This is a genomic window from Pontibacter litorisediminis (assembly GCF_029360645.1).
Lineage (GTDB): Bacteria > Bacteroidota > Bacteroidia > Cytophagales > Hymenobacteraceae > Pontibacter > Pontibacter litorisediminis.
On record NZ_JARDUA010000006.1, the window covers coordinates 173,015 to 229,074 of the forward strand.

A 56,060-nucleotide genomic window follows, 5' to 3' on the forward strand; every position below is an offset into this window, starting at 1 on the left:
TCAGCGGCTTCTGTTGCTTCGATTAAGATGTCTGCTCTCTCCCCCGGAGTCAGCAGCAGGGTATCCATAGGTACCGGCTTTTCCAGGAAGCTGCCGTCCTGCCCGATCACATGCAGCTTTTTGCCTGGCATGCTAAGGTGGTAGTAGCGGGCGGTGGAGGCGTTTACGAGGCGCAGGCGCAGCAGACCGGTGGGTACCTCTAGCGCAGGGTTTCTTTCCCCGTTCACCAGTACCAGCTCGCCTTCTTTGCCCCGGCCCCAGTCCATGCCTGTATGCGGCGCCACTTCCCCGTTCTGCAGCTGAATATCGTGCAGCACCAGCACTTTTTCGGTGGCGGAGGCCAAGGGCTCCAGCCTGTCTACGGCACCTCTTATGATGATCGGCCCGTAAAGCCCCTCGAACAATTGGCGGGTTACGCTGCCGTGGGGGTGCGGGTGATACCAGTACATGCCGGCGCTCCCTTTGTGGGCCTCAAATGTATAGTTCAGTGACTCGCCCGGGACTACCAGTTGGTGCGGCTTGTCTTCTTCCGGAGACATAAAGATGCCGTGCAGGTGCAAGTTAGATGGCTCACTGAGCAGGTTCGTATACTTTACCGTAACCTGCTGGCCTTCCTGCACCTCTAGCAGTGGTCCCGGAAAGCGGTTGTTATAGGTCAGCACTGCCGCCTGCTGTCCGGCTACAGTCTTTATACTTTTCTGCGCCACCAGCTCAAAAGTTATCGTGCTTTGCCCGGTGCCTTCTTCGGTGTCTTTATGTAGTGTGATCATATGTTATTCCTTGTCATGGTTTCTGCTACAAAGCTATCGATCGGGGCAAGTGCCGTTGTTACACTATTTCACCTGATCGTTGCATGTTTTTCTAGCCTTGGCTTGCATAGCCGGAAAAGGGGAGCCCTAACAGCTTTGGTTCGGTCTAGCTGCTGCCGCTTGCGTTCTTCCTGTGCCAAAGGCCGTACGGAACTGAAATCAACCCCGAACAGTAGCCTCGAAGCGCGCTGCAGGCCTACCTTATGAAATATTTACTACTTTTACTGTTGTGGCCTTAGGCGCTTAGGCGTTTCTTGCCTGCATTGCAACATACAGCCCTAGGCCTGGCACTGTGATAATTAACAAGAGCTATACATCAAGTTCTACCGACACTTTAAAAGGATAATGGTACAGGAAATCATAGAGACATTTGAGTCTCGCTACCAGCAGAAACCGGTGGTGGTGCGCTCTCCCGGAAGGGTGAACCTGATCGGTGAGCACACCGACTACAACGACGGCTTTGTGCTGCCGGCCGCCATCAACAAGGAGATATACTTTGCCGTGGCCCCCAACAACACCAACACCTTCCGGGCCTACGCCTACGACCTGCAGCAGGAGGCAGCGTTTGACCTGGGCCAGGTGCAGCGCTCGGATAAAAGCTGGGCCAACTACCTGCTGGGCGTGATCGCGCAGCTGCAGCAGGCAAATTACGAGGTAAAGGGTTTCGACCTGGTGTATGGCGGAAACATTCCGATCGGGGCTGGGTTATCGTCTTCGGCAGCGGTGGAGTGCGGGCTGGCTTACGCGCTGAACCATATCTTCGGCTACAACATCCCTAAATTCGAGTTGGTGAAAATGGCGCAGCTGGCCGAGCACGAGTATGCAGGCGTGAAATGCGGCATCATGGACCAGTTCGCCAGCATGTATGGCCGCCAGAACCACGCCGTCAAACTCGACTGTCGCTCCCTCGACTTCGACTACTACCACCTGGAGATGGCCGATTACCGCATCGTGCTCTGCGACACGCAGGTAAAGCATAACCTGGCCTCCTCGGAGTATAACACCCGCCGCCAGGAGTGCGAGGCAGGCGTGGCCTTGCTGCAGCGCCACTACCCGGAGGTGAAAAGCCTGCGCGACGTAACCGTGCCGATGCTGGAGCAGCACCAGGAGGAGTTCGAGCCGGTGGTGTACAAGCGTTGTACTTACATCGTGCATGAGAACATTCGCGTGGAGGAGGCTTGCCAGGCGCTGGAGCAGGGCGATATGAAAACCTTCGGCGAGAAAATGTACGCTTCGCACCGCGGCCTGCAGCACAACTACGAGGTAAGCTGCCCGGAGCTGGACTTTCTGGTGGACGAGGCCCGGGAAATGGACAGCGTGCTGGGCGCGCGCATGATGGGCGGTGGCTTCGGTGGCTGCACCATTAACCTGGTGAAGCTGGATGCCCTACAGGAGTTTACCGAACAGATGGAGGAGGCGTACAAGCTGCAGTTCGGCATCGCGCTTAAAACGTATGTGGCCGAGATTGTGGACGGCAGCAGCCTCGTGGAGCCAGGCCAAGTATAAACTATCCCTGCCCTCTAAGGCATCAACTTTAAGTAAGAATATACATGTCTGATTTTGACCTAGCGGAGCATCCGCACAGAAGGTATAACCCGCTTACGGGCGAGTGGGTGCTGGTGTCGCCGCACCGGGCCAAGCGCCCGTGGCAGGGGCAGCAGGAGGAGCAGAGCTGCGACACCCGCCCTGAGTATGACCCGGGCTGCTACCTTTGCCCCACCAATACCCGGGCCAATGGCGAGCAGAACCCGGCGTATGAGGCTACCTATGTGTTTGATAACGACTTTGGCGCGCTGCAGGCCGCTGCCCCGGATGGCGCCTATGTGAAAGGCGAGCTGATCCGGGCAGAGAGCGAGCGCGGCATCTGCCGCGTGATCTGCTTCTCGCCCCGCCACGACCTTACGCTGGCCGACATGGAGGTAGCCGATATCCGTAAGGTGGTGGACCTGTGGCAGCAGGAGTATGCCGAGCTGGGCAGCCGCGACTTTATCAATTACGTGCAGATCTTTGAGAACAAGGGATCGATCATGGGCTGCAGCAACCCGCACCCGCACGGCCAGATCTGGGCGCAGAGCACTGTGCCCGTGGAGCCGGCCAAGGAAACAAAACAGCAGGGTTTATACTTCGAAGAACATGGCCGCAGCCTGCTGACGGATTACGTGGCCCTGGAGCTGGAGACGCGCGAGCGGGTAGTGGTGGAGAACGAGCACTTTGTGGCGCTGGTGCCTTTCTGGGCGGTGTGGCCTTTCGAAACCATCATCATCAGCAAGCGGCACTTCCAGCACATCGGGCAGATGAGCGAGGAGGAGAAGAACAGCTTTGCGCACAGCATCAAGAGCCTCACCGCCGCCTATGACCGTGTGTTCGGGGTATCGTTCCCATATTCATCGGGCATCCACCAGAGCCCGACGGATGGAAAGGAGTATCCGGGCTGGCACCTGCACATGCATTTTTACCCGCCGCTGCTGCGCTCCGCCACCGTGAAGAAATTTATGGTAGGCTACGAGATGATGGGTAACCCGCAGCGCGACATTACCCCGGAGGCGGCCGCCAACCTGCTCCGCAGCCTGGTGCACTAAAAGCAGAACCCACAACGAAAGCCACTTGCTCTGTGTATAGGGCAAGTGGCTTTTGCTATCATCCTAGGTATAAAGTGAAGCCGATATAGAAACAAATCAGAACATATATTATATATTAGCTATCCAAAAACTGTTAATCCATGAATTTTTCTACACTCGACTTCATAGTCTTTATAGGGTACTGTCTGCTCATCATCGCGGTGGGTATTTGGGTATCCCGCGAGAAAAAGGGGCACACCAAAAACTCCACCGACTACTTTCTGGCCAGTAAGTCGTTGCCGTGGTGGGCAATCGGAGCCTCGCTTATTGCCTCCAACATCTCGGCAGAGCAGTTTATAGGCATGTCGGGCTCGGGCTTTGCCATAGGCCTGGGCATTGCCAGTTACGAATTTATGGCGGCGGCCACGCTTATACTTGTCGCTAAGTTCTTCCTCCCGATCTACATCAAGGAGGGCATCTTTACCATGCCGCAATTCCTGAAGCTGCGCTACGACGACCGCATCCGCACCAGTCTGGCTATTTTCTGGATCATGCTTTACATCTTCGTGAACCTGACCACAGTGCTGTACCTTTCGGCGCTGGCCCTGAGCGTGGTGTTGGGCGTGAGCACAACCTACGCCATCATCGGCCTGGCTGTGGTAGCGGTGTCCTACTCTATTTATGGTGGTCTGAAGGCGGTGGCCTGGACGGACGTGATTCAGGTGATCTTCCTGATCATGGGTGGCCTGGTAACTACCTACCTGGCCCTGGACAGGGTGAGCGGTGGTGCCGGTCCTTTTGAGGGCATGGGCATGCTGCTGGCGCAGGTGCCGGAGAAGTTCGACATGATCCTGTCGGAAGAGAACCCTTTCTACAAAGATTTACCAGGCATGACGGTGCTGTTCGGCGGCATGTGGATTGCCAATATCAGCTACTGGGGCTTTAACCAGTACATCGTGCAGCGCGCCCTGGCTGCCAAGAGCGTGAAAGAAGTACAGTGGGGCCTTGTTTTCGCCGCTTTCCTGAAACTGTTGATTCCGTTGGTGGTAGTCATCCCGGGCATCGCAGCCTTTGCGCTGAATGCTGAGATCAGCCGTTACGACGAGGCTTATCCGTGGCTGCTAGGCAACCTGGTGCCAACCGGCCTGAAAGGCTTGGCTTTCGCCGCCCTGATCGCTGCCGCGCTTTCTTCCCTGAGCTCTATGATGAACTCTACGGCCACCATTTTTACCATGGACATCTACAAATCGCACCTGAAAAAGGATGCCAACGAGAACCAGATGGTAACAGTGGGCCGACTAGTGAGCTTGATCGCCATTATCATTGCGGTGCTGGTGGCAGAGCCGTTGCTGGGGGGCGAGGAGCAGATCTTCCAGTTCATTCAGAAGTATACCGGTTATGTGAGCCCGGGCATTGTGGTGCTGTTCCTGTTTGGCCTGTTCTGGAAGCGTGCCACCTCTAATGCGGCCCTGGCTACGGCCATTGCCTCTGTGCCGTTCAGTATTATCATCGACCTTGCCTTCCCAGCCATGCCGTTCCTCGACCAGATGGGGCTGGTGTTCCTGCTGCTTTCTGCGCTGATGGTTGCTATCTCCATGTGGGAGAACAGCAAGGGCAAGTACCCGGAGAATACGGTGCAGATTGAAAAAGGACTCTTCAAAACGGACAACATCTTCAACGTGGCCTCTATGGCCATTGTGTTGGTGCTGGCTGCTGTTTACATCATATTCTGGTAGGGACTGTTAGGTACTTATAGCCTTGTAAAAGCAGAACAGCCGGCAAAAGTTGCCGGCTGTTCTGCTTTTATACTATCTGTTGAGCAGGTATAAACTAGGCTCCTATACTTGCTAAGCTGCGGCTTACTCACTGCTGCTGCTGTTCGGTTGTCTCGCGTGAGATGGTATCTACCTCAAGGCGTCTGTTGTCGCCGGAGTCAAGTTCTACCTGCGGCGTAATTTCCTCTCCGGCCCCAGCCTCTACGCTCTCCTCTATGCCGGGCCCATCGGTGTTAGCCTCGGTGGCCGTGTTGTCTGCAGACTCGCTGCAGGCAAATGCCATGGCTCCCAACGCAATAATGCCTATCTTTTTCATAGTATAATTCCTTTAGTTACAGCGTATTTAACGAGGAGGTATGCAGCGGGGTTCTGGCAGGAGCGATCTTGCCCGGAGGCTTACCGAGCGGTAGCGTCGGGGCAAGGGCAGGAGCGGAGCTGTTGTACAGTGGGCAATTGAAAAGTGCCTGCACTTTTGCAAGGCAGGCACTTTCCTTTGCGCCACAGTTACTGTGGCATCAGTTAACCCTTCGTTTATCGCAGAGACTTTGCCTTTCGCGCGGAAGGATATTCCTCCACCGATACGTCCATGTCTTCCTCCAAAGACCAGCCGGTTTTCAGGCCGATCACAAACCAGCCAAGGGCCAGCACGCCTCCGGCAAAGATCGTGTCGCCGATAACACGCAGCCAGCGCAGGATTTCCATGGTGTCGGTCTGCATGAACTCCATAGAGCGGGCGTACCACAGGCCGTGCTCCACACTGGCCCAGGTCTGCAACAAACCGATCGGCAGCACGCTGATGAGCACCATCAGCAGCAGGCCAACGTTGATAGACCAGAACGCGAAGCTGATCACGCCGTCTTTCCAGCGGCGGCGGGCCGAAAGGCCTTTCAGCACGAACAGCATCAGGCCGATGCCCAGCATGCCGTACACCCCAAACAGGGCGGTGTGGCCGTGCACTGGCGTGGTGTTAAGGCCCTGCATGTAATAGAGCGCGATAGGCGGGTTGATCACGAAGCCAAACACACCGGCACCCACCAGGTTCCAGAAGGCCACGGCTACAAAAGAGTAGATCGGCCACTTGTAGGCTTTGATCCACAGGGTAAGCTTGCTGATCTGCAGGTTGTGGTAGGCCTCGAAGCCGATGAGCACCAGCGGCACTACTTCCAGGGCACTGAACGTGGCACCCAGCGCCATCACGGCAGTTGGTGTTCCGCTAAAGTACAAGTGGTGGAAGGTGCCGATAATACCGCCAAAGAGGAAAATGATCGTAGAGAACAGCACGGTGGCGGTAGCCATTTTGGTATCCAGCAGGCCCATGCGCACGAACAGGAAGGCAATTACCACGGTGGCAAAGACCTCAAAGAAGCCCTCTACCCACAGGTGCACTACCCACCAGCGCCAGTACTCGGCAATGGCCAGGTTGGTGTGCTGGCCCCACATCAGGCCGGAGGCGTAGAAGATGGCAATGGCCGCCGAAGAGATCAGGAACATGCCCAGCAGGTGGCGTCCTTCCACATCGCGCTTGAAGGCAGGTATAATGGCACGCACCATCAACGCCAGCCACAGGAAAAGGCCCACCAGCAGGAAGATCTGCCAGAAACGACCCAGGTCCACATATTCATAGCCCTGGTGGCCGAACCAGAAGTTCTCGCCATAGCCCAGTTTCTGCATCACACCGTACCACTGCCCGGCCAAAGAGCCAGCCACAATGATCAGCAGGCAGATGAACAGGAAGTTTACCCCTAGCTTCTGGAACTTAGGCTCGTGGCCCGATACGGCAGGGGCGATGTATAAGCCGGTTGCCAGCCACGAGGTGGCAATCCAGAAAATGGCCAGCTGCACGTGCCAGGTGCGGGTAATGGAGTAAGGCAGGTAATCGGCCAGCGGGAAGCCGTACAGCGCCTGGCCTTCCACACCGTAGTGCGCAGTTACTACCCCCAGCGTTACCTGTACCAGTATCAGCGCCGTCACGATCCAGAAGTACTTGAGCGTGGCTTTCATAGATGGCGTAGCCTTCAGGCCCAGCAGCGGGTCCTGCTTTGGCAGCTTGGAAGTATCGATTTCCTCCTCGCGGTTAGAGGCGTAGTAATAGGCCAGCAGGCCAACACCGGCGATAAGGATGATCACGCTGAAGCCTGTCCAGATGATCAGGTCGGAGCTCGGCTCGTTGGCCACCAGTTTCTCGGCAGGCCAGTTGTTGGTGTAGGTGATGTCTTTGCCCGGGCGTTCGGTCACGCAGGCCCAGGAGGTCCAGAAGAAGAAGGCGTTTAGCTGCCGCATGCGCTCCGGATCATTCACCGTGTTGTCCTTCATGGCGTAGGCGTCGCGGTGGCCGGCCAGTTCCGGGTCATTCATGAACAGGCCGGCATAATGCTTGCCTACTTCGGCAATGGCCTCGGCACGCAGATCGGAGATGGCGAGCTCGCCGGTTGCAGGGTTATAGGTATTGGCGCGGATCTGCTTTTGCAGGCGGGCCCGCAGCATCGCCTGTATTTCCTCGTCCAACTCGTCGTAGGTGACGCCTTTTTCCTGCTGCGCCCAAGTGTCCAGGAAGAACATGGCCTCTTTATGCAGCCACTCCGCACTCCAGTCCGGCGCCACGTAAGCACCGTGTCCCCAGATGGACCCTAGTTCCTGCCCACCCGTGGACTGCCATACGTTCTGCCCGTTCTTGATGTCTTGTCCGGTAAAGAGCAGCTTTCCGGAGGCGGTTACCACCTTATCGGGTATAGGCGGTGCTTGTCTGTAGATCTCGGTACCGTAGTACCCGAGAACGGCGAAGGATCCCACTATGACGGCGATGAATCCCAGCCAGAGGTTCTTGTATTTCATGTTACTAAATATTAAGTGTTTGTTGCTGTTCTGGTAGTGAAAGTCTTAGACCTGCCCTTTTGGATTAGAAGAGGTAGGCCACGCTCAGTTGCGCGCGGTTGTTGCCTTTGGTGTCGCGCACGGTAGTGGTGCTGATGTTTTTTTGCAGCATGGCGCTCACAGATAAATTGCGGAGGTACACGCTCACGCCAAGGTTGCCGTAGACACTCTCCCCGCCTGTCTGCCCGTTCTCTTCATGGCTCACCTGGTCGTTTTCAGCTTTCTCGTAGTACACGCCCGCGCTTGGCAGCACCGTTGCGCCGTTGCCCACATTTTTCCAGTAAAACAGGTTGGTGGAGGCGCTCAGGCGGTCGCCAAACTTATAGCCCTGGCTGTTGTGGCCGGTCATGTTATAGGTCACATCAGAGTTAAGGCCCAATTTGTTGTAGCGGACGGTGTAGATGCCAGTGAGGATGTAGTCGGTGCTTCCGGTGCCAGGCTGCATACTGGCCGGCCCATGGTCATGCCCACCGGTGTGGAAGGAGCCTGTGGGCAACTTGACGCCGCCACCCAGGCGCAGCGTGTGCTTCAAAGTATGGCTCAGGCTGTCCCCGGTATCAAGTATGGCGTAGTTGGCCAGCAGGGTGATGTCGCCCAGGCCGTTGCTGCGGTGGGTCATGTTGGGCATCACGTGCTCGTTGAAGCGGTAAGGCACAAAGGCAAACACCTGCATTCCTCGCACCGGCGTATAGCGGCCCCAAAGCTCGGCAGTCCTGAAAATGTTATCTGTTACCTCATGGTGCGTTTCAGGCACGCCATCGTGGGTGTGGGTGTACGTGCTGGTAATGGTATAGGAACTGCTGAGGTAGCGCACCCCGAAAAGGTTTTTGTGAATCTGTGGCAGAATGCCCAGGTAACTGCCCCCCATGGTGCAGCCGCCGTCGCAGGCGTGGCCGCTAAAGCCAATAGAAACAAAGGCTGCTATAAGTATGAATATCTTTTTCATGGCTAAAATCTCTTTATATATAATTGATAAGGAAGGTGCCGCACTGGCACCAGGATGCGGGAGTTAAGCCATGTGCTCTGGGGGATGGAAAGTGCTGAGGGCAGGGGAGGGATATACCTTTATAGTATAGGCCGGCGGCTGTAGGGGCAGCCAGCAAAGCAGGAACGGTGGCTGTAATTTGTAGGCCTCAGCCATCAGGGTCAGGTCCAACACAGGCCGCTTATGGCTGGAGGGGGATTGCTGCCCGCGCTGCTCCTCTTTCTTCAGTTGTTTCTTCAGGTAGCACTTACCCTGGCAGTCGGAGGCAGGTACTTGCCGCTGCTCGCACAGGTGGCTGGCGATGTAGGCACGGTTCGCCTGGAACAGCATATAAATGCCTGTCTTGCTCATGGGTTGAGCCACAGCACTTATAACCAATAGTATCCAGATGATCCGCTTCACGATTTTTCTTCTTCAGAATTATGGGGTAAAGGTCCGGAGGCACGGTATCCGGAAAAATGATGAAGGTCACCTATAAAAGAGATAAGCGTCTTTTATTCTGTTGTGTACCGCTAGTACTTTTGACCCAGAAACAATCAACAACAACCATCTGAACACTATTTATTAAATCTTAGGAACATGAAAGATCAGAGTAAAAATCTAGGAAGAAGGCTGGTAACCATGTATTTAAAGCCTTTACAGTTTGGCGCTGTGGCGCTGCTCGTCGGGGCACTGCTTTTTAGCTGTTCTTCTGGCGATACAGAGAACGCGGTGGCAACAGGGGAGCAGGAGAGCGGCCTGGCGCACCAGGCGGAGGCCCCGGCTGCGGATGACGGGAAAGGAGTTGGCCCTGTAACCACGGTAGAAGTAGGCGAGGGCATAGACGACGCGCTCGCGGCCGAGGGTAAATCCATCTTTGAGGGCAAATGCTCTGCCTGCCACCAGCTGTCCGATCAGAAAGTGGTAGGTCCTGGCCTGGCTGGTGTTACGGAGAAGCGCAAGCCGGAGTGGGTTATGAACATGATCATCAACCCGGAGGAGATGACCAAGAAGGACCCTGCCGCCAAGAAACTGTTGGCTGAGCACTTAACGCAGATGACGAACCAGAACGTGAACGAGCAGGATGCCAGAGCAATTCTGGAGTATCTGAGACAGAATGATCAGAACATCTAATAAGAAACCCACATCCACACAAACCATACTCTTATGGAAACTTTAATCAGTAAATTTAAGAAAGCAGCCCCTAAGGCCGCCCTGCTGATGGCAGTGGCAGCTGGCTCCGCGCTACAGGGATGTAGCAGCAGGGATGGAGGCAATAACAGCGCCACTGCGGAAGGCCTCTCTGCGGACGCAGCCTCGGCCGTGTACGTGGCCCCGGGCAAGCACGATGAGCTGTACTCCTTCCTGTCGGGCGGCTTTAACGGACAAGTATCCGTATACGGCCTGCCTTCCGGCCGCCTGCTCAAGATTATTCCGGTGTTCACGCAGCATGGCGAGAACGGCTACGGCTATAGCGAGGAGTCTAAGGCGATGCTGATGACCTCGCATGGTTTTGTGCCTTGGGATGACCTGCACCACCCAAAACTATCCCGCAAGGACGGTATGACAGACGGCCGCTGGCTCTTCGTGAACGGCAACAACACGCCGCGCGTAGCCCGTATCGACCTGACAACTTTCGAGACGGTGGAGATCATGGAGCTGCCAAACTCAGCAGGTAACCACTGCTCCCCATACCCAACCAACAACAACGAGTACGTGATTGCCGGTACGCGCTTCTCTGTTCCGCTGGACATGAAAGGTGGCACAGGCGACGTGTCGCTGGACAAGTATGAAGAGGAGTTCCGTGGCTCCATCTCCTTCATTAAAGTAGACCAGGAGAAAGGCGACATGGACCTGGACTTCCAGATCCTGGTGCCCGGCTTCGACTACGACCTGGCCAATGGCGGCAAAGGCCCGTCTAACGATTGGGTGTTCTTCACGACCTATAACTCTGAAAAAGCGGGCACGCTGAAAGAGGTAGGGGCCTCGCAGAATGACAAGGACTACTTGGCTGCCGTGAACTGGAAACTGGCTGCCAAGTATGCCGCCGAAGGAAAAGCCCGCGAGATGCCGGCTAACTACTACCATAACAAGATCGATAAGGATACGCACATGGCTAAATCCACTGTGAAGAAGAAAGTGCGTTACCTGCTGCCGGAAGAGTGCCCAGGCATGATGTACCTGCTGCCAGCGCCTAAATCTCCGCACGGCATCGACGTGGACCCAAGCGGTGAGTTCATGGTAGTGAGCGGTAAACTGGCCTCAGCCATTCCAGTGTTCTCTTTCGCTAAAATGCAGGAAGCCATTAAAAACAAGCAGTTTGACGGCGAGAAGAACGGCATTCCGGTGCTGAAGTATGAGTCAGTGCTGAAAGGCGAGGTGAAAGAGCCGGGCCTGGGACCGTTGCACACCGAGTTTGACGGAAAAGGCAACGCGTATACTTCTATGTTCGTGTCTTCTGAGATCGTGAAGTGGAAGCTGAACGACCTGAGCGTAGTGGACAGGATGCCGGTTTACTACTCTGTTGGCCACTTAATGATCCCGGGTGGTGATACAAAAGAGCCGCATGGTAAGTACCTGGTGGCCATGAACAAGATCACCAAAGACCGCTACCTGCCAACCGGCCCTGAACTAGCACACTCTGCACAGCTTATCGATATCTCCGGTGAGAAAATGAAGATGCTGCTCGACTTCCCGACTGTGGCCGAGCCACACTACGCCCAGGCCATCGCTGCCGAGAAAGTGGCGCCTAACAGCGTCAAGTTTTACAAGCTGGACGAGAACAAGCACCCACATGCCGTGAAGAAAGAAGCGGACGTAAGCGTGGTGCGCGAAAGCAAGAACAGGGTGCGCGTGAAGATGACCGCCATCCGAAGCCACATGACCCCGGATAACATCGAGGGTGTGCAGGAAGGCGACACAGTATACTTCCACGTAACCAACCTGGAGCAAGACTGGGACGTGCCGCACGGTTTCGCGGTAATGGGAGCGAACAACGCTGAGACCCTGATCATGCCAGGCGCTACACAAACCCTGACCTGGGTACCGAAGAAAGCCGGTGTGTATCCGTTCTACTGCACAGACTTCTGCTCTGCGCTGCACCAGGAAATGCAAGGCTACATCCGCGTGTCTCCTAAAGGATCCAACGTGCCGATTACCTTCTCAACAGGTAAAAAGAAACAGAACATACCAGGAGTGGCATCAACCAAATAGTGTGCTTTACCTGGGAAATCAGCGGAGGCTGCCCAACGTAGCCTCCGCTGGTTCTCTAACCTGAGTTGCGGTTATTTATACTTGACTTGAAGCTTTACCCACCCCTGCCCCTCCATGGAGGGGAACACGCCTGAAGTACAAGCGTCCCCACCGGAGGGGGCAGGGAAGGGTTTTTCAAGGATAGGGTAAACTCCCGACAACCCGACAAATTTTCACCTTAACCCATACAAGGATGAAAGCTTACCAAAAAGTGCTGATGATTGTGGCGGCACTGTCTCTTGGCCTCTTGTTTATGTTCCCGATGTGGAAGATATACCTGAAAGCCCCACAATACCCGGAAGGACTGGAACTGCACATCTGGGTGAACAAGCTCGGGGGCAGCTCTGAAAGCGTGCTTCAGAACTTTAACATTCTTAACCACTACATCGGTATGGAGCCGATCCATGCCGATTCCTTTGCCGAACTACAGTACATGCCTTACATCGTGCTGTTCTTTATGGTAACGGGAGTGTTGATTGGCCTGGCCGGCAAAAGGACGCTGGTATTAAGCTGGTCTGTTCTATTGATGGTGGCCGGCGCCGCCGGTATCCTGGACTTTTACCTGTGGCTGGTGAAGTTCGGCACTAACCTGGACCCCATGGCAGCCATCAAAGTACCGGGCATGACTTACATTCCGCCGCTGTTGGGCAGCAAGGTGTTGCTCAACTTTGAGGCCTTGTCCTTACCGGCCCTGGGTAGTTTAGGTATTTTTCTGGGTATATCCCTGTCGTTGCTGGCATGGTTCCTTAACCGGAAGGCGAGTAACACGCAACAGGTATCCAGAGCAAAACACGCTATGGTATGAAACCTGTCCTGTACCTTCTGAGCCTGGCCTTGTTGGCCGTGGCGCTGGGCAGCTGTAGCCCGGAGCCAAAGCCGATTCCTTACGGGCAGGCTAACTGCGCCCACTGCAGCATGACGGTGGCAGACAACCGCTACGGCGCAGAGCTGGTAAACGAAAAGGGAAAGCCTTACTTCTTCGATTCTGCCGAGTGCCTGATGGCCTATGTGATAGAGCAGCCGGAGCAGGGGGAGAAGGCGGCTTATTTGCTGGTGACGGACTTTACCAGACCCGGTGAGCTGCTAAACGCAAAAGATGCGCAGTACCTGCAGGCGAAAGCCCTGCCCAGCCCAATGGGCATGTACCTGACCGCTGTAGCCGACGAGGCTACTGCTACAAAAATGCAAAAGGAGATAGGTGGCCAAGTGCTCACCTGGAGCGAGGCGGTCTCGGCCGTTCAAAACAATGAAAGACCTGAGTAAACATATCACTTTTATACTTGCCGCTTTGGGGGTGCTTTTGGCGACCCCTGCGGTTTTTGGCAGCACGCTGAAGGTGTGCAGTACCTGCCCCTACACGTCGGTGAAGCAGGCCGTGGCCAAAGCCAAGCCTGGCGACACGGTGCTGATAGAGGGTGGCGTGTACCAGGAGCAGGGCATTGAGATAAACAAGCCGCTGACAGTTCTGGGCAGAAACAACCCGGTGATCGACGGAAATTATAAAGGCCAGATCTTTACCATAACGTCAGACAACGTGACGGTGGAGGGGCTTACCATTAAGAACATCGCCACCAGCTATACCCGCGACGACGCTGCCATACGGGTGGTGGAGCGCAGCAACATCCGCATCCTTAACAACACGATCCTGAACACCTACTTCGGCATTTACCTGCAGAATTCAGACAACTGCGTGATCAAGGGCAACGTGGTGACGGGACAGGATGTAACCGGTATGAATGAGTCGGCGCTGGGCAATGCCATACACCTATGGTACTGCGACAAGGCCGTTATCAGCAACAACAAGGTAAAAGGCCACCGCGACGGTATTTACCTGGAATTCGTGAAAGACAGTGAAGTGAAGAACAACCTGAGCCAGCATAACCTGCGCTACGGCCTGCACTTCATGTTCTCTGACCGCAACGTGTATACGCATAACATCTTCCGTAAAAACGGAGCCGGCGTGGCCGTGATGTATACCCGCGACATCCGGATGGAGCACAACACCTTTGAGGATAACTGGGGCGCCGCAGCCTATGGCTTACTTCTGAAAGATATTTCGAACAGCGTGATCTACAACAACACGTTTCGTCGCAATACCACTGCCATTTACATGGAGAGCTCCAACCGCCTGGACATCCAGCGCAATAACTTTGACCGCAACGGCTGGGCCGTACGGTTGCTCAGCAGCTGCACCGACGACGTGTTTAAGCTAAACAACTTTACCGGCAACTCTTTTGACGTCAGCACCAACGGCGATAGCCAGCTGAACCGCTTCGAGAACAACTACTGGGACAAGTACACCGGCTACGACCTAAACAAGGACCGGATAGGCGATGTGCCCTATCGCCCGGTAAGCCTATACTCGATGCTGGTGGAGCGCGTGCCGCCCTCCGTGATGTTTATGCGCAGCTTTATGGTGGACCTGATGGATAACATCGAGAAAGTACTGCCAAGCATCATACCTGAAAATTTAGTGGATCAACAGCCTTTAATGAGCAGAACAGACCATGATAACGATAGAAAACTTGCGCAAGTCCTACAGTAAGCTGCAGGTACTGAAAGATATAAATGTAAGCTTTGAAGCCGGTAAGGTGATATCGGTAATAGGGCCGAACGGCTCCGGTAAAACAACGATGAGCAAGTGTATACTGGGCATGGCCTTACCCGACAGCGGCGATATAAAGATCAACGGCGAAAGTATACTGAAGAAGCACGTTTACCGAAGCCATATCGGGTACATGCCGCAGATAGGCAAGTACCCCGAAAACATGAAGATCCGGCAGGTGATAGAGATGATCCGGGATATACGGAAAGATGCCACTGTTGTGGATGAAGAACTGATCGGCCTGTACCGCCTGCAGGAAATGTATGATAAGCGCATGGGCTCACTATCGGGTGGTACCAAGCAGAAGGTGAGTGCCGCGCTGGCCTTTATGTTCGACCCACAGATACTGATTCTGGACGAGCCCACCGCCGGCCTGGACCCGATCGCTGCCGAGATTCTGAAAAGCAAGATCCTGAAGGAAAAGAAACGCGGCAAACTAATCCTGATCACATCGCATATCATGAGCGAGATTGAAGAAGTGGCCGACGAAGTGATGTGCCTGGTAGACGGGCAGGTGAAGTTTCATGATACCATTTCTGATATCAAAGCGCAGGCGAACGAAGCACGCCTGGGCAAGGCCATTGCCAAAATTATGAATGAGGAGGACTAAGCCATGAGCAAGATCATCAAATACGTTTTCTACGACATCATCCGGAACAAAATTGTGCTGGCCTACACGTTGTTCCTGCTGCTGCTCTCCGTGGGCCTCTTTAATTTGGGCGGCAGCCCCGACAAAGCCATCCTCAGCCTGCTGAACCTGGTGCTGCTTACCGTGCCGCTGATCAGCATCGTGTTTGCCACCACGCACTTTTATAACTCCTATGAGTTTATGGAGCTGCTCGTAGCACAGCCGATCAACCGCAAAAAGATATTCATGAGCGAGTACCTGGGCGTGGCTTGTTCGCTTTCAGGAGCTTTTATACTTGGGGTGGGCACACCGGTGCTGCTGTTTGGTGCCAGCCTTACAGGTTTATACTTACTGCTCACAGGCGTATTCACCACCTTCATCTTCGTGGCGCTGGCTTTCCTGGCGTCCGTAATTACCCGCGACAAAGCAAAAGGCATTGGCATAGCGCTGCTGCTGTGGTTCTACTTCGCCCTTATTTACGATGGCATTGTGCTGTTTATACTTTATGCTTTCGCCGATTACCCGCTGGAGAACGCCACACTGGCCATGACCGCCCTTAACCCGGTTGATTTAGGCAGGATCATCGTTTTGCTGAACCTGGACGTGTCGGCGCTGATGGGTTATACAGGAGCGCTCTATAAAAGTATACTTGGCAGCCTGTGGGGTATAGGCCTTGCTTTTGGGCTGTTACTGCTCTGGATAGTGGTGCCGATCATGAGTTCCAGGAGCATCTTTGGAAGAAGAGACCTGTAAGAAAAGAAATAGTGCCTGCTTCGGCAGGAGTTGATTAGGTGCTTTAGTGTTTCTGAGAAGCGCAGTCCTTTTGGGCTGCGCTTTTTGTTTTAAGATAATGCCTAAGCTTACCGCTGACAGGGGGTTTTAAGAACGGTAATAACCATTTGCCGTACACGGCAGTATAAAGCTGTTCAATAAAAACTGGAAAACCATGATAGAAACGAGAGAAAAACGAAACAAACTGATGTCAAGTGTACTCTTGGGGCCTTTGCGGCTTGGAGTGGCAGCGTTATTCTGCGGCTCGGTGTTATTCAGCTGCTCCGGGGATGGTGAAAACAATGCAACGCAGGCCCAGGAAGAGACAGGCGCAGCACAGCAAACAGAAACAGCAACCGGAGAGGTAGAGGATAATGGACTGGGCGTTGGGCCTGTGACCTCGGTGGAAATAGGGGATCAGATTGATGAGGCGCTTGCCGCAGAAGGAAAGTCAATTTTTGAGGCTAAGTGCTCTGCCTGCCATCAGCTGTCTGACCAGAAGATAGTAGGCCCAGGCCTGGCCGGTGTAACAGAGCGCCGCAAGCCGGAGTGGATCATGAACATGATGATAAACCCAGAGGAAATGACCAAGAAGGACCCGGAAGCTAAAAAACTCCTGGCCGAGCACTTAACGCAGATGACCAACCAGGATATTTCTGAAAGCGATGCGAGAGCTCTGTTGGAATTTCTGAGACAGAACGACCAGAACAACTAAAGTATCTGTAACAAACCCTATGGATATGAAATCACTTTTCAGTAAAACAACTGGAGCAACGTCAGGGATAGGCCTATCGTTTGCATTGCTTGCCGGTGTGGCGCTGCAAAGCTGTAGCGGCGGCGATGATGCTAACGTTAAAGACGGTGCCGTTGCGGAGGATGCTGCAGCAGCCGTTTATGTGCCGCCTGGGGAGCACGATGAACTGTACTCGTTCCTGTCGGGTGGCTTTAACGGACAGGTGTCGGTTTACGGGCTTCCCTCAGGCCGCTTGCTGAAGGTAATACCGGTGTTTTCGCAGTTCCCTGAAAACGGCTATGGCTACAACGAGGAAACCAAGCCAATGCTGATGACCTCGCACGGCTTTGTTCCCTGGGATGACCTGCACCACCCCAAGCTCTCCAGAGCCGAAGGGATGGCAGACGGCCGCTGGCTGTTCGTGAATGGGAATAACACGCCACGTGTAGCCCGCGTCGACCTGACTACCTTCGAGACGGTCGAGATCATGGAGATCCCGAACTCAGCGGGTAACCACTGCTCTCCGTACCCAACCAATAACAACGAGTATGTGCTTGCCGGTACACGCTTCTCGGTACCTATCGATACAGAGTCGGGCGGTATCCCAGACGTAAGTATGGAAGAGTATAAAGACAAGTTCCGTGGCTCCATCTCCTTTATAAAAGTAGATAAAGAGCATGGCGACATGGAGCTGGACTTTCAGGTGCTTGTGCCTGGCTTTGACTACGACCTGGCTAACGGCGGTAAGGGACCATCGGAGGACTGGGTATTCTTTACAACCTATAACTCAGAGAAAGCCGCTACCCTGAAAGAACTGGGGGCCTCGCAAAACGACCGCGACTATCTGGCGGCAATTAACTGGAAACTGGCGGCCAAGTATGCGGCTGAGGGCAAAGCCCATGAAATGCCTGCCAATTACTACCACAACAAAATGGACCATGGTTCGCACCAGGCCAAGTCAACCGTTAAAAAGTCAGTGCGCTACCTGCTGCCGGAGGAGTGCCCCGGCATGATGTACCTGCTGCCTGCGCCTAAGTCGCCACACGGTATTGATGTGGACCCCACCGGGGAGTATATGGTGGTGAATGGAAAGCTGGCCTCCTCGCTGCCTGTTTTTTCTTTCTCAAAAATGCAACAGGCCATCGAAAACAAGGATTTTGACGGGGAGGTGAATGGCATTCCGGTGCTGAAGTATGAGTCTGTGCTGTATGGCGAGGTAAAAGAGCCCGGCCTGGGCCCATTGCACACCGAGTTCGACGGAAAAGGAAACGCGTACTCCACCATGTTCGTGTCGTCGGAAGTGGTGAAGTGGAACGTGGAAGACCTGCAGGTACTGGATAGAATGCCGGTTTACTACTCGCCGGGCCACCTGCTGATACCAGGCGGCGATACCAAGGATCCGTATGGCAAGTACCTGGTGGTGATGAACAAGATCACGAAAGACCGCTACCTTCCAACCGGGCCGGAACTGCTGCACTCTGCCCAGCTGATAGACATTAGCGGCGACAAGATGCGCATGCTGCTCGACTTCCCGACACTGGCCGAACCACACTACGCCCAGGCCATACCGGCCGACAAAGTGGCACCGAATAGTGTGAAGTTCTTTAAGCTAAATGAGAATACCCACCCTGAGGCGGTTAAATCAGAGAAAGATGTGAACGTGACGCGCCAGGGCAAAACCGTGAAGGTGAATATGACCTCTATCCGAAGCCACTTTACACCGGACGTGATTGAAGGCGTACAGGTAGGCGACACGGTTATATTCCATGTTACCAACCTGGAGCAGGATTGGGACGTGCCGCACGGCTTTGCTGTAATGGGGGCGGAAAATGCCGAGACCTTGATCATGCCGGGCGCCACGCAGTCGCTGCGGTGGGTGCCAAAAGCCGAGGGCATTTATCCGTTCTACTGTACAGACTTCTGCTCGGCGCTGCACCAGGAAATGCAGGGCTATGTACGGGTATCGCCTAGAGGATCTAACGTTCCGATCAGGTTCTTTACCGGAGAGAAGAAACCTGTACCACCCGCCCAGGCCTCAGTAAATTAATAGCCCTGTGCGGGTAAAGCAGCGGAGTTTGTGACAGGCAGGCTCCGCTGTCTTTTTGTAGTTGCACCTTAACGCTAAGAGAATGAACGTATACCTGAGAGTGATCATGGTTGCGGCAGCGCTGTCGCTGGGGCTGTTGTTCCTCTACCCGATGTGGAAGATCTACCTGGAGGCGCCGCAATATCCGGAGGGGCTGGAGCTGCACATTTGGGTAAACAAGCTGGGCGGCAGTTCTGAGAGTGTGCTGCAGAACTTCAATATCCTCAACCACTACATCGGCATGGAAAAGATCAACCCAGACTCTTTTGCAGAGTTAAAGTATATGCCCTACATCGTGGTTGCTTTTATGGTAACGGGCGTGCTGGTGGGCTTGATCGGGAAACCGAGGCTGGTGCTGATCTGGGTGGTGCTGCTGGCCATTGCCGGAACTGTTGGAATCCTGGACTTTTACCTGTGGCTGCACAAGTTCGGCACCAACCTAGACCCGGAAGCGCCAATCAAGGTGCCAGGCATGACGTACATCCCGCCCTTGTTAGGCAGTAAACAGTTACTTAACTTTAATGCACTATCCTTGCCGTCGTGGGGCAGCCTGGGCATATTTCTGGCGCTCGTGCTCGGCGGGGTAGTTTATGCTTTAAGCCGGAAACCAACCAAACAACTGGTGGCATAGCAGCCCCTACACCTATGAAAAAAGAAGCGATTTATACTTTCAGCCTGCTGGCTATACTGTTTCTGCTCGTAGCCTGCTCTGTGGAGCCTAAACCCATACCCTACGGGCAGGCCAACTGCGCCCACTGCAACATGACGGTGGCCGATAACCGCTATGGTGCCGAACTGGTGAACGACAAAGGCAAAGCCATCTTCTTCGACTCAGCCGAGTGCTTGGCCGCTTTTGTGATTGAGCAACCGGAACAAGGCAACAATGCCGCCTACTTAATGGTTACAGACTATACCAACCCTAACCAGATATTAGATGCCCGGGAAGCCCATTTCCTGCAGAGCCGGGAGTTACCCAGCCCGATGGGCATGTTCCTGACCGCCGTGGCCGACAAGGCAACCGCAGAACAGATGCAGCAGGAGCACGGCGGCCGCCTGCTTAACTGGGACCAGGTAGTTTTAGCAGTACAACATAATGAGAAACCCGACTAAACAGATCTTTATACTTGCCTATATACTGGCCCTGATGCTCGGTAGCCAGAAAGCGTTTGGTGATACCCTGAAGGTATGCAAAACCTGTAGTTTTACCTCGGTAAAGCAGGCGGTGCAAAAAGCAAGTATAGGGGATACCATATTAATAGACGGCGGCACCTACCAAGAGGCCGGAATAGAGGTAGACAAACCCCTAGCCATACTTGGGGAGAATAACCCGGTCATAGACAGCAACTTTAAAGGGCAGATACTAACGGTGCTGGCTGATGATGTAACCATACAAGGCCTTACGCTCAAGAACATCGCCACCAGCTATACCCGCGATGACGCCGCCATACGTGTTATCCAGCGCAGCAACGTCCGCATCCTCAACAACACCATCCTGAATACCTACTTCGGCATTTACCTGCAGTACTCTGAAAACATTGCGGTGAAGGGCAACGTGGTGAGAGGTGAGAAAGGCGACAAAACAGAGTCGGCGCTGGGCAATGCCATACATGTATACTATACCGATGAGGTGGAGATAACAGGAAACCACGTGCAGGGCCACCGCGACGGCATTTACTTGGAGGTAGCGAAAAACAGCAAAGTGCACCGTAACATCAGCCAAAACAACCAGCGCTACGGCATGCACTTCATGTTCTCCAACGGCAATACCTATACATATAATACCTTCCGCAATAACGGAGCCGGCGTGGCCGTGATGTATACCGACGATGTGCGGATGGAGCACAATACCTTTGAGGACAATTGGGGCGCAGCGGCCTATGGGTTATTGCTGAAGGACATCCGCGACAGTGTGATTCGCAACAACACATTCCGCCGCAATACCACCGCCATTTATATGGAGAGCTCTAACCGCCTGGATATTCAGCATAATAACTTCGAGCGCAATGGCTGGGCTATAAAGCTGCTTACCTCCAGCTTAGATAATACCTTTAGGCGGAACAACTTTACCGGCAACTCTTTCGATGTCAGCACTAACGGCCCAAACCAGCTGAACCACTTCGAGAACAACTACTGGGAAAAGTATACCGGCTACGACCTGAACAAAGACGGTGTGGGCGATGTACCCTACCGCCCGGTAAGCCTATACTCGATGCTGGTGGAGCGCGTGCCGCCCTCCGTGATGTTTATGCGCAGCTTTATGGTAGACCTGCTCGATAATATGGAGAAGGTTTTGCCAAGCATTATTCCGGAGAACCTGGTAGATAAAAAACCCTTGATGAAGAGAATTGAACATGATAACAATAAAGAACTTGCACAAGTCCTACGGCAAACTACAGGTGCTGCGGGACGTGAGCGTTGAGTTTGGCACAGGGAAAGTTGTGTCTGTTATAGGCCCTAACGGTGCCGGCAAAACTACCATGAGCAAGTGTATACTGGGCATGGTGCTGCCTGATAGCGGCGACATCCGGATTGATGGCCAGAGCGTGCTGAAAAAGTATGCCTACCGAAGCCAGATCGGGTATATGCCGCAGATAGGCAGGTACCCCGAAAACATGAAGATCCGGCAGGTGATCGGGATGATCCGCGACATTCGCAAAAAGGAGAAGAGTGTAGATGAGGAACTGATCGGCCTGTACGCGCTGGAGGAGATCTATGATAAGCGCATGGGAGCCCTGTCTGGTGGTACCAAGCAGAAAGTGAGTGCCGCGCTGGCCTTCATGTTCGACCCGCCTATACTTATACTGGACGAACCCACCGCCGGCCTGGACCCGATCGCTGCCGAGATTCTGAAAAGCAAGATCCTGAAGGAAAAGAAGCGCGGCAAACTGATCCTGATCACATCGCATATCATGAGTGAGATTGAAGAAGTGGCCGATGAAGTGCTTTGCCTGGTAGACGGAAGTATAAAGTTCTTCGAAACAATTGCTGACCTGAAAGCACATACCCAGGAAGACCGCCTGAGCCGTGCCGTCGCCAAACTTATGAACGAAGGATATCACCCATGAACAAGATCATCAAATACGTCCTCCTGGACATCATCAAAAGCAGGATCATCATTGCCTATACGCTGTTTCTGCTGCTGCTTTCCATTGGCCTGTTCAACCTGGGGGGCAGCCCCGACAAAGGTATACTCAGCCTGCTGAACCTGGTACTGCTGACGGTGCCGCTCATCAGCATCGTTTTCGCCACTACGCACTTCTACAACTCCTATGAATTCATGGAATTGCTGGTGGCACAGCCGATCAACCGTAAAAAGATATTCATGAGCGAGTACCTGGGGGTGGCGCTCTCGCTTTCGGCAGCTTTCATAGTGGGCGTCGGTATCCCGGTGATCATCTTCAGCACGGGGCTTACAGGTTTATACTTACTGCTCACAGGCGTATTCATCACCTTCATCTTCGTGGCCATGGCTTTTCTGGCTTCGGTTATCACCCGCGACAAGGCCAAGGGTATCGGTATAGCCCTGCTGCTGTGGTTTTACTTTGCCCTTATTTACGATGGCATTGTGCTGTTTATACTTTACGCCTTCAGCGATTATCCTTTGGAGTATGCCACTTTGGCCATGACTGCCCTTAACCCGATAGACCTGGGCAGGATCATCGTTTTGCTGAACCTGGACGTGTCGGCGCTGATGGGCTACACTGGGGCCTTGTACAAAAGCATTTTCGGGAGTGTGTGGGGAATCGCAGCTGCGTTTGGGTTGCTGTTGCTGTGGGCGCTTATACCGGTGCTAAGTTCTCGGCGTATCTTCTCCAGAAGGGATTTGTAGGGTAACTGCCTGCCAGGGCAAGGTGCTTTCGAGTTGAAAGGTGTGGGGCCAGGCGACCCACACCTTTTTTATACTTGCATGGTGGAAACCGGTATTGCGGGAGCTTACCTGCTGATGTAAAAACACACTTTTTTAAGCTTTAAGTATAAAAATTACATCCTTTGTGGCCAGGTATCAGTATGTATGGGGTAGCAGTGATACCGCACAAAGCTGCAGCTACAGTATGTAAAGAAGTGTTGCATCACCTAATCCCCTTCGCCTATGGCCTCTACCGATATTACCCCCAGCGAGGTGCACCCCGTGCATGAAGAGCACGAGCACCACGAGCAGAGTTTTATAGAGAAGTATATTTTCAGCCAGGATCACAAAGTTATTGCCAAGCAGTACCTGATCACGGGCATTTTCTGGGCCTTTATAGGTAGCTTTCTGTCGGTGCTGTTTCGTATGCAGCTGGGCTGGCCCGAGGCTACCTTTTCTTTCCTGGAGCCGATTTTGGGAGGCTGGATTGAGAACGGGAAGCTGAACCCCGAGTTTTACCTGGCGCTGGTAACCATGCACGGCACTATCATGGTGTTCTTCGTGCTGACGGCGGGCCTTAGCGGTACGTTCAGTAATTTCCTGATACCGCTGCAGATAGGGGCCCGCGACATGGCCTCCGGTTTTATGAACATGCTGTCGTACTGGCTCTTCTTCCTCTCCAGCGTGATCATGTTCTGGTCGTTGTTCATAGACACCGGCCCCGCGGCCGGCGGCTGGACCGTGTACCCGCCGTTGAGTGTGCTGCCAGAAGCCATACAAGGCTCTGCTGCCGGGATGACGCTGTGGCTCGTTTCCATGGCCTTGTTCATTGCCTCCACACTTTTGGGGGGCATCAACTACATCACCACCGTTATCAACCTGCGTACAAAAGGCATGTCGATGAGCAGGCTGCCGCTCACGGTGTGGGCACTCCTGCTGACGGCCATCGTAGGCCTGCTGTCGTTCCCGGTGCTTTTTTCTGCGGCCATACTGCTGATTTTCGACCGTAGCTTTAACACTAGCTTCTTCCTGTCTGACATTTATATTGCGGGGCAAGCCCTGACCAACACCGGCGGTAGCCCTATACTTTTCCAGCACCTGTTCTGGTTCCTGGGCCATCCGGAAGTATACATCGTGATTATGCCGGCCTTTGGCATTACCTCCGAGGTGATCGCCACCAACGCCCGAAAACCAATCTTTGGCTACCGCGCCATGATCGGCTCGCTGATGGGCATCTCGGTGCTGTCTATTGTGGTGTGGGCGCACCACATGTTCGTTTCAGGCATGAACCCCTTCCTGGGCTCGGTGTTCATGTTCCTGACGCTGATCATCGCGGTGCCGTCGGCGGTGAAGGTGTTTAACTGGCTGGCCACCCTGTGGCGGGGCAACATACGGTTTACCACAGCCATGCTTTTTGCCATCGGCTTTGTCTCGATCTTTATCTCGGGAGGCTTAACGGGTATTATTCTGGGTAACTCAGCGCTGGACATCCAGTTGCACGATACGTATTTTGTGGTGGCACACTTCCACATGGTGATGGGAGCGGCCGCCTTCTTTGGGATGTTCTGCGGGGTGTACCACTGGTTTCCGAAAATGTTCGGCCGCATGATGGACGAGAAACTGGGCTACGTCCATTTTTGGCTCACCTTCTTGTCGGTATACCTGGTGTTTTTGCCGATGCACTACGTGGGTATAGCTGGCTTCCCGAGGCGTTACTACAACTGGACGGGCTTCGAGACGTTTAACATCTTCACCGACCTGAACACCTTTATAAGCATAGCGGCTATCTTTGGCTTTTTTGCGCAATTCGTCTTCCTATTCAACTTTCTGTACAGCATCTGGTGGGGGCGCAAGTCATCTCCAAACCCGTGGCACTCCAACACGCTGGAGTGGACGACGCCTGTGCTGCTAGGCCACGGTAACTGGCCAGGGCCGCTGCCAGTGGTATACCGATGGCCATACGACTACAGCAAGCCCGGTGCGCCGGAAGACTATATTCCACAGACAGTACCATACTCGAAAACAACATCCTCGAACCTGCCGTACGAGCGGGACTCGGATTAAGCAGGCTTTGATTCTAAAACAGGAGCGCCAAAGCATAACCCATACTTTGGCGCTCCTGTTTTACGTGCAGGCCTAAAGTTTGCGCCTGCGCATCTCCCTCTGTAGCAGCGCTAGTTCGCGGCCCATCTGCCCGGCAATAGAAGTGTTCTCCTCCGCTCTCCGGATAAGGTAGGGCACGGCGGTGGCCACCTCCCCGTAAGGCACGTACTTAGAGGCATTGTAGCCGGCGGCAGCCAGGTTATACGTTAGGTTATCACTCATGCCGTAGAGCTGCGAAAAGTGTATCCGCTTCTGGTGGTCTTTGATGCCATTCCGCCGGATGCACTCCGTTAGGTATGTGATGCTTTGCTCATTATGGGTAGCGGCGCAGAGCTCCACGCGGTGCAGGTTCTCCAGGCAGATGTCAATGGCCTCGTTAAAGCTTTTGTCGGAGTCGGCTTTGCGGGTGAAGACGGGGCACGGGTAGCCCTGCAACTGCGCCCGGCGCTGCTCTTTCTCCAGGTAAGCTCCCCGCACAATCTTTATACCCAGTATAGTGGACTCTTGCTCGAAGCGGCGCAGGCAGGCTTTCAGGTAGGCAACGCGGTCGGTGCGGTACATCTGCAGCGTATTAAAGACCACAGCCCGGTTTTTGTTATAGCGGCGCATCATTTCCTCGGCCAGCTCGTCCATCGGGTTTTGCATCCAGCTTTCTTCGGCATCAATGTATACTGTAATGTCTGCCCCGGCGGCTGCCCGGCACATTTGGTCAAGGCGCTCCTGCGTTTTGGCAAAGGCTTTCTCCTCCTCCGGGGTCAGTGGCTGCTTCAGGTGCAGCTTGCTGAAAATGCTGTTGTGCCCTATCCCCGTAAGCTTCACGCTGATATAGGAAAAGCCCTTGGTGTCGCGGGCCAGCCGGATGTTTTGCAGTACCTCATCCCGAACGCCGTCAAACCCAGCCTCGGTGTGCTGTGCCTCAGCGGCGTAGTCCAGCACGGTTTGTACGCGCGATGCCGCCAGCTTTTGCACCACCTGTTGCGCCTCCTGCACGGTTTCGCCGCCGCAGAAGTGCTTGTAGATAGTGTTTCGGATCAGCCACTTAATGGGCAGGCCCAGCCGCAGGGCTGCCACAGTAGCCACGCCGCCGGCTTTTACCAGGGCCGGCTGGCCCATCATGCTGAAGAGCCAGTAGGCCAGCTTCATTTCTTTATCGGTTTTGTGGCAGAACGTTACCTGCAGGTTGTCCGGATCGAAGGGGCCGGCTATACGTTCGGAGGCATTAACTTGCTCCATATTCTTAAAGTTTAATTGTGTTGCTCAGGTTTTGTACCCCCTGTGTTCGGAATTAGGGCGCCAGGGTTGTGGTTATCTCTGAAATAGGATGTTTCTTAGTTCTTTAACCTCTGGTAAGGTAGGCAAAGAAGCCGGCGCCGCGTATGAGGTCGGTCAGCAGCAGAAGTGACTTCTGTCATTGCATTTCCGGGTATCGCGGGCGGTAAGCGGGGAGTTTGGCAGGATACGCTTAGGGTGACTCAGATCATTTTATGGGAGAGGAACTTACGGTAATTTTGTACAAACAAAAGAGAAGGATATGAACACGCCGGAAACAGCATTCCCCAAGCTGGTGAACCCCATGACCTACCAGCAGTTTAAGAACCTCAGCGATGAGCTGGTGGCACAGCATAGAACAAGCGGACCGGAGCAGAGCGAGCAGCGGGTAAATTTTACCAAGCTAAACCAGCAGCGCATGAAACGCGTGGAAAAACAGTTTGCGCTGCAGCCGGAGCTAAAGCAGCTGCTGGACCAAAACGAGCGCCGTTGGGTGTGGCTGGTGCTGGTAGAGGCATGGTGCGGGGATGGCGCGCAACTGCTGCCGGCCATTGCCGCGATGGCGGAGGAGTACACTAACATAGAACTCTCTGTTCTGCTGCGCGACGAGAACCCGGCCCTGATGGACACCTGCCTGACCAACGGCAGCCGCGCCATACCGAAACTGATCTGCCTGGATGCCGAGACAGGCGAACGTGTGTTTACCTGGGGCCCCCGCCCCGCTGGCATACAGCAGCAGGTAAAGCAATTGAAAGCAGAAAAGCCGGACATCAGCCATGAGGAACTGGTGCAGCAGGTGCAGTTGTGGTACGCAAAAGACCGGAGCCAATCGCTGCAGCAGGATTTTGTGCAGCTGCTACAGGAGGTGGTGAATCCGGTTGTGTAAGAATTGTGGTGTGCTAGCGCTTGTTTCCGTAAACTTGTGTAAGCACTGAGCCGGCATTGCGTCCCGTTGGCTCAGCGCACGCGAAACCGTAGTATTATACTTTATGCCTTTAGCCTCAGAAGCACAGATAAATAGCTTTACCCGATGGCGGTTGCCACTGCTCTCGGCCCTGCTGAGCCTGCTGGTGATTGCGTTGCTGGGTTTGTTGCTGCGCTGGATGTTTGTAGCGCCGGTGGCAGGACTCAACTACAAGCACCTGCTGCACGCCCACTCGCATACCGCGCTGCTGGGCTGGCTGTACCCGGCGCTCTTTATCGCGTTGCTGCACGCCTACCTCCCGCCGGAGGTGCGTGACAGGAAAGTATACTTTTGGCAGTTCTGGCTGGCGCAGGCGGCGGTGCTGGGCATGCTGCTCAGTTTTCCGGTGCAGGGCTACGGGGCAGTTTCCATCTCCTTCTCCACAGCGCACATCCTCCTGAGCTACTGGTTTATACTTCGTTTCCTGAAAGATGCCAGGGCACAGGAGGTAAGCCAGGGGAAACATAGCCTTTCCTTCAGGTTTGTAAAGGGCGCCCTGTTTTTCCTGGGGCTCTCCTCGCTGGGGCCGTGGGCGATGGGGCCGATCATGGCGACCGGGCACAGCGGCAGCGAGCTGTACTACAATGCCATCTACTTTTACCTGCATTTTCTCTACAACGGCTGGTTTGCCTTTGCCGTGCTGGGGCTGCTGTTCTGGCTGCTCGAAAAGTACAGCATCCGCTTTAACCGTAAGTATGGCCTGTTGTTTTTCAGGATGATGTTCTGGGCCTGCCTGCCGGCGTACCTGCTCTCGGTGCTCTGGGTAAAGCCTGATACTGTGGTATACCTAGTGAGCGGTGCCGCTGCGCTGGCGCAGGTGCTGGCCTTGGCCCTCCTGATATGGCTGCTCTGGCCGGTACGGCGGCAGGTGCTGGCCTTGTTCAGCGGGTGGGGGAGAAGTATACTTGTGCTTGCCGCACTGGCGTTTATACTTAAAACGCTGATGCAGTTCTCCACGGCCTTTCCCTACATGGCCGACCTGGCGTACCAACTTCGCTTTTTTATCATCGGTTACCTGCACCTGGTGCTGATCGGGTTTGTGAGCTTTTTTATACTTGCCTGGCTGGCACAGCAGGAGTGGGTGAGGCTGGAGTTACGCCTAAGCCGTTGGGGCCTGGGGCTGTTCATACTTGCCTTTACAGGCACGGAAGCCCTGCTCTTCGGGCAGGGGCTGCTTCTCTGGCTTGGGCTGGGTGCCATTCCCAACTATAACGGGTTACTTTTCGGGGTAAGTGTGCTGTTGCCGGTGGGCATTCTGCTTTTCTTTATCTCGCAGCTCCGGCACAGGCTTCCGCATCATCCCCAACCCCGTTACCGGCCCGGGCGCTCCAAAGCGGCCGCGCGAAACTGATTCTTACAGAATCGCTCTTCCACTGTTCCGCTTGTAGTACTCAATCTTTGAGGCGAACATGTCGGCCATTTTCTCTGCGCGCCACTTTGCCTCCGCGGCCTTTTCGCCGGTAAACAGTTCATCAACGGTCGTGAAAAAAAGCACCAGCCATCGCTCGAAGTGTTCTGCGCCAACCGGTAAGGTAATATGCTTGGCACCCGGCCTGCCCTGGTACGTGTACTCCTCCAGCAGCACGGTTTGCCAGAAACTGTACATGATATCGAGGTGGCGCGCCCAACGGTCCTGAATCCTTTCATCAAACACCGGGCCCAGCAGCTCGTCTGCCCGCACGCGGGTGTAAAAGGTGTCCACCAGCAGCTTAACATCGTCAAGGGTGAGAATGTCCTGTTTTTGCGTCATGTTGTAAAGTATAAAATTTTGTCCGGACCAGGAATTACAGAATCGTGCCATGGCCTATTTTGCCTAGGCCTGCTCCTCCTGAAACAGCCGGAGACGGTGTCTCTGTCATCCTGGTAACAAGCTCAGGCTTGATCCTGTTCATCCCTTTCCCCTGTAAATCCTGATCCGAACAGATAACTTTTGTGCCCTGTCCTAGCTACAGCCCAGGCTGTTGCCGCAGTTCAGGCATTTGTAACAAGTGCCGGAGCGGATGGTGATGTGGCCGCAGACGTTGCAGATCGGGGCGTCGCCCATCATGCTGGCGAGCACCTGCTGCGTTTGCTCCATCAGCACGGTGCGGCTCTGGGTTACTACCTTATAGCTCTTGCCATTGCTTAGGGTTGCCTCCACAGTTGCGGGGGCAGGTGACGCTACAGCCGTAGGTGCCTCAGGCTCCTGCTGTACATGCACCAGGTCGGTGCGGTTCAGGTACTCGTAGGCCAGCAGGCGGAACACGTAATCGAACACGGAGGTGGCAGACTTGATGTTAGGATGCTCCACGCGGCCCGCCGGCTCGAAGCGCGTAAAGGTAAAGCGGTTCACGAACTCCTCCAGCGGCACGCCATACTGCAGCCCCAGCGACACGGAAATGGCAAAGCAGTTGAGCATGGACCGGAACGAGGCCCCCTCTTTGTACATGTCAATAAAGAGCTCGCCCAGGGCGCCGTCGGCATACTCGCCGGTGCGGACGTACACGGTGTGGCCATCGATCTTCGCTTTCTGGGTGAAGCCGTTGCGCTTGTCGGGCAGCTTGCGGCGCTCTACCATGCGCACCAGCTCCTGCCGGAACACCTCGTTGGCCGAGTCGGCAAGTATGCTTTGGGCCGCCTTCAGCACCTGCTCGGCGTTATACTTCTCTTCTGCGGTGGCGACTTTTTCCGTCTCCTCCGGCTCGTCCTCTTCCTCGGTGCCGGTGCTCTTGGAGGAGAGCGGCTGCGAGAGCTTGCTGCCGTCGCGGTACAGTGAGCAGGCTTTCAGGCCCATCTCCCAGGACAGCTCGTAGCTATGCGCCACTTCCTCCACGCTCGTTTCGTTAGGCAGGTTGATCGTTTTGGAGATTGCCCCGGAAATGAACGACTGCACCGCCGCCATCATCCGGATGTGGCCCTCAGCCTTAATAAAGCGCTTGCCCTTGCTGCCGCAGCGGTTGGCGCAGTCGAACACCGGGTAGTGCGCTGGCTGTAAGTATGGTGCGCCCTCTACGGTCATGGTGCCGCACACGTAGGTATTGGCCTCCTCGATCTGCCTTGCCGTAAAACCCAGCGCCTGCAGCAGACTGAAACCCGGGGCCTGGTACTGTGCCGCAGTATAGCCCAGCCGCTCCAGGCATTCTTCTCCTAACGTATACACACTGAACAGGGAGGCCACATCATAAGCGGTTGGCAGTGCCGCCTCCAGCTGCGCGATCTCCTCCGGTAAAAATCCTTTTTCGAGCAGCGCCTCCGGATTGATATGCGGGGCGCCTGCAAACGTGATATGCCCCTTGGCGTAGTGCACGATCGCCCTGATCTCCTCCGGGGTATAACCCAGCCTCCTCAGCGCCGCCGGTATGGATTGGTTGATGATCTTGAAATAGCCCCCGCCGGAGAGCTTTTTATACTTTACCAGCGCATAGTCGGGCTCCACGCCGGTCGTGTCGCAGTCCATGAGCAGGCCAATGGTGCCGGTAGGCGCGATAACCGTAGCCTGTGCGTTGCGGTAGCCATACTTTTTGCCCTGCTGCAGCGCTTTGTCCCAGGCTCGCTGTGCTGCTTTTAGCAGGTGCGGCGGGCACAGTTCCTGATCAAGCCCCACAGGTTTTATACTTAGTGCTTCATACTTGTCTGCTTCGTTGTAGGTGGCGTAGCGGTGGTTGCGGATCACACGCAGCATGCTCTCCCGGTTCTGCTCGTACTTGGCGAAGGCGCCCAGGGAGGCTGCCATCTCGGCGGAGGTGCTGTAGGCGGTGCCTGTCATTAGCGAGGCGATGCCTGCGGCCACTGCGCGGGCTTCCGGGCTGTCGTACGGCAGGCCCTGTATCATGAGCAGCGCACCGAGGTTGGCATAACCCAGGCCGATGGTACGATAGTCGTAAGAGCGCTGCGCCACGGTTTCGGATGGGAACTGCGCCATCAGCACCGAGATCTCCAACACCACGGTCCAGAGGCGGCAGGCGTGCTCAAAGGCCGCTATATCGAACTCCTGCCTCTCCTCGTCGAAAAAGCGCAGCAGGTTCAGCGAGGCCAGGTTGCAGGCCGTATCGTCGAGGAACATGTACTCGGAGCAGGGGTTGGAGCCTTTGATAGGGCCTTCGGCGGGGCAGGTGTGCCATTCATTAATCGTGGTATCGAACTGCACGCCCGGGTCGGCGCAGGCCCAGGCTGCCTCTGCCACCTGCTGCCACAGCTTGCGGGCAGGTATGCTTTTAAGGATGCTGCCGTCGGTGCGGGCAGTCAGGTGCCAGTCCTGGTTCTGGCGCAGCGCCTCAAAGAAGCTGTTGGGTACGCGCACCGAGTTGTTGGAGTTCTGGCCAGATACGGTCGCGTAAGCCTCGCCTTCATAGTCGGAGGAGTAGCCGGCGGCGATCAGGGCCGCTACCTTTCTTTCCTCGTCCTTTTTCCAGTTGATGAACGCCTCAATCTCGGGGTGATCCAGGTCCAGGCTGACCATTTTAGCGGCCCGGCGCGTGGTGCCACCGGATTTAATGGCCCCGGCCGCACGGTCGCCCACCTTCAGGAAAGACATCAGGCCGGAGGAGGTGCCGCCGCCGGAAAGCGGCTCGTTTTTGCCCCGGATGGTGGAGTAGTTGGTGCCCACGCCCGAGCCATATTTAAAAATACGCGCCTCCTGCACCAGCAGGTCCATGATGCCCCCTTTCTTGGCCAAATCATCCTTCACTGAAAGTATAAAGCAGGCATGCGGCTGCGGGCGCTCAAAAGCAGAGTCCGACTCGCGCAACTCGCCCGTGTCCGGATCCACATAAAAATGCCCCTGCGATGTGCCCTTGATGCCATAGGAGGCGTGTAGGCCTGTGTTAAACCACTGCGGGGAATTCGGCGCGGCATACTGGCCCAGCAGCATGTATACCAGCTCTTCATAAAAAGTGTCCGCGTCCTCTTCAGTTTTAAAGTAGCCATACGTCAGGCCCCACTGTTGCCAGCAGTTTGCCAGCCGGTGCACCACCTGCTTCACCGAGGTTTCGGCGCCGGTGCTGCCGTCGGGCTGCGGCACGCCTGCCTTGCGCAGGTACTTCTGGGCCAGTATGTCGGTAGCGATCTGCGACCAGGCCGCCGGCACCTCCACATCCTTAAGTTCGGCCACCACATCGCCCGAGGGGTTGCGGATAGTGGAGGAGCGGAGCTCATAGGTAAAAAGATCGTAGGCGCTTTGCCCGGGGTTGGTGAAGTGGCGGGAGAATGAGAGTCCCTTGGGGGTGTTGGGAGTATTTTTTTCCATAAGGAGGGTGACAGTTTGAAAGGTAATGAGAGAAAGAATTGAAGTATTCAAAAGTGCTATATAGTGTGGGCAATGAAAATGACAAAGATCACTTAAATAGAAGATATTTATGTCTTTTTTTATGAGGCCATCCCGATAGATTTGTAACAGAAACTAAGTAAGACTTTTAATCTTAACGAAATGGAAAGCACACAAGCAATTGAGACATTAGATGTTACCGTTCTGGAGCCGCGCATGAAGCACCCCACTATTTTCCAGTGGTTCGACAGCCTGAAGGGTGGCGAAGCCTTCATCATCCACAATGACCATGACCCGAAGCCGCTCTACTACCAACTGTTGGGGGAGCGCGGCAACGTGTTTAAGTGGGAGTACCTGGAGCAGGGGCCTGAGGTGTGGGAGGTGCGCATCTCCAAGCTTACACCGGCCGAGGGCGAGACCGTGGGCGAGCTGGTGGCCAAAGATTACCGCAAGGCGCAGGTGTTTAAGAAATATGGCATCGACTTCTGCTGCGGCGGCAAAAAATCGGTGAAGCAGGTGTGTGCCGAGAAGGGCGTAAGCCAGGAGGAGCTGGAGCAGGAGCTGCTGGCGCTGGACGAGGCTGAGAAGGCGCGCGACGCGGAGTACGACAAATGGGAGCTGGGCTTCCTGGCCGATTATATCGTGAACATGCACCACAAGTATGTGCGCGAGGCTATCCCGGCGCTGTATGAATACACTACTAAGATTGCCCGCGTGCACGGCAGCCGCCATCCGGAACTGCTGGAGGTGGTGAAGCACTTCACCAACGTGGCCAACGAACTGGAGGCGCACATGCCGAAAGAGGAGCGCGTGCTGTTCCCTTACATCAAGCAGCTGGAGGAGGCGAAGAAAAGCAGCGTGCAGCTGGACAAGCCCGCCTTTGGCTCTATCCAGAACCCGATCAACATGATGGAGATGGAGCACGAGAGCGCCGGAGGAGAGCTGGAGAAAATCCGGGAGCTGACCGGTAACTATACCTTGCCGGCCGATGCCTGCGCCACTTACACGGTGGCCTTCAAGAAACTGAAGGAGTTTGAAGATGACCTTTTCCGCCATATCCACCTAGAGAACAACATCCTGTTCCCGAAAGCGATTGCGTTGGAGAAGGAAGTGCTGAAGTAAGTAATCTGCGATCAGGATTTACGGGGTGTAAGGAGGCACAGGATTGAATTGCCTGTGATTCCCATCCCGGGAGGGGTAGGGATGGGTTTAAAATCCTGCCAATCTAAAATCCCTGTAAATCCTGATCCTTAATACCCAGAATCATGAAAAAGACAATCGCACCGCAGAAGAGAGATAAGAGCCTGGTACCGCTGTCTCGGGAGCACCATTTTGGGCTGCTGTTTGCCTGGAAGCTGCGCCAGGGGCTGAAGAACGGGACGGACCTGGAGGTGTTGCGCGCCTACGTGCGCTATTTCTGGAATAATATTCTGAAGGAGCACTGCCAGGAGGAGGAGTGGCTGCTGGAAAGGCTGCTGCCCCACGATGACACCCAGCAGGCAAGGCTGCAGGAAGAGCACAAGCTGATAGAGGCGCTGATAGAGCTGATTGAGCAGGGTAGCCGCATGAACAAGGACCTGTTTAAGGTGCTGGAGCAGGACCTGGTGGACCACATCCGTTGGGAGGAGCGTGAGCTGTTTCCGTACCTGCAAGCCATGGCGCATTCTGATGACCTGGAGCTGGCGGGCCAGTTGCTCGAGCACAGGCACGACCCGCGCGTGGATACCTTCACGCCGGAGTTCTGGACAAACAAAGCCGAGCAAGAGTAGCCATGAACATAGCGGCCAATACCAAGATCTCAGCCCTGATAAAGGAGAACCCGGCGGCCATTGAGGCCATTGCCAGTATAAACAAGCACTTTGAGAAGCTGCGCAACCCGCTGCTGCGCAAGGTGCTGGCCTCCCGGGTAACCATAGCCGACGCAGCCCGCATTGGCGGCTGCGAGGTGGAGCGGTTTTACGAGAAACTGGCGCCGCTGGGCTTTACCGCAAACGGTAACGCTGCGGCAGAAAAGCCCATGCTCGCGCCAGCTGTAGCTGCGCCCGGGCTACCTGCCGCGCTGTCAAAGCTAGCTGTAAACACCCTGGATGTGTGCCAGGACATTGCCACCGGTAATGATCCCTTCTTGAAGATCATGGATGCCGTGGAGCATATTAATGAAGCCAGCGCTTTAAGGATTATCAACACGTTTGAGCCTACGCCACTTATCGCCATACTTCAAAAGAAAGGCTACAGCTCCTTTACCGAGGTAAAATCACCGGACCTGGTCTATACTTATTTCTGGCTGGCTAAAGCTGCTGAGGCTCTGCCAGAAGAAGGGATAGAACCTGCGGAAAACAATTTTAAGGAACAACTGGCCCGCTTTGCCGGAAAGGTGAAGCGCGTGGATGTGCGCCACCTGGAGATGCCGCAGCCGATGGTCACTATACTTGGAGAGCTGGAAAACCTGCCGGCCGGAGAGGCGCTCTACGTGGTGCACAAGCGGGTGCCGCAATATTTGTTGCCGCAGCTGCAGGAGCGGGGTTTTGAGGTGGCCATCAATGAGGTGGGGCCGAACGAAGTATACTTGCTTATTTATAGAGAGCAGAAAAGTGATGTATAGGATTTACACTGTTTCAGAAAGTCTTTTGTCATTTGTCTAAAGCTCTTTTTTCAACTCAAATAAAGAAACCATGAGCACTGCCACTACATCAAACTCGCCGGGCAAATGGGTGGTGCTGCCGCACTACGCATTTGCTGCGCTGGCATTTGTGGCCCTGAGCGTGCTGTTGCTCTTCTCCACCGATGCTTTTGGCGGGCACTATTTCCACCCCAAGCTACTGACGCTAACGCATGTGGCGGCGCTGGGCTGGGCGACCATGCTCATTTTCGGGGCGCTGTACCAGCTGTTGCCCGTGGTGCTGGAGTGTAAGCTGTACTCAGAGAAGCTGGCCACGGCCGCCTTCGGATTTCTGGGTGCCGGCACCATATTGTTGGCCTGGAGCTTCTGGCATTTTGAGCTGGGCTGGGTGATGCACCTGGCAGCCTGCAGCCTGGTTATCGCTTTCATACTTTTTAACATAAACGTGGCGCAAACCGCCCGCAAAGCACCCAAATGGACAGTGGAGTCAGACTTTATCGTTACCTCATCCATCTGGCTGCTGGTAACGGGGCTGGTGGGGCTGCTGATGGTGGTGAACTTTACCACGCCTTTCCTGCCGGTGGAGCACACGCACTACCTGAAGCTGCACGCCCACCTCGGTATGGCCGGTTGGTTTTTGCTGCTCATCATTGGCGTTGGGGCCAAGCTGATCCCGATGTTTTTGCTGGCGCACCACGAGGATCCCAAAAAGCTTAACTGGGCCTATAACCTGATCAACGCGGGGCTGGTAGGCTTTATACTTGACCACCTGCTCTTTCATACCCAGTTGTTGCCGTTGTACGCCCTGCTGGTTCTATCTGGTGTGGCATGTTTTCTTCTGTACCTGCGCGATGCCGCCAAAACACGCCAACGCCAGGACCTGGACCTGGGCATGCAGCAGACCTTTGTGGCACTAGCCCTACTGCTGTTGCCGCTTGCACTGGTGCTGGTGGTGAGCAGCAGATTAGAGCTATCGCAATCGCTGCTGTCGTCGGTGTACCTGGTGTACGGCATCTCTGTTTTCCTGGGGTTTATCTCGGCGCTCATACTGGGGCAGACCTTTAAAACGCTCCCGTTCATCGTGTGGATGCACGCATACGAGGACCACGTTGGCCGCATGAAAACGCCATTGCCGAAGGATATGTACAGCCATACGTTATTGCGCTGGCAAAACATCTGCTACCTGCTTGGGTTTATACTTTTAGCGGCCGGCGTGCTGCTGCGCCACCAGCAGATGATACTGGGCGGGGCTGTCGGCTTTACTGTTACCTCGTTGCTGTACACAGCCAACGTGTTCCGGATGCTGCTGCACAAAGCGCACGATTTAAAACCCTTCCCCTATGGAAACGCAAAAATTGCCTGAGGATTTCGGCCAGGAGGTGTACGAAACCTTAAAGTATATCATCGACCCCGAAGTGGGCATCAACATCGTGGACCTGGGGCTGGTGTACCAGGTAAGCCTGACGGAGGAGGGCGAGCTGGCCGTGGACCTGACCCTGACCACGCCCGGATGCCCCATGAGCGGGACCATCAAGACGGCGGCAGAGCAGATCCTGCTCAAGCGCTTTCCGGGTCTCGACGTGAAGATAAACCTGGTGTGGTCGCCGGCGTGGAGCACCGACATGATCAGTGAAGAAGGCATGAGGCAGCTGCGGGGGAAGTCGTAAATTGCTGCCGTGTTAGTGTTAGAAGAACAGAGACTAGAAATGCTATTATCAAAAACAGCTGAATATGCCTTGCGCGCCATTGTGTACATCGCGCTGAACGATGCACAAGGGCTTAAAATAGGGGTAAAGGACATCGCCAAAGAATTGGAGCTGCCCTCGCATTTTATGGGTAAGATCCTGCAGGACCTGGTGCGGAAGGGAGTGATTTCCTCTGTAAAGGGCCCTGGCGGGGGCTTTTTCCTGCACCGGCCGGCCGGCGAGATCAGCATACTGGAGGTGGTGCGCACGATTGACGGGCTGGAGGCTTTCCGTAAGTGCGGCATGGGCATGAAGCAGTGCTCCGACACGCACCCCTGCCCGCTGCACGACGATATAAAAGAATACCGGAACCAGATGCTCCGGATCTTCAGCTCGAAAAGTATACAGACGCTGGTAGACGGCGTTAACTCAGGCCATTACTTTATCAAGAACATACACGAGGTAGAAGCCCAGAGCTAAGCCGTTCAAGATAGGGCCACAGTGTGCTGTCCACCAGTGGCTCCTAGCCGGTTGCTTGAACCTCTGAACCCCAAAAACCAAACCATGCTAACACAAACCAAAGGCGCGTTTCTGCAGAAACTTGGCGCCATGAATCCTGTTGCCCTTCCCGAACGCGAGGAGGCCGAGCTGCTGGCTGCCGTAGAAGAGATACGCGCGCTGAAACGCCAGAAGAACGCCGTTATCCTGTCGCACTTTTACATGCCCGCCGAGCTGCAGGTAAGGCACGAGGACGGCGGCATCGCCGATTTTGTGGGCGACTCGCTGGGCCTAAGCGTGGCGGCCAAAAGCGTGGCGGCCGATAACATCATTTTCTGCGGGGTGAAGTTTATGGCCGAGACGGCTAAGATCCTGAACCCCGCCAAGCAGGTGCTGCTGCCTAGCTTTGAGGCCGGCTGCTCGCTGGCTGAAAGTATAACGGGTGCCGATGTGCGCAGGCTCAAGGCCCAGCATCCGGGCGTGCCGGTGGTAGCCTACATCAATACCTATGCCGACACCAAGGCGGAGGCCGACATCTGCTGCACCTCCCGCAACGCCCTGGACATTGCCCGCTCGCTGGGCGGCGACAGGCTGATCTTTTTGCCAGACCTGTACATGGGCCGCAACCTGCAAACCAGGATAAAAGCCGAGACGGGCAAGGAGCTTATACTTTGGGAGGGTAAGTGCGAGGTGCACGAGCAGTTTACGCCGCAACGCATCAACGGCCTGAAACTGATGTACCCTGAGGCGCAGGTGCTGGTGCATTGGGAGGTGCCGGACAATACCGTGGCCGATGCCCTGACCGGCGCTGGCGGCGTGGTGGGCAGCACCTCCGATATCATCCGGTTCGTGGGGGAGAGCAAAACCCGCCAGTTCATACTTGGCTCGGAGTGCGACTTGGGCGCCACGCTGCGCGGCCTCTATCCTGAGAAGGAGTTCATCGTGCCCTGCATCAAATGCCCGCACATGAAGCAGATAACCATACAACGCACTTTAGAGGCCTTGCGCGCGCTTGGCACAGCCCAGCAGGGTGTGTTTGAGGTAAGGCTGGAAGAGGAGACCATGCGGCGGGCCCTGGCTCCGATCGAGCGGATGCTGGCCTTTGCTTGATATGCTATACTTCGATTATGTAGTGCTGGGCAGCGGCATAGCCGGGTTAACCTTTGCCCTGGAAGCGGCTGCGCATGGGCGGGTGGCGGTGGTATGCAAAGGAGCGCTTACCGAGACAAATACCATGTTTGCGCAGGGCGGAATTGCCGCCGTGCTAAGCCCCGTGGACTCCATTGAGCAGCATGTGCAGGACACCTTGCTTGCCGGCGCCGGCCTGTGCAACGAGGAGGCGGTGCGGTTTATGGTGGCGCGGGCGCCGGATAGTATCAACTGGCTGCAGGAGCAGGGCGTCTGCTTCGACACAGGCAGGGGAGGAAGCGTAGCACTGGGGCTGGAGGGAGGGCACTGCCAGCATCGCATCGCGCATGTGAAAGACCACACCGGCCTGAGCATACAGCAGGTGCTAGGGCAGGTGGCGCGGAAGCACCAAAACATCGCCGTGCTGGAGCACCACATGGGCCTGGAGCTGTTGCTGCAGCGCAACATATGCCACGGGGTGCAACTGCTGGACCTGAAAGCTAATCAGGCCAAAGCCATACTTGCCGGCGCCATGGTGCTGGCCACGGGCGGCTCCGGGCAAGTATACCAGCACACCACCAATCCTCCCATTGCCACTGGCGACGGGCTGGCCATGGCCTTCCGCTCAGGCGCCCAAGTCAGCAACATGGAGTTCTTCCAGTTTCACCCGACGGCCCTCTACAACCCGGCATCGGAGGATACTTTCCTGATAAGCGAGGCATTGCGCGGGGCAGGGGCTGAACTGGTGTTGCCGGACGGGGAGCCTTTTATGCACCGTTACCATGCACAGGGGGCGCTGGCCCCGCGCGATGTGGTGGCCCGGGCTGTGTACCATGAGATGCAGCAACACCGGTCGCCTTGCCTATACTTAGACGCGCGCCACCTGCCGGAAGGGCACCTGAAGCAGCACTTCCCGCTTATCTACAACAAGTGCAAAAGCATTGGCATCGATGCCACCGTGGATCCTGTGCCTGTAGTGCCGGCGGCGCATTACCAGTGCGGCGGCGTGTGCACAGACCTGCACGGTCAAACATCCGTGCCAGGTTTATATGCCGTGGGCGAGGTGGCCTGTACCGGTGTGCACGGTGCCAACCGCTTGGCCAGCAACTCGCTGCTGGAGGGGGTGGTGTTCGGAAAAGCGGCAGCGGCGCATGCGGTGGCCAGGCAAGGCACCAGGTATAGGAAAACAGAAAGTATAGCTCTGCCTCCAGCCAACCGCATGACTGTGGCCCCGCCGCTGCCTGCCGTGCAAAGTATAAGAACGGAGCTTCGGCAGCTGATGTGGGAGAAAGTAGGCATTGTGCGTACCGTTGAGCACCTGTGGCAGGCAAGGCAACAGGTGGCGCAGCTAAGGCAGCAGCTGGAAAGTATAGGAGCCGTTAAGCTCACCCCAGAAGTGTGGGAGCTGCAAAACCTGCTTACTGTGGCGGCGGTAACGGTGGAGGCATGCCTGGGCAGAAAGCAAGGCATAGGCGGGCACTACCTGGAGCAGCAACTTGTGCCCGCTTAGGCAAGATATCCCATCCTGGGCGAAAAGTACATCAATAGTAATACTTCAAAATTGTGCAGTTTTTCTGTGCGAATGCAGGATAATCAGGGCTTAAAGTTTATTGTGTAGGAATTGATAAAACGATTGCTGTATATTAGCAGCGCCTATACAGGCTGCAGTCTTGAATAATTCCTAAACACAAGCTCCATGAAGTATAAATTTTTGAGCCTCCTGTGCGTGCTGCTGGCAGTGGTAACGCTGTCCTCGTGCCACATCTCCCGCAAAAAGACAGATAAAAACGGGAAAGTAGTGGTGATCAGCAAGAGCAAAACGGCTACCCGCAAAGACAATGGCCTGCACAAGGGCTGGTACAAGAACCCTAACAACCCGCATCACCCCAACACAACCAACCCCGGGCACACCAAGCACAAGGGGAACGGCAAAGGCAACACCACTGTGGTGGTTGTAAAGGGCCATAACGCCACGGCAACGAAAGGAAAGCCCGCCGCCAAGGGCAACCAAGGTAGCAAAGGCGGTGGGCAGAAGGCGAAAGCAGGCAACAGCGGCAAAGGTGGCAAAGGAAAGAACTAGTTAGCCTGTCTTCTCACCGTTACGGGAGGGGGTGCAGCAGCTTTTGGAGCTGCTGCACCCCCTTTTTTTACGTGCTTAAATCGCACTTTTTCAGTAGGATATAACGTTTAAGGAAGAGATTTACCTCCTAAACTAGATCCTGCTGACATGATAAAAGTAATTGCAATGGTGCTGCTGCTGGCTGGTAGTGCCTGTTACAGTGTTCCGGCAGCGGCTGCTACGGCTGGCGGGCCAAAGCTGAAGGGGCTCTTCCAGAAGAAAGGCAAAGCCGGAAAAGCGTTTAAGAAGAACAAGAAGAACACCAAGTACTTCCACGCGGCGGCTAAAAAGCAGCGTAGGGCCAAGTGGCAGCAGCAGCGCCACCCCATGGTGCCATAGCCGCGTACCTTTGCCTGCCTGGCGCCGTATAAGCGCGTATGGCAACAGAAAACACGCACTACACCCGCACCCCACGCTCCGAGAAGCTGAAGTGGGTAGACCACATCGCTTACCTGATGGACAACCAGTTTCGCTTTCCGGGCACTAACTTCCGCTTTGGTTTAGACCCTATCCTGGGCCTGTTGCCCTTCGCCGGCGACTTGGCCTCCTTCGGCGTTTCGGCCGTGCTTATACTAACCATGGTGCGCCACGGTGCCAGCGGCAAGCTAGTGGCCCTGATGATGCTGAACATTGGGGTGGATGTCATCTTCGGCAGCATTCCCATCCTGGGCAACATCTTCGATTTTGCCTTTAAAGCCAATGAGCGCAACGTGCGCCTGCTGCGCCGCCACTACGAGGAAGGCAAGTACCAGGGCAGTGGCAAGGGCATTATCGTTGGTGTGCTGATCGGGCTGGTGCTGATGCTGGTGTTCCTGGTATGGGCGCTGTGGCAGATAGCCGAGTGGCTGTGGCACCTGCTTGCCTCATACTTCTAAGCGGCCAAGGCTCCTGGCAACATCGCGGGCCTTCAGGGCGCTTTCCTGCTTGTCCTTTATTTCCAGCATAATATCCATGTCTAGCCCTTCTGTCTCGGCCAGGAAGTCGTGGAAAAGCTGCTCCTCTATACTTTGCACATGCTTGCCGCGCCGCTCGTTGGGAGCCTGCGAGCTGTAGTCCATCATCAGGATACCGTCTTTTTCCGGGTGCCAGGTAGTGGCGGCCATCTCCACCGCCTCGCGCATCGGCTCCCCGTTGTTCACGCACTCGTGGTGCAGGTTATCGAAGATGATGGGCATACCTGTTAGCTCGTGCAGCTGCAGGCAGTCCTGCAAGGTGTAGGTGCGGTCGTCGTTCTCCACGCAGAGGCGGGCCTTTACAGCGTCGGGCAGCATGGTGTGGTATACTTCGGCAAAGCGCTGTATGGCCGAAGGCTTGTCGCCGTAGGCGCCGCCGCCGTGTATCTGCAGCTTGGCGGTGGTGTCCAGCTCCATCAGGTCGAGCACGCTCCCCTGGTACACCAGCTCGGCAATGCTGTTGCGCACGGTCTGCTCGTTCGGCGAGTTGAGCACCACAAACTGGTCGGGGTGCATGGAGATGCGCATGTTGTTGTTCTTGATGTAGCTGCCCAGCCTGCGGAAGGTCATCTTGAAGTGCTCCTGCCAATTATACTTGTTCACCTCATGCGAGGCAAAGGGCACCAAGTCGGAGGTGAGGCGGAAAAATAACAGGCCATGCTTTACATTATATTCCAGGATGCGGCGCAGGCAAGCCAGGTTTTGCTCCACGGTCTCAATCAGACGCTCCTCAGAGTAAGAGGCCAGCCGGAAGGTACGGGAGGAGCTACAGTCCAGCTCCATATTTATGCAGGGGTATCCTATTTTCATCGTTTCAGGTAACAGTCTACTCTGAACCTACGAAGCAGCCGGTTGTTTGGGTATTTCACTGATAGCCGGTGTTGTTCTTAAAGAAGCGGTTGTAGTCCTGCTTCGCCTTCTCCTGCTCTGCTTTAAGCCGCTCCGCCTCCTGCAGCTGGCGCTTATCCGCTTCCTTCGCTAAGTACTTCCGGAGCTTTCGGCGCTGCTTGCCTTCTTTAGAGAAATAGGAGACAGGGTTCCAAAGTATGCTTGGGGGAGAGGGAGGAACCGGAGGAGGAGGTGTGAAGGCCGGCTTGTTTTCCGGAGGGCGTTTTACCACGGTGGGGGTGCTGCTTACTTCTACTTCCCGGAGCCGCTGTACCTCCTCCTGCAGTACAAACAGCAGCTCTTGCTCCTGCCTGATGCGGTACAACACCGGTTTAAACCCGACGGCGCGGACAAGTATAGAGTCACCGGGTTGAGCCAGTAGGGTGAAGCGACCCGACTGATCGGTTGCCACAACCGTGCCGGTGCCGAGCCTGGAGATGCCTGCCCCGATAACCGGCGTCTTTCTATCCGGCTGCAACACTATCCCGCTGACCTTGGCCTGCTGCCCATGCGTGAGCATCGTGCAAAGCGGGAACAGCAAAAAAAGTATAAAGCATATGCGCTGGAGCATGAGCAGTTTGTTTTCATGGTGCTTATGCTACTTACGATAGTATAGGTAAAATATTATATAATGTAGGGAAAATATTACAAGAGCCTTTGCAGGCTGCTTCCTGGCGGCCCTGACACGCGCTGCCAGCTCGCCGCTGGGGCCACTATCGTTGGGAAGGTGCAGAGGTTCAGGACCGCCGCTGTTTACTGATAGCCGGTATTGTCCCGGAAGAAGCGGTTATAATCCTCCTGCTCTTTTTGCCTCTGCTCCATCTCAAGCTTTTGCAGGTATTCCTGCAGGGCGCGTTTCTGCTTTCCCTCGCTGGAGAAGAGGTCGTACATCAGGCTCATAGGGCTGAGGATGGTTGGGGCCGGTGCCGGTGCGGGGGGCGGTGGCTCCAGGCCCGGAATAAAGTTGGGGTTCTTGGCCTGGCTGGTCTTCTCGCGCTTCATGTTGCGCAGGGCCCGGTCAATCATCTCTTTGGATGGGCGGCTGGTGACCTCTACCTCCCCGAGCATCACGCTATCCTCCTGCAGCACAATGTTCACGCGTAGCTCCGACACGGGCAGCGTCTTAGGCAAGTATAAAAGCGGCTTAAAGCCAAGCGCCCGGATCATCAGCGTATCCGACTGGGCCACATCAATCAGGAACTTGCCCTTTTCATCCGACACAACGCCCATGTTGGTGTTTACCTTTACAATGGTGGCGCCCGGTATAGGCGTGGTGCGGTCTGCCTGCAGCACAGTGCCACTTATCCGGATGCTTTTCTGGGCCAGGGCAGGCAGGCTGCAGTAAATGAGCAGCAACGTCAGGATGTATAACAGTGGGTGTCTGTGCATGAGGTTCTGGTAGTGCTGCGGCGTTTGTCCTGCGCCAGGACCAGCTAAAATTGTGCCGGCCAGCCATATAACGGGCGGGGCTATGTAAAATTACAAAGAAATCAGGAGATGGGCTAAAAAAGCAGAAACCTGCGGCGTGCGTGGCGGCAGGTTTCTGGTGAGGGCAATAGGTTGCGGGTTAACTTAGTTCAGGTTATTGCCGCCATCGTTGGTGTCGGTGCTGCCACTGTTGTTGCCGCCAGCGTCCCCGGACTCACCAGTTCCTGAACCAGAGGTGCCGTTGCCGCTGTTACTGCCAGAGCCTCCACTGTTGCTGCCGTTTCCGGAGTTTCCGTTGCCGGAGCCGGTGGAGCTGCCACCGCCAGTGCCCCCGCCGCCGCCTGTGTCTGCCGGGCTGTTAGGTGTGTTGCCCATCGCCCCGGAAGGGTTGTACTCCTCCGCCAGGTCCCGTAGGCTTCCGTCCGGTGAGTAGTAGATCGTGACCATGCGTACAGCTATATTCCCCTCCAGCTGTTGGCGTAGGTCCGGTGGCAGTATTCTGGTGCTGAAAGGGTAATACTGGTTGGGCTTAAACGGAGCACCGCCCATGTCTGGTTCCTCCGTGTGGTAGCCACGAATATGCGCTGGGTTCACAGACTCGTCGTAGTTTGCATCCGTCACCTCGAAGGAGGTGCCTAAGGTATCCTCTCCGCAGGAGGTGGTTAGCAGGAGTACAGCTGCCGCAGCTACCGGGGTTACTATTCTGTTCATAGGTTTGATGTTTTTGATTATGCGCTACCCTACAAGACTAGCTGAAAGGGTGAAAATGGCTCAGGGTTAAGTACGCGGGCATGGGTTTTTATGTTCAGGTGGAGGTAAGGCAGGTAAAGCGCGCACAAAAAAGGCGCACCCGTGCGGGTGCGCCTTCCTGATGAGGTGTAACGCCTGGCTTAAGCCTTCTTTAGCTCAAAAACGGTGATTTCCGGCAGGAAGCCCACGCGCCCCGGGTAACCCAGAAAGCCGAGGCCTGTGTTCACGTACAGGCGCTGGCGGCCTTTTTTGTAGAGGCCGGCCCACTGCTCATACACGTACTGCACCGGGCTCCACTTCCAGCCCGGGATGTTCACGCCAAACTGCATGCCGTGGGTGTGGCCTGAAAGCATCAGGTCTATATCTTTATACTTCTGGTTAACCTCACCGTCCCAGTGCGACGGGTCGTGGGAGAGCAGCACCTTGAACGGCACATCCTGCGTATCATCGTAAGCCCGGTCGAGGCGGCCATACTTCGGAAAGCCTCTCTTGTTCCCCCAGTTCTCCACGCCCAGCACGGCTATGCGCTCGCCGTCCTTTTCTACGATGCGGTTCTCGTTCAATAAAATGTCCCATCCCATCCGGCGGTGGCTCTCGATCAGGGTGTGCAGGTTTTCCCGCTTTGCCTCCTGGCTGGGCCAGCTCACGTAGTCGCCGTAGTCGTGGTTGCCCAGCACCGAGTACACCGCGGTTTTGGCGCGGATGCCGCCGAGGGTATCCAGGTGGTCCGTAAGCTCCGTGGCCACGTTGTTCACCAAGTCACCGGTGAAGAACACCAGGTCCGCCTCCTGCTTGTTGATGATCCTGACAGCCTCTTTCAGGGGCTCTGTGGAGTTAAAGCTACCTGTGTGCAGGTCCGATATCTGGAGCATCTTATACCCGTCGAAGGCGCTTGGCAGGTTCGGGAAGCGCAGCGTTACGCGCTTCACCCGGTAATCGTAGGCGCCTTTCACCATGCCGTAGATAAAGGCCGAGAAAGGGACAGCGGCCACCAGAAGCCCCATCTGGTTCAGGAACTTATGGCGGGAAGGGTCGAACTCCTCGTTTCCGTTGGCCGTGTTGAGCACGATTTTGCCCATGCGCAGCGTGTCGTCCAGCAACAGAAAGGCCACTATCACCAGCTTCGATGCAAAAATGATGAACAGGGTACTCGCCAGGTATGTCTTAAAGGCATCCGGCGGCGTGCCGCGCGTGGCAGAGGCTAAGGAAAACGTGGCGACCGTCACCGCGAAGATAGCCCAGTGGATGAAGTAAATAATTTTCTGGGCAACAGGGCCCAGGTTCTGCGTTACTGTTCTGATAGCCTGAAACACGTACAGGTCTACCAAAAAGAGAAGCAGGATAACGATTGCAAATGTTAACATACGTTGCATATCATGGTAAAACCACCCGCCGCGCCTAATGTTTGGCGGTGGCTATTCTTCCAAAGTATAAAAGTACAAAAAGGTAGATGCATGCTGAACTATTTCATTCTGAAAGAGATTCCACATGCATCTTCTTAACATCAAATTCTGTACCGTAAGTGAAAGAAAACGAACTGCCTGCCACGCTGCCATACCTGCAGCCGCTCAACATCAAGACCTGGGCTGAGGAAGACCGCCCGCGCGAGAAACTGCTGCTGAAAGGCAAGGCTGCTCTCAGCGATGCCGAGTTGATTGCCATCCTGATAGGCTCGGGCACCCCCAAGCTCACTGCCGTGGATGTGGCCAAGCTTATACTTACTGCCGTGGGCAACGACCTGAACGAGCTGGCGCGCCTGAGTGTGAAGGATTTGATGAAGCACAAGGGCATCGGGGAGGCCAAGGCCATAACGATCGTGAGCGCCCTGGAGCTGGGCCGCCGCCGCAAAGAGGCCGCCGTAACCGCTAAAACCCGCATCACCTGCTCCACCGACATCTACAACTACATTAAGCCGCAGCTGCTCGATTTGCCGCACGAGGAGTTCTGGGTTATACTTCTGAACCGCGCCAACGTGGTGATGAAGAAGGAAAGCATTAGTTCGGGCGGTGTGGCCGGCACAGTGGCCGACCCTAAAATCATCTTCAAAAAAGCGCTGGAGCAGCTGGCCAGCTCCATCATCCTGGTGCATAACCACCCCAGCGGCAACACCAAGCCTAGCGCTGCCGACATCGCCCTTACCAAGAAAATGAAGGAAGCCGGCCAATTCCTCGACCTGCCCATCCTCGACCACATCATCTTTACCGACACTGACTATTACAGCTTTGCGGATGAAGGACTTTTGTAGTTAGAAAGTTTAGAAGTTTGGAAGTTAGAAAGTTAAATGTAACGGTTCGCATGTTTCAGGCATTGCCCCAAAGTGCTGAAGCCCAGATTATGGGCAAGCAGGCGCTTCGATCGGCAACGTCGGTCGCTGCAAACTATCGGGCTGCCTGCCGTGCCCGATCTGGTGCCGAGTTTATTGCTAAAATAGGTATAGCCCTCGAAGAAGCGGATGAAACGCAGTTCTGGTTGGAGCTACTGGAAGAATCAGGGATTGTAGCCAGCAATAAGTTGATGAGTCTTAAACAGGAAGCAGGCGAACTCACCGCGCTACTCACCAGCATCAGAAAATCAGCCTCTATAAAAGGCAAATCATAACTTTCTAACTTCCAAACTTTCTAACTTTCTAACTCAGAAAGTATTTCCTGCACTCTTCCCACTTCCCCTGTCTCCAGGCGTACTTTGATGCCGTGTGGGTGAGTGGGGGAGTTGGTGAGGATGTCCTGCACGTAGCCCTCGGTGAGGTCGCCGGTGCGCTGGTCCTGCTTCTGCACGATGTTGACGTGGGTGCCAGGTTTGATGTTGGCGCGTTTTCTGCCGTCCATGGGAAGTAGAATGAATGGTTGTGGCTGCAAGATACGCAGGAAAATCGGGTGGTGTTAAGGCTGTGGTTTGGTAACAATGTTGAGGTACTGCGCATCGTAGCTCCAGCGCGATGGGGCGGTCTCAAAATCAGCCAGCTCTACTTGCTCGATCTGGCACAGGTCTGCCAGCAAAAGGGCAGGGTCTTTGACGTGGTTGCCGTTGATGGCTATTGTCAGCTGCTGCTGCTCGTGCGGCACGCTAAAGGCTTTGTACACTTCCTCCACGCGCGCCAGTGGCAAGTCCTGCTTTAAGTCGATGAGTACGGCGCCGTCGGTGGCCTTTTCGCCGAAGCGCTCCAGCGCCTGAGTACCCTTCACCACCTCCACGTTCTTGATGTCATTAGGGTTCAGGATAAGGGCAGAGGTAGTGGTTTGCTGCTCGTTTACCAGCACCAGTGGCTGGGGCTTTTCTATTACAATGAGCCCTTCTTTCGCTACAGGCTCAAACACTTGTGCCTGTGCATGAATAGAGAGGCTGAGCACGAATAGTGCTGCAAGGAAGTATGGCTTCATAGCTGTGTTATTTGTTGTGGTACTGCTTGGTTGGCTCCCGCTGTGCCTGCTCCATTTCGTTGGAGTGTTTCATGTACAGCAATATACCTGCTACCCCCAAAATGTGGCCGCCAAGTATAAGGTAGAGACCCAGGTAATCACCTTCAGGTTGCACCGCCCAAAGCACAATGCCGACAAGAGCAAGCAGGGCAGCAACCTTATAAAGCACTTTCTCTAAAGTCCTGTTTTTCATCTGGCAACGGTTTTTTAGTAAAACAAGCTCGCCATACATGCCAAAGTGAGGCAGAAAGTATAGCAAAATCAACTAGTTACTACAGGCATTCCAAAGCTGAAGAAAACGAAGGGCAGTGTGCCCAGGTGCATTTCAGCGCCTCTTGCTTCTCTGCTCACCCGCTCCTTAAGGCACCCGCCCTAGGGCAGTTTTTCTAAGCAAAAGGTGTTGGGATGCTTAGGGAAACTTACTAGCTACGGAGACAGATTTAGCACTTTAACGAGAGAAAGGTATGAAAAAGATTCTATAAAGTACAGTTTAAGAGTAATTTTAGTTAAAAAGCATGAGCTGTAAGCCGTTGGTATTGATGAACTTAATCTTCTGTAAGCTTGGCAAGGTCTGAGATGTGCAGCATCCGCAGCATGGAAGTTTTTTTATGTTGGTGCTCCTGCATACGCACCAGGATATCATGCAGCATCTCAATGGCCTGCACCACGTGTGGGCCCTTGTTCAGCATCACGCAGTCAGCGCGCTGTGCCATGGCGGCATCAGTGATCTCGGCCCTGGAGGGGCGGCCTTTCTTGGCCAGCGTCTCCAACACCTGCGTGGCCCACACCACCGGCATGTGGGCTGCCTCACAAAGCCACAGGATCTCTTCCTGTACTTCAGCCAGCCGCTGCCAGCCACACTCCACGGCCAGGTCGCCGCGCGCGATCATCACGCTGGCCGGGTAGTTTTTCATGGCCGTCAGGAGCAGGAGCGGCAGATTCCGAAATCCTTCTTTTGTCTCGACCTTCAGCATCACCCCCAGGTTCTGTGCGTCTAGCTTGCGCAGTTCCTCATATAGGGCTTCCAACGTACCCGCGTCGTTCACAAACGACAGGTTTACGATATCGGCATACTTCACTATAAACCTAAGGTCCTGCCGGTCCTTCTCCGTCAGCCCATTCAGGTGTATCTTGCTGTCGGGCAGGTTAATGCCCTGGTCGGCGCGCAGCTTGCTGCCGTTGTCGCTGGCATAGGTGATTTTTACCAGCAGCTTGTCAGGCCCCACTTCCTCCAGCACCCCCTCCACTTTGCCGTCGTTAAAAAGTATGGGCTGCCCCGTTTTAGTCTGGGTAAAAGCCTCGGGAAGTGTGCAGGAGATGTGTGCCGGCTGGGTGACGTGCCCATGCTCATCGTAAATGGCTGGTTCACCGGGTACAGGCTCTCGCGTCAGCACCAGGAAGTTTCCTTTCCTCAGTACAATTGGCAACTCTGCCGCTTGCAGGTCTCCCACGCCGGTGGTGCGTTCGGTGGCGTTCTCGTCTTGCAGGCGCAGTTTGGTTCCGGTGGTGATATAAGAGGACTTGATGAGGTTTGCCAGCACCCCGGTCTCTTCTTTCCTGACAACGGAAAGAGAGCGCTTGCGGCCTCGGGTGTCATTAAAGAAAATCCTATCCCCCTCCTGCAGTTGTGCCATCCAGGTGGCATCTACCGGGAGCCAGGCATCGGCATCATTAGGCGGAGGCACGTCCTGAGGCGCGAGCCATACTTTGGCGGCCTCCGTAATTTGGCCAAGGTTATCCTGCGCAGGCCGAATCACCAGCAGTTTCGGGCCTTCCTTCAGCGGGCCGGTGCGCAGCTTTGGCCCCATCAGGTCCATAAGAATTTTACAGGAGATGCCAGTTTCCTGCTCGGCTTTGCGGATGTGGTTCACCATCTTCAGCCACTCTTTTTCGGTGTCGTGGGCGCAGTTAATGCGGGCACAGTCCATGCCGGCTTTTAACAGGCGTGGCAGCAGCTCGTACTGGTGAGCTGCCTCAGAGGGCAGCGTGACCATAATGCGTGTACTGCGTTTCTCGGGTTTGGGACCCAGCAGGGCCTCTGTGTGCGCGGCCAGCAGCTCCCGGTTCTCGAAAAAGGAAACGGCCAGCTTCTTGGGGGTATCAGTGCACCTGGCTATTTGGCAGAGGTGCTGGCGCACGGCCTGCAGACTGGCCAGCACGTGCCCCTCGGCCCGCCCCAGCGAGGAGAGCCCCAACTGGGCCAGCTGCTCCTGCAGCTCCCGGATGTCGTGCTGGCGCAGTGCCAGGTAATGCAGCAGGTTCTTGGCGCTTTTTCTGAACTTCGGGTGAACTGCCCGTACGGCTGGGGCGAACTTTTCCTCCAGCGCAATGGCGTCCTGGTGTAGCTGATCCAGCTGGCGAATCAAATCCTGGTAGTGGTCCTCCTTGGTCTGTGGCATGGCTCCATCTAAACGTAGGTCGTTCTCAACCTTACGGATGCAGGGCGGAAGGGGTGCCCCGGCTGGGGATTTAAAGCCGTGGCAGGCACGTACACCGTCTGCTGTGCCGCTACAGCAGGCAGGGCTAGTCTTTATACTTGCCAACCCAGCCGAAGTGCTGCTGGATGATGTTGTTTTTCTCCTGCTCTAGGTAAGTCAGGTATGCCTCGGACGCAGGCGAGAAGCTTTTGTTTTGCAGCCATATCAGGTTCCAGGAGGTTGTCAGCGGCAAGCCGTCCACCGGTATAATCTGCAGGTCCTTTTGGGTAAGCTCGTTCTTTATCCCGATCAGGGGCATGATGGAATAGCCCAGGCCGGCCAGAAGGGCCTGCTTTACCGCCTCGTTAGAGGTAAGTTCCAGTTTCTTGCTCACTGCTATGTTGTTGCTGGCGATAAAGCGCTCCATGGTCAGGCGCGTGCCCGATCCCGGCTCCCTATAAATCAAGGGCAGGCTTTTGAATATCTCCATGCCATGGTGCCTGCTGCCGGACTGCTCCGACTCGCGCCCCACCAGGTACAGCTTGTTTTGCATGAGCTCCACCTTGCTCACCTTCAGGTGCTCGGGCAGAATGGAGACCAGGGCAAAGTCCGTCTCATTGTTTTCCAGCGACTCCAGCACCTTTGATTTGTTCGTCACGTCCATTACCAGTTCCACCCCCTCATGCTGCTTCAGAAAGCCCGAGAGGAAGTAGGGCATCACATACTTGCCGGTAGATACCACCGACAACTTTAACCTGCCCGACAACAGCCCCTTATGCGCCAGGGTCTTGAAGTTGATGGCATGCACCTCGTTCAGGATCTTCTCTGCGGCTAGAGCTACTTCCTTCCCGAACTCAGTGACGTGCAGTTTCCTGCCGATAATCTCCGTGAGCGGGATGTCGAACTGCTCCTGCAGGTTCTTGAGCTGTATGGAGACGGCGGGCTGCGTCAGGTGCAGCTCTTCGGCGGCCTTGGTGATGCTTTTGGTCTGCGTGATCTTCAGGAACACCTGCAGTTGGTGTAAAGTGTAATTCATAAATTTTATTTATGCAATCCATTAAAATTATAAACTATTATTTATAAATCCAAAAGGTGATGTCTGCAGTTGAATACTAAAAAACAAGAAGCCATATGATTACACTTGATGCAAAACAGAAAAACGGAACAGCAGTGCAAACGCCACCAGCCCGCACCAAGATTGCGGTAGCCAAAGGAGACGGCATCGGGCCTGAGATAATGGAGGCGACGCTGCGTGTGCTGCAGGCTGCGGGAGCACGGCTGGAGGTAGAGGAAATTGAGGTAGGCGAGAGCGTGTACCTGGCAGGCAACTCCTCCGGCATCACTAAGGGGGCCTGGGATGTGATCCGGCAGAACAAGGTGCTGCTGAAGGCGCCCATCACCACGCCACAGGGTGGCGGCTACAAAAGCCTGAACGTGACCATGCGCAAAATGCTGGGGCTGTACGCCAACGTCCGCCCATGTACCAGCCTCTCGCCCTTTGTCAGAACCAAGCACCCTGAAATGGACGTGGTGATCGTGCGGGAGAATGAGGAGGACCTGTATGCCGGCATTGAGCACCAGCAGACCGACGAGGTGGTGCAGTGCCTGAAGCTCATCAGCCGGCCAGGCTGCGAGAAGATTGTGCGCTACGCCTTTGAGTATGCCCACCAGTACGGCCGCAAAAAAGTGAGCTGCTTTACCAAAGACAATATCATGAAGCAGACGGACGGACTGTTCCACAAGGTGTTTGACGAGATAGCCGCTGAGTACCCGGACATTGAGAACGAGCACTGGATAGTGGACATAGGCGCCGCCATGCTGGCCGACTCGCCGGAGCAGTTCGACGTGGTGGTGATGCCCAACCTCTACGGTGATATCCTCTCTGACGTAGCTGCCCAAATCATGGGCTCTGTGGGCCTGGCAGGCTCTGCCAACATTGGTGAGTCTTGCGCCATGTTCGAGGCCATCCACGGCTCGGCGCCCCGCATTGCTGGCTTAGGAGTGGCCAACCCGTCCGGCCTGCTGCAGGCAGCCTGCATGATGCTCAACCACATCGGCCAAAACGACATAGCTGAGAAGATCTACAATGCCTGGCTGAAAACCATAGAAGAGGGTGTGCACACACCGGATATCTACCAGGAAGGCACCAGCAAACAAAAAGTAGGCACGCAGGAGTTTGCCACGGCGGTAATTAATAACCTGGGGCAAAAGCCGGCACAGCTAAGCGCGGTAGCCTACGCCAAGAACATCAAGTTCAACCTGCCCAAGTATACGCCTAAACCTGCGGCAACCAAAACGCTGCTTGGGGTGGATGTATTCGTGCACTGGAGCGGCAGAGATCCGGAGGAGGTAGCCCAGCAACTGCAGCAACTAGACACGCCGGAGGTAAAGCTAAGTATGATCACGAACCGGGGCATCAAAGTATGGCCGGAAGGTTTTGCCGAGACCTTCTGCACCGACCACTGGCGCTGCCGCTTTCAGCACGTGCAGGAGCAGCCGATCACAAAAGAGCACATCGTAGCCATCCTGGCAAAAGCCATTGAAAAGAACATCGACACCATCAAAACAGAGAACCTTTATGCCTTCGACAATAAAAAAGCCTTCTCGCTTGGGCAAGGGCAGTAGCACCTTGCCCCCTAGCCTGGCACCGGTTGCCAATCGCCAAAGGGGGAAACACTCTCAGGTGCAAGGGTGGCTACTGCTAAGTGCGCTGGCGCTGGTTGCATGCCTACTACTTGGCGTGTACGCGCAGCAAACGCTGGTAAGCGAGCTGTGTAAAGCTTTGGCAATAGTAGTGATCCTAAACGTGTTCAGGGTAACCGCTAATAACACATCAATCCATAAATAACAAGGTCATGGAAACTATAAAATTCATACAAGGAAGCTTTACCTGCGAGGAAGCAAAAGAGATCCTGCTGGAGGTTATCACAAAAAAGATCAACTTCCACAACCTGAAGAACTTTAGCTCCATCATCCGCTTCGAGAAGCCAGATGAGGACTCGAAAAGGAGGCTGGAGGAACTAAAGGAGGCGAAGGAGAAGGTGCTGCTGCTTGTGGAGGAGGCGAAGCGAAGCAATAGCAGCCTCGTGATAGAATCCACTATAAACATCATGCTGGAGGCACGGGAGCAACCTGAAGCGGCATGTTCAGAGGCAGAAAGCTACTGATTGCCACCAAGCATCGGAAAGAAAGCGTGATAGCGCCTCTGCTGGAGGAGGGGCTGGGGGTAAGCTGTGTGGTGGCAGAGCAGTTCGATACGGATCTGCTGGGCACGTTCACGGGTGAGGTGGAGCGCGAAGCGGCCCCCGTTACCACGGCCCGCAGAAAGTGCGAAATGGCTCTGGAACTGTACGGCTTCGACCTGGCTGTTGCCAGTGAGGGTTCTTTCGGGCCGCACCCGGTGCTGGGTTTCGTGCCGGTAGAGGAAGAGTTTCTGCTGCTGCTTGACAGGAAGAATGGCCTGGAGACAGTGGTCCGGGAGCTGAGCCTGGAGACAAACTTTGCGGGGGAGGCGGTAGACACGGAGGAGCAGCTGCTGGCCTTTGCAAGTGAGGTGAAGTTCCCCTCGCACGCGCTGGTGCTGCGGCCCGCCAAGCACAGTGCCGCAGGTATAACCAAGGGCATCACCGGTAAGGCGCATCTGCTGGCGGTGTTCCGGCGGCTACAGCGGCGGCACGGGCAGGTGTATGCAGAGACGGACATGCGGGCCATGTATAACCCCTCCCGCATGTCCGTTATCAGGCAGGCCACGGAGAAGTTAGTGGCAAAAGCAAGCTCCTGCTGCCCTGCCTGCCATACCCCGGGCTTTGGGGTTGCCAGCGTGAAGCGAGGCCTGCCCTGCGGCGCCTGCGGCTTCCCGAGCCGCGCTGTCTTAAGCGAATTCCTTGCCTGCCACAAGTGCGGCCATACTTTGGAGCGCAAATACCCTAACAGCACGAAGGTGGAAGACCCGGCCTATTGCCAACTATGTAATCCTTAAACCATGAAAAATAAGTTGTTTCTCATATGCCCCAGCAGCCACTTAGAGCATTTTCTGGGCATGAGGTATAAAAACGCCTATTTCCTGACCGCACTGGCTGCCGTTTTCAGACTAAGGGAGGGCGGCTACGCAGAGGAGCTGATCGGCTTTTTGGAAAGGGAGTCTGTGGAGGAGGTAATTGTCGTAAACGATGTGGCCTGCCCGTTTATAGAAAGTGTCTTGTTGAAGCAGCAAGGGTATGGCACCTATGCGGAAGAGGTGCTGGTGGACCTGCTGGTGGATAACTATGCGGAGGTGATAAGCTGTGGCGCTGTGGAGGCGCAGAAGGCGAGGCTGGCGGCGCTGAACGTGCAGCGGCAGATGCGGCAACTCCTCGGCATCGGCTACTTCCAGCAGCAGGTGGTGCTGCAAAAGATGAAGGTAGGGGGCCTCGTCACCTCCAGGGCAGCGGGCAAGGTAACGGAAGTGAAACTGCACAAAGCTACGATCTCTGTATGAGCCTACACTTACTGGCTGACAACCTGACAAGCCCTGCCCTGCTTTTCTTTGTGTTAGGCATCCTGGCTGTGCAGGTCAAAAGTGACCTGGAAATTCCGGCCACTTCGTCAAAGTTCATCTCGCTTTACCTGCTTTTCTCCATCGGTTTTAAAGGCGGGCAGGAGCTGGCACACAGTACCTACAGCCTGGAGATTGTGTGGGCCCTTCTGTTCGGGGTGCTGGTTTCCGGAGCCATCCCGCTTTATACTTTCTTTCTCCTGAAAAGGAGGCTGAGCGTGGAGAATGCGGGTGCCGTTGCGGCAGCCTATGGTTCTGTAAGTGCCGTCACGTTCGTCACGGCTGTGTCTTTCCTGGAGTTTCAGCAACTGCCCTTCGGCGGGCACATGGTCGCCGTGATGGCGTTTATGGAGGCGCCTGCCATTATCGTGGGAGTGATCCTGATCAACCTGTTCTGCGAAAAGAAGGAGCAGTCGCCGAGCCTGAGGCAGGTAGTCCATCACTCTTTCACCAACGGCAGTGTGTTGCTGATCTTAGGGAGCCTGGCCATCGGCATGCTGGCCAGCGAGCAGCATGCGCAGGGTATAAAACCGTTCACCACCGACATCTTCAAAGGGTTTCTGGCGATTTTCTTGCTGGATATGGGCATTGTTAGCGGGCGCAAGCTGCACGATTTCTTTAAAAGCGGCTGGTTCACCTCCCTGTTCGCCGTTGCCATTCCGCTGCTGAACGGATGCGCGGTGGCAGTGCTGAGTGGCCTGGTTACGCCTGACCCAGGCAACCGGCTGATGTTTGCGGTGCTGGCCGCCAGCGCCTCCTACATTGCCGTGCCTGCCGCCATGAAAATAGCCGTGCCGCAGGCAAATCCGGGTATTTTTCTGCCCATGGCGCTGGCTGTCACCTTCCCCTTCAACATCACGCTGGGCATGCCGATCTACCTTTCCGTTATCGGCATGTTCTAGGGCGGGCAGCTGCAGCTGCGCCAAGGCATGCAGCTAACATGCGCGGGGAAAGAGCGCCACCTCCTGTGCCACAGGGGGTGGCGCGACCTTAGTTCTTATTTTTTGCCAAGCGGAGCGCCTACCGGAATAGAGCAGTCGTGGCCAGGCTCGCCGTGCGGCGGGTTAGTGCCCGTGGCAACCGGGTTTTTTGCCGGGATGGGCGCCAGGTTTGGCTTCACGAGCCTTGGCTGCGGCGAACCGTCCAG

The 56,060-nt window shown here is 55.3% G+C and carries 57 protein-coding genes (2 of these 57 running past the window's edge); 38 read left to right on the plus strand and 19 right to left on the minus strand.

Annotation, left to right across the window (positions count from 1 at the left end; all coding sequences use genetic code 11):
• Positions 1–770, minus strand: the 5' portion of a protein-coding gene (locus PXG97_RS16820) for a multicopper oxidase family protein (RefSeq protein WP_276498959.1). The gene continues 532 nt to the left of window position 1, outside the view; 770 of the gene's 1,302 nt are visible here — the first part of the coding sequence; it begins with the start codon at positions 768–770; the stop codon falls past the left edge of the window.
• Positions 771–1,154: 384 nt separating this feature from the next.
• Here PXG97_RS16820 and PXG97_RS16825 point away from each other — a divergent pair, with 384 nt between their 5' ends.
• The 3 genes from PXG97_RS16825 to PXG97_RS16835 all read left to right on the plus strand — a co-directional run bounded on the left by PXG97_RS16825 (position 1,155) and on the right by PXG97_RS16835 (position 5,103).
• Entirely contained in the window at positions 1,155–2,315 is a 1,161-nt protein-coding gene (locus PXG97_RS16825; protein WP_276498960.1) for a galactokinase, read from the plus strand.
• A 44-nt stretch (positions 2,316–2,359) separates the two neighbouring features.
• Entirely contained in the window at positions 2,360–3,388 is a 1,029-nt protein-coding gene (locus PXG97_RS16830) for a UDP-glucose--hexose-1-phosphate uridylyltransferase (protein ID WP_276498961.1), read from the plus strand.
• Positions 3,389–3,528: 140 nt separating this feature from the next.
• A complete protein-coding gene (locus PXG97_RS16835; protein WP_276498962.1) occupies positions 3,529–5,103 on the plus strand; it encodes a sodium/sugar symporter in 1,575 nt (524 codons plus the stop codon).
• Positions 5,104–5,230: 127 nt separating this feature from the next.
• Here PXG97_RS16835 and PXG97_RS16840 read toward each other — a convergent pair whose 3' ends face one another.
• The 4 genes from PXG97_RS16840 to PXG97_RS16855 form a co-directional block, all read right to left on the minus strand.
• Entirely contained in the window at positions 5,231–5,458 is a 228-nt protein-coding gene (locus PXG97_RS16840) for a hypothetical protein (protein WP_276498963.1), read from the minus strand.
• Between the two features lie 215 nt (positions 5,459–5,673).
• On the minus strand, positions 5,674–7,974 hold the full coding sequence (locus PXG97_RS16845) for a nitric-oxide reductase large subunit (protein WP_276498964.1): 2,301 nt from the start codon (positions 7,972–7,974) through the stop codon (positions 5,674–5,676).
• A 64-nt stretch (positions 7,975–8,038) separates the two neighbouring features.
• The gene (locus PXG97_RS16850) at positions 8,039–8,959 is read right to left on the minus strand and encodes a hypothetical protein (protein ID WP_276498965.1); all 921 of its coding nucleotides are present in this window, start codon (positions 8,957–8,959) and stop codon (positions 8,039–8,041) included.
• A gap of 63 nt (positions 8,960–9,022) precedes the next feature.
• The gene (locus tag PXG97_RS16855) at positions 9,023–9,349 is read right to left on the minus strand and encodes a hypothetical protein (RefSeq protein ID WP_276498966.1); all 327 of its coding nucleotides are present in this window, start codon (positions 9,347–9,349) and stop codon (positions 9,023–9,025) included.
• Between the two features lie 270 nt (positions 9,350–9,619).
• Between PXG97_RS16855 and PXG97_RS16860 the strand changes: the two genes are divergently transcribed.
• The 15 genes from PXG97_RS16860 (at position 9,620) to PXG97_RS16930 (ending at position 24,963) form a co-directional block, all read left to right on the plus strand.
• Positions 9,620–10,111, plus strand: a complete 492-nt coding sequence (locus tag PXG97_RS16860; RefSeq protein WP_276498967.1) for a c-type cytochrome — start codon at positions 9,620–9,622, stop codon at positions 10,109–10,111.
• Positions 10,112–10,144: 33 nt separating this feature from the next.
• Positions 10,145–12,190 (plus strand): Sec-dependent nitrous-oxide reductase, encoded by a 2,046-nt coding sequence (gene nosZ / locus PXG97_RS16865; RefSeq protein WP_276498968.1) that lies wholly within the window; start codon positions 10,145–10,147, stop codon positions 12,188–12,190.
• Positions 12,191–12,422: 232 nt separating this feature from the next.
• Positions 12,423–13,034, plus strand: coding sequence for a hypothetical protein (locus tag PXG97_RS16870; RefSeq protein ID WP_276498969.1), 612 nt, complete (start codon positions 12,423–12,425; stop codon positions 13,032–13,034).
• Complete coding sequence (locus PXG97_RS16875) at positions 13,031–13,492, plus strand: nitrous oxide reductase accessory protein NosL (RefSeq protein ID WP_276498970.1); 462 nt, start codon at positions 13,031–13,033, stop codon at positions 13,490–13,492. The genes PXG97_RS16870 and PXG97_RS16875 overlap by 4 nt, the downstream gene beginning before the upstream one ends.
• Positions 13,476–14,774 carry a nitrous oxide reductase family maturation protein NosD gene (locus PXG97_RS16880; RefSeq protein WP_276498971.1) on the plus strand — a complete coding sequence of 433 codons (1,299 nt, stop codon included), beginning with the start codon at positions 13,476–13,478 and terminating at the stop codon, positions 14,772–14,774. The genes PXG97_RS16875 and PXG97_RS16880 overlap by 17 nt, the downstream gene beginning before the upstream one ends.
• Complete coding sequence (locus PXG97_RS16885) at positions 14,737–15,444, plus strand: ABC transporter ATP-binding protein (RefSeq protein WP_276498972.1); 708 nt, start codon at positions 14,737–14,739, stop codon at positions 15,442–15,444. Before PXG97_RS16880 ends, PXG97_RS16885 begins: the two co-directional genes overlap by 38 nt.
• A gap of 3 nt (positions 15,445–15,447) precedes the next feature.
• The gene (locus PXG97_RS16890) at positions 15,448–16,215 is read left to right on the plus strand and encodes an ABC transporter permease subunit (RefSeq protein ID WP_276498974.1); all 768 of its coding nucleotides are present in this window, start codon (positions 15,448–15,450) and stop codon (positions 16,213–16,215) included.
• Between the two features lie 193 nt (positions 16,216–16,408).
• Complete coding sequence (locus tag PXG97_RS16895; RefSeq protein WP_276498975.1) at positions 16,409–16,948, plus strand: c-type cytochrome; 540 nt, start codon at positions 16,409–16,411, stop codon at positions 16,946–16,948.
• Positions 16,949–16,973: 25 nt separating this feature from the next.
• Positions 16,974–19,013 (plus strand): Sec-dependent nitrous-oxide reductase, encoded by a 2,040-nt coding sequence (gene nosZ, locus PXG97_RS16900; RefSeq protein ID WP_276498976.1) that lies wholly within the window; start codon positions 16,974–16,976, stop codon positions 19,011–19,013.
• A gap of 82 nt (positions 19,014–19,095) precedes the next feature.
• On the plus strand, positions 19,096–19,683 hold the full coding sequence (locus PXG97_RS16905; protein WP_276498977.1) for a hypothetical protein: 588 nt from the start codon (positions 19,096–19,098) through the stop codon (positions 19,681–19,683).
• 14 nt (positions 19,684–19,697) lie between these two features.
• On the plus strand, positions 19,698–20,162 hold the full coding sequence (locus PXG97_RS16910; RefSeq protein ID WP_276498978.1) for a nitrous oxide reductase accessory protein NosL: 465 nt from the start codon (positions 19,698–19,700) through the stop codon (positions 20,160–20,162).
• Positions 20,146–21,471, plus strand: coding sequence for a nitrous oxide reductase family maturation protein NosD (locus PXG97_RS16915; protein ID WP_276498979.1), 1,326 nt, complete (start codon positions 20,146–20,148; stop codon positions 21,469–21,471). Before PXG97_RS16910 ends, PXG97_RS16915 begins: the two co-directional genes overlap by 17 nt.
• The gene (locus tag PXG97_RS16920) at positions 21,404–22,117 is read left to right on the plus strand and encodes an ABC transporter ATP-binding protein (RefSeq protein WP_276498980.1); all 714 of its coding nucleotides are present in this window, start codon (positions 21,404–21,406) and stop codon (positions 22,115–22,117) included. Before PXG97_RS16915 ends, PXG97_RS16920 begins: the two co-directional genes overlap by 68 nt.
• On the plus strand, positions 22,114–22,881 hold the full coding sequence (locus PXG97_RS16925; RefSeq protein ID WP_276498981.1) for an ABC transporter permease subunit: 768 nt from the start codon (positions 22,114–22,116) through the stop codon (positions 22,879–22,881). Before PXG97_RS16920 ends, PXG97_RS16925 begins: the two co-directional genes overlap by 4 nt.
• Positions 22,882–23,142: 261 nt before the next feature.
• Positions 23,143–24,963, plus strand: a complete 1,821-nt coding sequence (locus tag PXG97_RS16930; protein ID WP_276498982.1) for a cytochrome c oxidase subunit I — start codon at positions 23,143–23,145, stop codon at positions 24,961–24,963.
• Positions 24,964–25,035: 72 nt separating this feature from the next.
• Here PXG97_RS16930 and PXG97_RS16935 read toward each other — a convergent pair whose 3' ends face one another.
• Positions 25,036–26,235, minus strand: a complete 1,200-nt coding sequence (locus tag PXG97_RS16935) for a proline dehydrogenase family protein (RefSeq protein ID WP_276498984.1) — start codon at positions 26,233–26,235, stop codon at positions 25,036–25,038.
• 298 nt (positions 26,236–26,533) lie between these two features.
• On the opposite strand from PXG97_RS16935, the gene PXG97_RS16940 reads away from it, so the two are divergent.
• Positions 26,534–27,157: a thioredoxin family protein gene (locus PXG97_RS16940; RefSeq protein WP_276498985.1), complete on the plus strand. Its 624-nt coding sequence runs from the start codon at positions 26,534–26,536 to the stop codon at positions 27,155–27,157.
• Positions 27,158–27,260: 103 nt separating this feature from the next.
• Complete coding sequence (locus PXG97_RS16945; RefSeq protein ID WP_276498986.1) at positions 27,261–28,586, plus strand: hypothetical protein; 1,326 nt, start codon at positions 27,261–27,263, stop codon at positions 28,584–28,586.
• Between the two features lie 3 nt (positions 28,587–28,589).
• On the opposite strand, the gene PXG97_RS16950 is transcribed toward PXG97_RS16945, so the two are convergent.
• Together PXG97_RS16950 and PXG97_RS16955 are read right to left on the minus strand one after the other, a co-directional pair.
• Positions 28,590–28,985, minus strand: coding sequence for a group III truncated hemoglobin (locus tag PXG97_RS16950; protein ID WP_276498987.1), 396 nt, complete (start codon positions 28,983–28,985; stop codon positions 28,590–28,592).
• 192 nt (positions 28,986–29,177) lie between these two features.
• Positions 29,178–32,459 (minus strand): vitamin B12-dependent ribonucleotide reductase, encoded by a 3,282-nt coding sequence (locus PXG97_RS16955; protein WP_276498988.1) that lies wholly within the window; start codon positions 32,457–32,459, stop codon positions 29,178–29,180.
• A 180-nt stretch (positions 32,460–32,639) separates the two neighbouring features.
• Here PXG97_RS16955 and ric point away from each other — a divergent pair, with 180 nt between their 5' ends.
• The 11 genes from ric to PXG97_RS17010 all read left to right on the plus strand — a co-directional run bounded on the left by ric (position 32,640) and on the right by PXG97_RS17010 (position 41,402).
• A complete protein-coding gene (ric, locus tag PXG97_RS16960; RefSeq protein ID WP_276498989.1) occupies positions 32,640–33,599 on the plus strand; it encodes an iron-sulfur cluster repair di-iron protein in 960 nt (319 codons plus the stop codon).
• Between the two features lie 143 nt (positions 33,600–33,742).
• A complete protein-coding gene (locus PXG97_RS16965; protein ID WP_276498990.1) occupies positions 33,743–34,246 on the plus strand; it encodes a hemerythrin domain-containing protein in 504 nt (167 codons plus the stop codon).
• Positions 34,247–34,248: 2 nt separating this feature from the next.
• Positions 34,249–35,079, plus strand: a complete 831-nt coding sequence (locus tag PXG97_RS16970) for a DUF2249 domain-containing protein (RefSeq protein ID WP_276498991.1) — start codon at positions 34,249–34,251, stop codon at positions 35,077–35,079.
• A 70-nt stretch (positions 35,080–35,149) separates the two neighbouring features.
• Positions 35,150–36,460, plus strand: coding sequence for a cytochrome C oxidase subunit I (locus PXG97_RS16975; RefSeq protein ID WP_276498993.1), 1,311 nt, complete (start codon positions 35,150–35,152; stop codon positions 36,458–36,460).
• Positions 36,438–36,764 carry a metal-sulfur cluster assembly factor gene (locus PXG97_RS16980; protein ID WP_276498994.1) on the plus strand — a complete coding sequence of 109 codons (327 nt, stop codon included), beginning with the start codon at positions 36,438–36,440 and terminating at the stop codon, positions 36,762–36,764. The genes PXG97_RS16975 and PXG97_RS16980 overlap by 23 nt, the downstream gene beginning before the upstream one ends.
• A 39-nt stretch (positions 36,765–36,803) precedes the next feature.
• A complete protein-coding gene (locus PXG97_RS16985; protein WP_276498995.1) occupies positions 36,804–37,262 on the plus strand; it encodes an RrF2 family transcriptional regulator in 459 nt (152 codons plus the stop codon).
• An 84-nt stretch (positions 37,263–37,346) separates the two neighbouring features.
• Entirely contained in the window at positions 37,347–38,390 is a 1,044-nt protein-coding gene (gene nadA, locus PXG97_RS16990; RefSeq protein WP_276498996.1) for a quinolinate synthase NadA, read from the plus strand.
• A gap of 1 nt (position 38,391) precedes the next feature.
• Positions 38,392–39,918: an L-aspartate oxidase gene (gene nadB, locus PXG97_RS16995; protein ID WP_276498998.1), complete on the plus strand. Its 1,527-nt coding sequence runs from the start codon at positions 38,392–38,394 to the stop codon at positions 39,916–39,918.
• Between the two features lie 186 nt (positions 39,919–40,104).
• Positions 40,105–40,488: a hypothetical protein gene (locus PXG97_RS17000; RefSeq protein ID WP_276498999.1), complete on the plus strand. Its 384-nt coding sequence runs from the start codon at positions 40,105–40,107 to the stop codon at positions 40,486–40,488.
• A 147-nt stretch (positions 40,489–40,635) separates the two neighbouring features.
• Positions 40,636–40,866: a hypothetical protein gene (locus PXG97_RS17005; RefSeq protein ID WP_276499000.1), complete on the plus strand. Its 231-nt coding sequence runs from the start codon at positions 40,636–40,638 to the stop codon at positions 40,864–40,866.
• 38 nt (positions 40,867–40,904) lie between these two features.
• A complete protein-coding gene (locus PXG97_RS17010) occupies positions 40,905–41,402 on the plus strand; it encodes a DUF4112 domain-containing protein (protein ID WP_276499001.1) in 498 nt (165 codons plus the stop codon).
• On the opposite strand, the gene uvsE is transcribed toward PXG97_RS17010, so the two are convergent.
• From uvsE to PXG97_RS17035, 5 genes are all read right to left on the minus strand, one after another.
• Entirely contained in the window at positions 41,391–42,290 is a 900-nt protein-coding gene (gene uvsE, locus PXG97_RS17015) for a UV DNA damage repair endonuclease UvsE (protein WP_276499002.1), read from the minus strand. The two genes, PXG97_RS17010 and uvsE, sit on opposite strands and share 12 nt — an antisense overlap.
• Positions 42,291–42,345: 55 nt before the next feature.
• Positions 42,346–42,939 (minus strand): carboxypeptidase-like regulatory domain-containing protein, encoded by a 594-nt coding sequence (locus PXG97_RS17020; protein WP_276499003.1) that lies wholly within the window; start codon positions 42,937–42,939, stop codon positions 42,346–42,348.
• A 182-nt stretch (positions 42,940–43,121) separates the two neighbouring features.
• Positions 43,122–43,757, minus strand: a complete 636-nt coding sequence (locus tag PXG97_RS17025; RefSeq protein ID WP_276499005.1) for a carboxypeptidase-like regulatory domain-containing protein — start codon at positions 43,755–43,757, stop codon at positions 43,122–43,124.
• A gap of 183 nt (positions 43,758–43,940) precedes the next feature.
• Positions 43,941–44,507 (minus strand): hypothetical protein, encoded by a 567-nt coding sequence (locus tag PXG97_RS17030; RefSeq protein ID WP_276499006.1) that lies wholly within the window; start codon positions 44,505–44,507, stop codon positions 43,941–43,943.
• 179 nt (positions 44,508–44,686) lie between these two features.
• The gene (locus PXG97_RS17035; RefSeq protein WP_276499007.1) at positions 44,687–45,910 is read right to left on the minus strand and encodes a metallophosphoesterase; all 1,224 of its coding nucleotides are present in this window, start codon (positions 45,908–45,910) and stop codon (positions 44,687–44,689) included.
• Positions 45,911–46,068: 158 nt separating this feature from the next.
• On the opposite strand from PXG97_RS17035, the gene radC reads away from it, so the two are divergent.
• Both radC and PXG97_RS17045 read left to right on the plus strand, forming a co-directional pair.
• Positions 46,069–46,791: a RadC family protein gene (gene radC, locus PXG97_RS17040; protein ID WP_276499008.1), complete on the plus strand. Its 723-nt coding sequence runs from the start codon at positions 46,069–46,071 to the stop codon at positions 46,789–46,791.
• A 17-nt stretch (positions 46,792–46,808) separates the two neighbouring features.
• Positions 46,809–47,144 (plus strand): four helix bundle protein, encoded by a 336-nt coding sequence (locus tag PXG97_RS17045; protein WP_276499009.1) that lies wholly within the window; start codon positions 46,809–46,811, stop codon positions 47,142–47,144.
• A gap of 20 nt (positions 47,145–47,164) precedes the next feature.
• Here PXG97_RS17045 and PXG97_RS17050 read toward each other — a convergent pair whose 3' ends face one another.
• The 5 genes from PXG97_RS17050 to PXG97_RS17070 all read right to left on the minus strand — a co-directional run bounded on the left by PXG97_RS17050 (position 47,165) and on the right by PXG97_RS17070 (position 51,415).
• A complete protein-coding gene (locus tag PXG97_RS17050; RefSeq protein ID WP_276499010.1) occupies positions 47,165–47,371 on the minus strand; it encodes a YwbE family protein in 207 nt (68 codons plus the stop codon).
• A 54-nt stretch (positions 47,372–47,425) separates the two neighbouring features.
• Entirely contained in the window at positions 47,426–47,923 is a 498-nt protein-coding gene (locus tag PXG97_RS17055; protein WP_276499011.1) for a hypothetical protein, read from the minus strand.
• Positions 47,924–47,930: 7 nt separating this feature from the next.
• A complete protein-coding gene (locus tag PXG97_RS17060) occupies positions 47,931–48,155 on the minus strand; it encodes a hypothetical protein (protein WP_276499012.1) in 225 nt (74 codons plus the stop codon).
• Between the two features lie 352 nt (positions 48,156–48,507).
• Complete coding sequence (locus PXG97_RS17065; RefSeq protein WP_276499013.1) at positions 48,508–50,361, minus strand: pyruvate kinase; 1,854 nt, start codon at positions 50,359–50,361, stop codon at positions 48,508–48,510.
• Positions 50,362–50,485: 124 nt separating this feature from the next.
• Positions 50,486–51,415 carry a LysR family transcriptional regulator gene (locus PXG97_RS17070; RefSeq protein ID WP_276499014.1) on the minus strand — a complete coding sequence of 310 codons (930 nt, stop codon included), beginning with the start codon at positions 51,413–51,415 and terminating at the stop codon, positions 50,486–50,488.
• A gap of 95 nt (positions 51,416–51,510) precedes the next feature.
• Between PXG97_RS17070 and PXG97_RS17075 the strand changes: the two genes are divergently transcribed.
• The 5 genes from PXG97_RS17075 to PXG97_RS17095 all read left to right on the plus strand — a co-directional run bounded on the left by PXG97_RS17075 (position 51,511) and on the right by PXG97_RS17095 (position 55,815).
• Positions 51,511–53,004 carry an NADP-dependent isocitrate dehydrogenase gene (locus PXG97_RS17075; protein WP_276499015.1) on the plus strand — a complete coding sequence of 498 codons (1,494 nt, stop codon included), beginning with the start codon at positions 51,511–51,513 and terminating at the stop codon, positions 53,002–53,004.
• Positions 53,005–53,234: 230 nt separating this feature from the next.
• A complete protein-coding gene (locus PXG97_RS17080) occupies positions 53,235–53,546 on the plus strand; it encodes a hypothetical protein (RefSeq protein ID WP_276499016.1) in 312 nt (103 codons plus the stop codon).
• Positions 53,522–54,358, plus strand: a complete 837-nt coding sequence (locus PXG97_RS17085; RefSeq protein ID WP_276499017.1) for a DUF6671 family protein — start codon at positions 53,522–53,524, stop codon at positions 54,356–54,358. Before PXG97_RS17080 ends, PXG97_RS17085 begins: the two co-directional genes overlap by 25 nt.
• Positions 54,359–54,361: 3 nt before the next feature.
• Positions 54,362–54,856 (plus strand): hypothetical protein, encoded by a 495-nt coding sequence (locus tag PXG97_RS17090; RefSeq protein WP_276499018.1) that lies wholly within the window; start codon positions 54,362–54,364, stop codon positions 54,854–54,856.
• Positions 54,853–55,815, plus strand: coding sequence for a sodium-dependent bicarbonate transport family permease (locus PXG97_RS17095; RefSeq protein ID WP_276499019.1), 963 nt, complete (start codon positions 54,853–54,855; stop codon positions 55,813–55,815). The genes PXG97_RS17090 and PXG97_RS17095 overlap by 4 nt, the downstream gene beginning before the upstream one ends.
• A gap of 95 nt (positions 55,816–55,910) precedes the next feature.
• Here PXG97_RS17095 and PXG97_RS17100 read toward each other — a convergent pair whose 3' ends face one another.
• A protein-coding gene (locus PXG97_RS17100) for a YgdI/YgdR family lipoprotein (protein WP_276499020.1) crosses the window boundary here: on the minus strand, positions 55,911–56,060 show its end. The gene runs 210 nt beyond the window's last position; only the last 150 of its 360 coding nucleotides appear in the window; its start codon lies beyond the right edge, outside the window; the stop codon is at positions 55,911–55,913.

Bases quoted from the DNA above. Each gene is read 5' to 3' on its own strand.
- PXG97_RS16825 (WP_276498960.1), top strand. From the start codon at position 1,155: ATGGTACAGGAAATCATAGAGACATTTGAGTCTCGCTACCAGCAGAAA.
- PXG97_RS16830 (WP_276498961.1), top strand. From the start codon at position 2,360: ATGTCTGATTTTGACCTAGCGGAGCATCCGCACAGAAGGTATAACCCG.
- PXG97_RS16835 (WP_276498962.1), top strand. From the start codon at position 3,529: ATGAATTTTTCTACACTCGACTTCATAGTCTTTATAGGGTACTGTCTG.
- PXG97_RS16840 (WP_276498963.1), bottom strand. From the start codon at position 5,458: ATGAAAAAGATAGGCATTATTGCGTTGGGAGCCATGGCATTTGCCTGC.
- PXG97_RS16845 (WP_276498964.1), bottom strand. From the start codon at position 7,974: ATGAAATACAAGAACCTCTGGCTGGGATTCATCGCCGTCATAGTGGGA.
- PXG97_RS16850 (WP_276498965.1), bottom strand. From the start codon at position 8,959: ATGAAAAAGATATTCATACTTATAGCAGCCTTTGTTTCTATTGGCTTT.
- PXG97_RS16855 (WP_276498966.1), bottom strand. From the start codon at position 9,349: ATGAGCAAGACAGGCATTTATATGCTGTTCCAGGCGAACCGTGCCTAC.
- PXG97_RS16860 (WP_276498967.1), top strand. From the start codon at position 9,620: ATGTATTTAAAGCCTTTACAGTTTGGCGCTGTGGCGCTGCTCGTCGGG.
- nosZ (WP_276498968.1), top strand. From the start codon at position 10,145: ATGGAAACTTTAATCAGTAAATTTAAGAAAGCAGCCCCTAAGGCCGCC.
- PXG97_RS16870 (WP_276498969.1), top strand. From the start codon at position 12,423: ATGAAAGCTTACCAAAAAGTGCTGATGATTGTGGCGGCACTGTCTCTT.
- PXG97_RS16875 (WP_276498970.1), top strand. From the start codon at position 13,031: ATGAAACCTGTCCTGTACCTTCTGAGCCTGGCCTTGTTGGCCGTGGCG.
- PXG97_RS16880 (WP_276498971.1), top strand. From the start codon at position 13,476: ATGAAAGACCTGAGTAAACATATCACTTTTATACTTGCCGCTTTGGGG.
- PXG97_RS16885 (WP_276498972.1), top strand. From the start codon at position 14,737: ATGATAACGATAGAAAACTTGCGCAAGTCCTACAGTAAGCTGCAGGTA.
- PXG97_RS16890 (WP_276498974.1), top strand. From the start codon at position 15,448: ATGAGCAAGATCATCAAATACGTTTTCTACGACATCATCCGGAACAAA.
- PXG97_RS16895 (WP_276498975.1), top strand. From the start codon at position 16,409: ATGATAGAAACGAGAGAAAAACGAAACAAACTGATGTCAAGTGTACTC.
- nosZ (WP_276498976.1), top strand. From the start codon at position 16,974: ATGAAATCACTTTTCAGTAAAACAACTGGAGCAACGTCAGGGATAGGC.
- PXG97_RS16905 (WP_276498977.1), top strand. From the start codon at position 19,096: ATGAACGTATACCTGAGAGTGATCATGGTTGCGGCAGCGCTGTCGCTG.
- PXG97_RS16910 (WP_276498978.1), top strand. From the start codon at position 19,698: ATGAAAAAAGAAGCGATTTATACTTTCAGCCTGCTGGCTATACTGTTT.
- PXG97_RS16915 (WP_276498979.1), top strand. From the start codon at position 20,146: ATGAGAAACCCGACTAAACAGATCTTTATACTTGCCTATATACTGGCC.
- PXG97_RS16920 (WP_276498980.1), top strand. From the start codon at position 21,404: ATGATAACAATAAAGAACTTGCACAAGTCCTACGGCAAACTACAGGTG.
- PXG97_RS16925 (WP_276498981.1), top strand. From the start codon at position 22,114: ATGAACAAGATCATCAAATACGTCCTCCTGGACATCATCAAAAGCAGG.
- PXG97_RS16930 (WP_276498982.1), top strand. From the start codon at position 23,143: ATGGCCTCTACCGATATTACCCCCAGCGAGGTGCACCCCGTGCATGAA.
- PXG97_RS16935 (WP_276498984.1), bottom strand. From the start codon at position 26,235: ATGGAGCAAGTTAATGCCTCCGAACGTATAGCCGGCCCCTTCGATCCG.
- PXG97_RS16940 (WP_276498985.1), top strand. From the start codon at position 26,534: ATGAACACGCCGGAAACAGCATTCCCCAAGCTGGTGAACCCCATGACC.
- PXG97_RS16945 (WP_276498986.1), top strand. From the start codon at position 27,261: ATGCCTTTAGCCTCAGAAGCACAGATAAATAGCTTTACCCGATGGCGG.
- PXG97_RS16950 (WP_276498987.1), bottom strand. From the start codon at position 28,985: ATGACGCAAAAACAGGACATTCTCACCCTTGACGATGTTAAGCTGCTG.
- PXG97_RS16955 (WP_276498988.1), bottom strand. From the start codon at position 32,459: ATGGAAAAAAATACTCCCAACACCCCCAAGGGACTCTCATTCTCCCGC.
- ric (WP_276498989.1), top strand. From the start codon at position 32,640: ATGGAAAGCACACAAGCAATTGAGACATTAGATGTTACCGTTCTGGAG.
- PXG97_RS16965 (WP_276498990.1), top strand. From the start codon at position 33,743: ATGAAAAAGACAATCGCACCGCAGAAGAGAGATAAGAGCCTGGTACCG.
- PXG97_RS16970 (WP_276498991.1), top strand. From the start codon at position 34,249: ATGAACATAGCGGCCAATACCAAGATCTCAGCCCTGATAAAGGAGAAC.
- PXG97_RS16975 (WP_276498993.1), top strand. From the start codon at position 35,150: ATGAGCACTGCCACTACATCAAACTCGCCGGGCAAATGGGTGGTGCTG.
- PXG97_RS16980 (WP_276498994.1), top strand. From the start codon at position 36,438: ATGGAAACGCAAAAATTGCCTGAGGATTTCGGCCAGGAGGTGTACGAA.
- PXG97_RS16985 (WP_276498995.1), top strand. From the start codon at position 36,804: ATGCTATTATCAAAAACAGCTGAATATGCCTTGCGCGCCATTGTGTAC.
- nadA (WP_276498996.1), top strand. From the start codon at position 37,347: ATGCTAACACAAACCAAAGGCGCGTTTCTGCAGAAACTTGGCGCCATG.
- nadB (WP_276498998.1), top strand. From the start codon at position 38,392: ATGCTATACTTCGATTATGTAGTGCTGGGCAGCGGCATAGCCGGGTTA.
- PXG97_RS17000 (WP_276498999.1), top strand. From the start codon at position 40,105: ATGAAGTATAAATTTTTGAGCCTCCTGTGCGTGCTGCTGGCAGTGGTA.
- PXG97_RS17005 (WP_276499000.1), top strand. From the start codon at position 40,636: ATGATAAAAGTAATTGCAATGGTGCTGCTGCTGGCTGGTAGTGCCTGT.
- PXG97_RS17010 (WP_276499001.1), top strand. From the start codon at position 40,905: ATGGCAACAGAAAACACGCACTACACCCGCACCCCACGCTCCGAGAAG.
- uvsE (WP_276499002.1), bottom strand. From the start codon at position 42,290: ATGAAAATAGGATACCCCTGCATAAATATGGAGCTGGACTGTAGCTCC.
- PXG97_RS17020 (WP_276499003.1), bottom strand. From the start codon at position 42,939: ATGCTCCAGCGCATATGCTTTATACTTTTTTTGCTGTTCCCGCTTTGC.
- PXG97_RS17025 (WP_276499005.1), bottom strand. From the start codon at position 43,757: ATGCACAGACACCCACTGTTATACATCCTGACGTTGCTGCTCATTTAC.
- PXG97_RS17030 (WP_276499006.1), bottom strand. From the start codon at position 44,507: ATGAACAGAATAGTAACCCCGGTAGCTGCGGCAGCTGTACTCCTGCTA.
- PXG97_RS17035 (WP_276499007.1), bottom strand. From the start codon at position 45,910: ATGTTAACATTTGCAATCGTTATCCTGCTTCTCTTTTTGGTAGACCTG.
- PXG97_RS17050 (WP_276499010.1), bottom strand. From the start codon at position 47,371: ATGGACGGCAGAAAACGCGCCAACATCAAACCTGGCACCCACGTCAAC.
- PXG97_RS17055 (WP_276499011.1), bottom strand. From the start codon at position 47,923: ATGAAGCCATACTTCCTTGCAGCACTATTCGTGCTCAGCCTCTCTATT.
- PXG97_RS17060 (WP_276499012.1), bottom strand. From the start codon at position 48,155: ATGAAAAACAGGACTTTAGAGAAAGTGCTTTATAAGGTTGCTGCCCTG.
- PXG97_RS17065 (WP_276499013.1), bottom strand. From the start codon at position 50,361: ATGCCACAGACCAAGGAGGACCACTACCAGGATTTGATTCGCCAGCTG.
- PXG97_RS17070 (WP_276499014.1), bottom strand. From the start codon at position 51,415: ATGAATTACACTTTACACCAACTGCAGGTGTTCCTGAAGATCACGCAG.
- PXG97_RS17075 (WP_276499015.1), top strand. From the start codon at position 51,511: ATGATTACACTTGATGCAAAACAGAAAAACGGAACAGCAGTGCAAACG.
- PXG97_RS17080 (WP_276499016.1), top strand. From the start codon at position 53,235: ATGGAAACTATAAAATTCATACAAGGAAGCTTTACCTGCGAGGAAGCA.
- PXG97_RS17085 (WP_276499017.1), top strand. From the start codon at position 53,522: ATGTTCAGAGGCAGAAAGCTACTGATTGCCACCAAGCATCGGAAAGAA.
- PXG97_RS17090 (WP_276499018.1), top strand. From the start codon at position 54,362: ATGAAAAATAAGTTGTTTCTCATATGCCCCAGCAGCCACTTAGAGCAT.
- PXG97_RS17095 (WP_276499019.1), top strand. From the start codon at position 54,853: ATGAGCCTACACTTACTGGCTGACAACCTGACAAGCCCTGCCCTGCTT.